Raw genomic sequence first — 57671 nt, forward strand, 5'->3', positions numbered from 1 at the left:
GAAGTCGATGCACTCCATCGTCGTTTACCCGCGCAATGCGACAAATAGCGATCCTGACATCGTTCTCGAGCCAGCCAGCTACGAGACTTTCAACAAAGCGCTTGAAGCAATGGATAAGGACCGCGACGAGATTTCGCGGTTGGCGAACGCATCGGGAAGGTCACTGACCGTTCTGCGTCGCCAGCTGTCGGCGGTCGATGCGGTGCGGAGGCCTACATGGGCGGCGGACAGCTCCACCGCAGCAAGCCTTGTTCCATTTCTGTTCGTCGGCACCTGGAACAGCCAGAACGAAACCGACAAGCTCGGGCTTTCGCTGCTTGCCGGAGAACGCCCGTATGCCGAGCTTGAGAAAGAGTGCCAAAGCCTCGCCCAACTGAACGACGCTCCGATCTGGTCGATTGGGACTTACAGGGGCGTGATCTCGAAAATCGATTTGCTCTACGCCATCGCAAGCGCCGTCACGCCTGATGACTTGACCCGTTATTTCTCCATGGCTCGCATGGTGCTCGGCGAAGACGATCCGGCTCTCGATCTTGCTGAAGATGAACGTTGGGCCGCGTCGGTTCACGGGAAGACGCGTGAATTCACCACGGCGTTCCGGGAAGGCATCTCAGAAACGCTGGTGTTGCTGGCTGTAAATGCGCACCTGTTCAAGACCCGTCTCGGTGTGGATACCCAGATTGAGGCGGTGCGGGTCGTGCGCGACTTGCTGCCCTCGCCGTTAACGACACGAATTCTGGAAGCCAACGACCGCGACCTTCCGACCTATGCGGAAGCAGCGCCGGATGAGTTCCTCTCTATCCTCGAACGCGACCTGCAAACCAGCGAACCCGCCGTGCTTGGCCTGCTGCGTCCTGCAGACGCCGGCGTGTTCGGACGCAGCCCGAGCCGCACCGGCCTGTTGTGGGGACTGGAGGGTCTGTCGTGGAATTGCGCGACGCTGCCGCGCGCTGCCTTCATCCTTGCGCGCCTTGCGCAGGTGGAGATCAACGACAATTGGGTCAATAAGCCGACCCATTCGCTGGAATCGATCTTCCGGGCTTGGATGCCGCAGACAGCGGCAAGCCACAAGGATCGTGTGGATCTGATGAAAAAACTGGCCGAGCGATTTCCTGATATCGCTTGGAAGATCTGCGTGGCGCAATTCGGCACGCATCATGGGGTCGGTCACTACAGCCACAAGCCCCGCTGGCGTGTCGACGGTTACGGATTCGGCGAACCTTTCCCCACGTGGGGACCAATTATCGAATTTATGCGCGAGATGGTTGAGATGGCTCTGACCTGGAAGGAGCACACGCTCGGCACGCTGTGCGATCTCGTTGAACGTCTGCACGATCTAACCGATGCCGATCAGGCGCGTGTATGGACACTGGTCGAGTCTTGGGCAAAGACCAAAGCGAGCGATGCCGACAAGGCGACGATGCGCGAGAAAATCCGTGTCTCCACGCTTTCGCGTCGGGCGGCCAGGCGCGCAAAGAAGAGCGCGAAAGCGGCAGTAGACTTGGCTACGGCAGGCAGGGCGGCCTATGCCGCGCTTGAGCCGAGCGACCTCCTGAACAAGCATGCATGGTTGTTCCGCGACGGATGGGTGGAGGAAACCGCCGATGAAGTCGAAGACATTGAGAAAGTCGATTTCCGCAAGCGCGAAGAGCGCACCCAAGAACTAAGGACCGAGGCGCTACGCGAAATCCGTGAGAAGCGCGGTCTTACCGGATTTTTGGAGCTTGCCGAACGCGGGAAGGCCGCTTGGATCATCGGGGTCCTTGCGGCCAGCGCCGTGCTATCCGAACCCGAACTTAAACAGCTTCTGCAGCTCGCCCTCGCGCCAATCCTCGCCGGTAACGAAGAAGTCCACTCGTACAAGAACCTCATCGCTGGGGCGGTGCGTGCCCTGACTGACGATGTCCAGCGTAAATCGGTTTTGAAGGGCGTAGCAGAAGGTCTTTGCGGCGAGGACACGGTGCGGCTGCTCGTCCTGGCACCATTCCAAAGCACCACCTGGAAACTGGTTGATGCGCTCGGTGAGGCGGCTCAAGCCAAATACTGGAGCGACGTCTCGCCGGACTGGATCCCCCACGACCAGGCCGAAAACACTGAAGCCGTCGAACGCCTGTTAGAGGCCGGACGCCCGCGCGCCGCCTTTTCCTGCACCCGGTTTGAGCCGGGAAAACTCGACGTGCAGCTTCTCTTCCGCCTCCTGTCTGAAATGGCGCAAGGCGGCAATGATCAACCCGGTCAATACATGCTGGAACACTACAATGTCGAAGAGGCGTTCAAGCGTCTTTATGGCAGTTCGGCACTGAGTCTGGACCAGAAGGCGGGACTGGAGTTCGCATACATTGAGGTGCTGGCGCGTCCTTGGGAAAGGCGCGAGAGCTACGGCATTCCCAATCTTGAACGGTACATTGAAGCCCATCCCGAGCTTTTCGTGCAGGCCGTCACTTGGGCCTATAAGCGCAAGGATGATGCAAAAGACCCTGAGGAGTTCCAGCTTCCGCCCGACCGCGTCAAGAGCATGGCCGAGCGTGGCTACATGCTGCTTGAAGCGATAGAGCGAATCCCAGGTCACGACGACCTCGGCGAGCTGAAGGCAATGCATCTTGCAAAATGGGTCGCAACCGTTCGCGAATCATGCGCCACGCTAAGCCGCGCCGACATCGCCGACATTTGCATCGGAAAAATGCTGTCATGTGCGCCGATCGGTACGGACGGCGTATGGCCGTGCGAGCCTGTACGAGATGTGATGGAAGAAGTTCAGTCCGAAAAGATGATGAGTGGAGCCCGTACCGGCGTTTATAACTCGCGTGGCGTTCACTGGCGCGGTGAAGGCGGCAGTAAGGAGCGTGATCTAGCAGAGAAGTATCGCAAATGGGCGCAAGCGCTTCAAGTTTCGCATTCGTTCGTTGCTTCAAAGCTTCTGATGGGACTGGCTAACACGTACGATCAGGAGGCGAGCCGCGAGGACACCGAAGCTGGCATCAGGAGGCGTTTGCGGTAGGCGAGCATATTCATGGCACCTTTTTTCAACGATTTTTTGGAGTGACGCGCGATCGGTGTGCGCAATCGAACGATGCATGTTCGTCCATGGTCCGGTGCAGGTGGAGAGGGAATTCTCCACACCCTGCTGGTGGCTGCCGCGGGGCGGCGAAACGCCTTCAGTCGGTTGGGGGCGGGGGATCCCGCGCGGGGTCCGGCGGCAAGACGCCTGACCATGGGGCTCGGGGAGCATTGAGGCTCCCTGACGTGGTGGTGAAACGGGCAGGCGTTTCGCTGATGCGGTGATGGCTTGATGCCGTGAACCGCACCAAGAGCCGGAGGGACCCAATCGGGAGCGAGCCAGTGAGCTTCTTTACCAAAGATTGTGTGAGTGTATGACCGTAATCATGTTGCGAGCCCTGCGAAGCTTTCTAGGGCCTAGGGCAAAATTGACCTGATGCACCGTCCACACTGCCGCTACTTCGCTCGACAACGTATCGGTCAACAACCGGAGTTAGGCAACTTCGAGTTTCCATTTCGGTACTCCAGTCCCTAAACCATTCCCGAGATTGCCAGCCACCCATTAATCAGAACAAACTGAATCAGTCCAAGCCATCCACTGTTGCGAGCTGTTCAAGCTGCCGTCTCAAGCAGCAATTTGAGATGGTTGCAGGTCCCCGCAGCCACTTCTATCATAACTCACTCGCCGTCCCGGTCTAAACGGCGGGACGATTGAGATGGATAACGGACCGGGCGCTGCCGCAGGAGTTCGAATCCCTTCGGGCGCGCCATTTCAGAACAGAACTCTGAACACCGGCTACGCCGGATTTTCCGCCTGAGGCTGCGATCAGGGTGCGCAGCAGTTCGGATTTCGATCTCATAATGCGGACCTCGGTGTCGGCGACCTCGACACGCTGGGCCAGGACGCGAAGGTGTCGTCGACCACGCAAATCGCGGTCTGATCCATGCCGACATCCAGTCCGCAGAGGAACTCCATGGCGCGCCTCCCGTGTTGGTGAGAGCGCTCATTTTGCGCCGCGTCAGCGGCTGGGCGGTCAGGCGATTACGGACGGCACTGTCAATCGGGCTCTCCTTTTGGCAAGTCACCCGTTATCCTAGATTATGAGTGAAGGGCAGCGGCCCCATTGTGCCGTGGGCGAGCGCGTTTGCCGTCTGGGCCTTGCGCTCGCCCAACCCAAACATGGCCTCATGCGGCCAAATGCACTAATTTCAAATCTGGACCACCCAACCGGGGCAGGCCATCTTTGGGACGGACCGATGGAAAGCATGACCATTAGGCAGGCGTCGGTGCCTGACTCCATCCTGTCCCGTTTGGACGCGAGAGACATCGCGCTCTGGGTCGGTAAAGACGTCGCCAGGGCCGCGAACCCGGTCGCCTTGGCCGACATCATCCGATTGCCGTGGCGAGCCGTGCTTCTCGACGGAGGAGACCCCGCGCTTGAGACCGCGATCCTTGCGCAGGAGGATCCGACCGACTTCAGGGTTCTTCGTCGGGGGTATCCCATTATTATCGACGGCAACCCTGCGGACGTCGTGCTGCCTCCTCGGAGCTTGCCGATCTACAGGTACGACAGCGGTGGCGGGGCGGGTACCCTCGCCGCGGGGCTCTCGAGATTGAGTATTCTCAACGAGCTGGCGCGGGCCAATCCGCGCGAGATGCTGGTGCTCTCATCCGAGGCGACCGGCGTCCCGGCGGACCTCCGCGCCCTGTGGGAAGAGGGCTTTCGGCCGCTCACGACGATCGTTGGAGACCACGCGACGCTCCTTGCCGAGGCCGATGGGTGGCGACGAGCCCGCGCCGCCGGCGGCTCAATCGCGATCGTCGAGAAGGACATCGCTAGCTTCGCCCACGAACTTTCTACCCGGTATGCGCAAGCCCATACCGGGGAACGGGTTTTCCTTCGCGTGCGGAGCGCGCGCGGCGACACGACGTCGGTCGATATAACCCAGGTGGACGACGCCCAGTATCCGCTGCTTGGACGCTACGAACTCATCCAGGATCAGGATCTCCGGCCCCTCGCGCCCGAGGATTTGGCGGCGGAGACCGTCGAGGGGTTCTTCCGCGATCCGAGCGCGTCATGGCAGCCCTACGCGGCAGGCCTTCCTTGGCCGCGGGACGACGTGGCGTGGCCTAAGCTGCGTCATATATTGCGGCGCTTAGATCGCAGCGGCTCCGAGGCCAACACGGTCGCGTTCATCCGCACCGAAGCTGGCGCGGGCGGAACGACCCATGCGAGGATGCTGGCATGGAGGGCCGCTGCCGAGGGCTATCCCACCCTCTTCGCCAAGGGGGCGCCATTCAAGCCAACCTCGCTCGATATCGTCAACTTCATGACGCGAACGATTGACGCCGAGAAGCGGAGCCGCGGGGAGCCGGACGACGGTCGTCTCTACGAAGCTCCGTGGCTCATCGTGTTTGATCGAGACCATTGGGAGGGACGCGACAGCGACCTGCGGAGCTTTCTACGGGGACTCGAACAGGGCGGCCGCGCAGCCTGCGTACTCGTTATCACAGGCCCCTACGCGAGCATGGAGTTCATGAGCAGCCCTCGCTTTAAGGAGATTGACCAGCTCACGCATGAAGTGCCACGAGCCGGCGCGGTGGAGTTCGGCCAGCATCTCAATCGGTATCTTGCGCCCCACGGACCTGTCAGAAGGCCCGAGGAATGGCAGGGATTCTTCCAAGCCTCGGCCGTACACGCGGAAAGCGGCATCTCCTCCTTCTGGGTGGCGCTGTCCTTCTGGCTCCAACGGCAGATCAACATGAGCGAGACCGTACAGTCTTGGCTGTTCAGGCAGTTTCAGAGCTCGGTCGTCGATCCGCAACTGCGCTCGACGCTCGTGGATATCGCCGCGATCAGCACCGAGAGACGTCCTCTGCCGGAGACTATGCTCCCCGCAACCGTCGACTGGCCAGTGACGCAAAAGCTCGAGGACCTGAGAACCATGATCGGCGCGATGGGCCTGATCAGGTTGCGGCTCGAGGGGGACAGGTATTGGGCACTCGCCCACGATGTCTTAGGCCGATATCTGCTGAATGCGATCTACTACGATCGCTCCGCGCGAGAGGAATTCGGCTTCGGCGAGGCTTCGAACACCGAGCATCTCCGCTTCCTCGCACTTCGGCGACTCTCGGCCAATCCCGCTTTGGGGAACGCATCTAACAGAGCGATCGCGGAGGACTTCGCGGTCAACATCTTCAAGATCGATCCTGATCACGGCCACGGCACATTCGTGCCCTATTGGCGCGAGGCCCTGGCCGCCTTGGACGCGATGCCAAAGCTGGTGTGGCAGACGAGCCGCGCCATGCGGCACCACTCCGCGATCTCGCGGCGACGCATCGCGAAAGACAAGGTGCTCTTCAGCCTGCCCGAGAGCGAGCGGTTGGACCTGCTGTGGCGGGCGGTCGAGGATATCCGGTTCGCTCTCGACATGATTCCCCGAGCCGAGGGCGAGGAGTCTGACCTCAACCTTTACAACTCGCTGGCGCGGGCATATCAGGATCTTCACGATGAGGCCGCCGCGACCGGCGCGGCGACCGACGAGCTCGAACGCCTGCGAGGACTGGCGCAAGACGCGACGCGCCGAGCTTTCCAGCTCAATCCCGATAGTCCCTTCGTCGTGGAAACCTACGCGCGAAGTCTGCTTGGGGAGGCCAAGGCCAATCCGCTGAAGGCGGCGGAAAACGCCATTGAGGTGCTAAACCTAATCTACTTGGAGATGGAGCGTGATCGCTCGGCACAGCGACGCTACGAGTTGAGCCGTCTGGCCGAGGTCGCTATCGAGAATCTCCTCGTTTCGGGGGGAAGGCACCGGAATTCCGATAACCCCGAGATTGCCCTGCTCGTCGCGGCGCTCAACGCGCTCACCCACGATGTACCCGATGTGGCCGGGATGGGCCTTGGTGACTTTCCTGTTGAGAATCGATTGGAGGCCGCGCGAATACTCTCGAATCCGGACGTGCAGTCGAACCTGCAAGCCGTGCGGATGCTTTACGCCCTCACATGCCTGGACAGTCCTAGGGCGTTCGAAGCTCAGCTCTCGCTCCTGGAGGCGCTCCTGTCCGGGGGATATCCGGTCAGCCCTCAACAGCGCCTCGAACTGGCCGTCCTCCTACACCAACGCGGCCGTTACGAGGACGCGGAGCGTCTCTTCAAGCAACTGCGACCGCTGTGGCGCACGGGCGAGTTCTTCGTGCAGGTGCCGGATCGACTTCGTTGGCTACTGGATGTGAACGCGAGTGATCGGCTTCAGGTCAATGCGCGTGTCACGGCTGGAGGAGAGGGACGCAGCTTCGCGAATATCCAGGAGATGCGGAACCTCAGCGTGCCCTTCCGAGCCCACGAGTTCGGACAGAGGCAGATTAGCCCCGGCACCCAGATTCGGGGCTATGTGTCGTTTGCCCACAATGGTCCCTTCCTCCGCCCCCTGACAGCTTCGGCGGGCTAGGCCATGCCAGGATTGGTGGAGGACTTTGCTGCGCGCCTAGGTTGGGCGATCGCGAAGGTGAATATACTGGTCGAGGGAACACACGACGTCTCCCTCATTACACACGCGGCGAGACTTTATCGGTCGGCGCGCGGCGTGGAACTACTCGGAACTGACCTCGCGGTAATGCCCGCGGGCCTTGGAAATGAAGGGGGAGTGGAAGGGATAAACCGGCGGCTTCCAACCCTTCGTCAAGTAGCCGCGGCCGATCCGGACCAAAGCGGAAAGCTGAGGTATCGCTTCCTAGGACTTTATGACAACGACGTAGCGGGAAAGAGAGCGATCGCGGCCATCTCCTCATACGACGCGACCATCAAGAAGTACTCTGAGGTCTTCCTGCTTCGCCCGGTGATGTCCCTGAGGGGCGGCGCTGATCGCCGGGCCGTCCAGCAGCGCTTCGAACGCGACAACGAACCGTACAAAGACCTGGATTGGGAGATGGAGGATCTAATCGATCCTACCTTTCTGGATCTGTTCGAGGGCGAATTCCCCACCGCAGTTCACCGTCGGACCACCATCTTAGATCGAACCCATCGAGACTTCACTGAGCAAGGGAAGCGAGATCTCGTTAAGTTCGTCCAAGAGCACGCGACCCTCGACGACTTGTCGGACGTAATCAGGCTCATCCGCGCACTTCGGGACTACGGTCACTTGCGGAGTGACCACATCATTGTCAGACCATCATAGTTGTTCCGAGGCTCTACGCGTCGAGCGTCAGCTTTGGAGAGCGAGTTCAAACTCCGCTCATGGCGAAATCTCGCCTCACATCACGGCGATGCTGACACACCGACGAGCAAATATTTCGAGCGGCAGCTATAGCCATCCCGAGCCGCTCGCCGATTTGAATTGCTACTCGGCAAGCTGACTTTCCGAGAGCGGCCGTGACCTGCCGCTGAAGTGTCATCCAGCAGCGTTTAGAGCCCGAGCGGGGTTGCACTGAGACCGAACTTTGGACCAACCATAACTAGAGTTTTGCGCCTGTTTCACATTGGCGGGCTGGTTGCGCCAGCGTGGCTTTGCAGCAAAATCGGCGGCTGGTTGCCGATCGCGCCATGGAGACGTTCTTCGTTATAGTACTTGCCCCAATTCTCTACCTTTTCCAGGGCGTCGGCAAGGCCAAGGAACCAGTGGGCGTTGAGACACTCCTCCCGGAAGCGTCCGTTGAACGCCTCGATGAACGCGTTGTCGGTGGGCTTGCCGGGCCGTGAGAAGTCCAGCGTGACGCCGCGTTGCTAGGCCCAGATGTCGAGATCTCGCGACACGAACTCGGTGTCTTGATCGACCCGGATGGTTGCCGGGAATCCCACTTCCTTGCAGACTCCTTCCAGCGTTTCCACGACTTCCAAGACATCACAGTGAAGGTCCCTTGCGTTCTGTCTCGTGACTGTTGTTCACGTTGCCAGCGCTTGACGTCTCCTCAAGTTCAGCTATGCGCTCAATCATGCTGTGGATCATAAGCTCGCAGTCGAGATGGGTCAGCTTGAGGATGCCGTGCTCTCGCAATTCCTCCTTAAGAATCGCTGCCATGATTGGAACAATGCTCAATTGGCCCTCTTCTGCTGCTGGCGCCTTGCACATCAAACTAATGTAGGGTGCGACTATTCTTCGTCGCTCGAGGTTCGAAATGGCAGGGGCGTGCGGGCAACGCTGCAGACTGCTTCGATTAGTAGGCGGACCGTCCTTGCATCCCAATCAATTTTTTCAACTGGAGCCTCCCAGTACTGGGACGTCACATAAGCCGCATGCCGCGCCTTCACGCCCAATCCGGCAATGGTGCACGCCTGTGTCTGCATGATCGCCCGCTCGATTGAGTCTAGACGGTCAAGAATCGTTTCAACCTGGCTTACCGCAATCTCGTCGCAGGCATTCTCGCCGCTCAAATATTGCCTTGAGTGCTGAGTTGCCGCCTGATCGCGGTGCAACCGCTCAAGCGTCAGCAATTCTTTAGAGATTGCGCTAAACTGTTGCCCGAGGGCAATGAGGGCCGCGTCAGAGTCGTAAGGCGCCGTTGCTCCAAGAGAGTCGGACGTTCCATTTTCAGCATAGTGTGTCGGCGGTTCGTTATCGGCGCGGATTTCAGTCATCTGTTTCTTCCGCATGCTTGCGCGTTGCGCCACCAGTGAAGTATGGCTGCTCAAGCGACATTTGGGGTGACGACGATTCTCGCGGCCACCCTCGTTGTTCCGAGGCGGCGGAGCGACTGGTCGTACCCAAGCTATCCGCAGGCCAGTTTCGGTGGCTTGTGGATCTTGGTCCCTAACATGAGCGCTGAGGTACTACGGTCCGGGGACGATGTCAATACCTGAGGCATCAAATGATGATAAAGGTATCGAATTGGTGGAGCTGACCAGTGAACTCGTTCGGGCGGCTCGGGCCCTCGTACGATGGGAACAGCGACATCTGGCCGAAGCTTCAGGCGTCTCTCTTCCAACCATTAAACGTTTGGAGAGCCAGCGCGGACCTTTGCGTGCACATGGTGTGACCGCCACGGCAATACGGCGTGCTTTGGAAGCCGCCGGGATCGAGTTCATGAACGGAGGTCAGCCCGGCGTTCGCTTGACCTCTGCAGCGGCTAAACAAATCACTCGCCCCGACTAATCTGCCGAGCGACGTCGGCAAGTTAACTGAGAACCCCAGGTGCTCATGGAGCCGCCTGGAGACGTTTTTCTGCAAGCATTGCACGCACGAACTGGTCCCACTTCGCCATTCCGGCGCGCTTCTCAGGCATGTAGTGCCAGCGGTCGTAGTTCTTGGAGCTGACATCCTGCAGCGCATGATTTTGCAGGCGATCTCTGATCTCTTTGGAAACGCCAGCTTTGCCTGCTAGCGTTTTGAAGGTGCGCCGGAGATCACGGTTCGTCGCATAGGGGATAACCCCGCGGTCCCTTTGGCGCCAAACGAAACTGTAGAGCGTGCCGTGGCTCACGGGCTTTGATGGGTCCTTTGCGGAGGGAAAGAACCAGCCGTAGCTATTCGGCTTGACCGTCTCGATCAGTTCGGCGGCGATCGATGGCACCGGGACGGCATGCGGTTGCAGATTCTTGGTTTTGGACCAATCGATGATTTTTTCAACTGCATCCCACTGATCGATATGCAGTCGGGCGATCTCTTCAACGCGCTGGCCTGTGAGCATGATGAGTTGAACGGCGCGAGGATAGGAGGGATGAACCGGCGAATCGGGGCATTCCAGCCAGCGATAGAGTTGTACGAACTCGACTTCATTGAGCCAGCGCGTGCCCTGGACCTTTGGTTCGGTCGGAATGCTCGACGCGGGGTTATAGGGGATACGAAACCGCCGAGGGGATGTGTTGCGGTAATCGTTGTCGGATTTCATCCCCCAGCTATAGGCTGCATGAATGTAGCAGCGAACGTGATCCGCCATTGAGCGGGCACCGCGCTCATAGATCGGGCGGATCAACTCGACGAGTTCTTCGGGTTCGATCTCGCGAGCGAGGCGGCCTCGCCCGATCGTATCGGCGAGCTTGTTGAGTCCCTTTTGCGTCTCTTTCCAGGACGGCTTTCCTGCGGCCTTGAGCGAGGCAACGTAGCCTTCGAATAGGTCAGCGACCGTCCCGGGCCGAGCATCAGTCGCAAGCTTAATGCTACGGCCCTTCTGGATCACCTCTGCAAAGTCGCGCTTGAAGATTTCCCGTGCCTGCGCAAGCGACATTGAGGGATAGGCGCCGAGTTTTTTCTTGGTCCGCTTTCCGTCGCGCCACTGCTGCGCCATCCAGTCTGCAGTGACCCGCTTTGGCATTGGCTTTAGAACAAGCACGAGCCGTCCGGTACCACGCCCTTCGCCGTCAGCGAAGTTTTCCTGCCTCCGGCTCAGCTCTACTCGCTTCAGTGCTTGTCGAATCGCGGCGTCGGTAAGGCTCGGCATAGCGATTGCTCATATTCGCAACTGGGATCGGGAGCGGAGAAACTGGGGTCGGCAACCGGGAGCTGAAAGCCCTCCGCCAGCCCCTCAACCGCCCCCACTTTCCCAGAGCCGCCACCTGTACGCAAGCAGAAAAACTGACGTGAATCTATGTGCTTATGTGTGATTGAGCGTGATTGAAAGCCAAGTGGTGGGATGGTTGTGCACCAGGATGATCGCGGTGGCCGACAATTCCAGCGCGCGCTTGATCACCTCGCGCGGATAGACAGGCGTGTGGTCGACGGTGCCGGTCTGCTGCACCTCGTCGGCGATCAGCTGGTTGCGCTTGTCGAGAAACAGCAGCCTGAACTGCTCCTTGTCGGCGAACGCCATGCTGGTGCGGCAATAGGTGATGACGTCCTGCCATGACGCCAGCGCGTGCTTCTGCCGCACCTCGCCCTTGGCAATGCGGTGCGCGGCCGCCGCGATCAGCTTGAGCTGCGTGACCGAGGCGTCGCCGACGCCGTCGATCTCGCGCAGCCGCGGCTCCGGCGCGTGAATGACCTCCGCGAACGATCCGAACGTCTTGAGCAATGCCTTGGCCAGCGGCTTGACGTCGCGCCGCGGCAGCGCCGGAAACAGCACCATCTCCAGGAGCTCGTAGTCGCTCAGCGCGTCGGGGCCGGCGCTGTGGAAGCGCTCGCGCAGCCGCTGGCGATGGCCGTGATAATGCGGCGTCTCGGCCGAATTGTCGGTGGGGGGAAGGTCTTTCTCCGGCATCGGGCCAGCATGCCGTGATGCAGCGTTTTTGCAACCTCGAAGTGTTCGCGTTGCACGCTCGGCAAATGCGTCAGGCCGCGCGCCCGGTCAGCACCAGGACGATGCCGAGGATCAGCGAGAAGGCGGTCGGATAGAAGGTGAGCGCAAAGCCGAAGGCGCGGCCTGCGGCGCCCCGGGCATAGCCGAGCCAGAACAACAGTCGTCCGAGGCCGAACAGGATCACGAGCGCCACCAGCAGGAGGTCCGGATACGGCAGCGTCGCCGCCAGCCCGAGATGCACCGCGACCGCGAGCACGGCCTGCTCCAGGGTATTCTGCAGGATCGCATTGCCACGCCGCACGGCCTCGCTGGCGACGGTCGTGGCGCTGCCGGCGATGTCCTGGACCGAGAAGAAGCGCAGGCGCGCGACGTTGCCGATCGCGGCGAGCAGCCAGACGATCACGAACAGATCGAGCCGCAGCGCCGTGGCCAGCCGCGCGGCCAGGGGCTGCGCCGGGCCGCTACCCTGCCACAGCGCGATGCCGATGGCGGCGACGGCGATCAGCGCGGCCGCGGCCATGCCGGTCGCCACCTGGCGCTGCTCGCGATGGAATGCTGCGTCCTCTGCCATGACGATCGGATCCTCCTGCCTGCACCGGACTACATCGATCCGTGCGATCCCGCCATGGTGCCTACACCGGAAGGCCGGCCACGAAGGCGGCGATGCGGGTCAGCACCGGCTGCTGATCTCCCGCGAACATCCAGTGATCGGCGCCGTCGAGGTCGACGAATTGCGCCTGCGGAATGTGGCTGGCGAGGTGCCGGCCGGCCCCGACCAGCACCGCGCGGTCACCGCGACGGTGCAGCACCAGGGTCGGCGCGGACACCCGTCCGAGCAGATGCCGGACATCCGTGTCCCTGAGGGCGTGGAGCAGCCCCTTGATCGCGCCGGGGCTCGATGCGGCCCGCAGCAGCCCTGCCCACCAGGCGCGGGCCTGGGGATCGCCGGCCAGGCTCGGCGCGAACGTCTCGATCCCGGCCGGGCCGCCCCATTCGGCGATCAGCTGCTGCAGCCATAGGCCGTATTGGCTCGCCTGCAGCGCATATGGATAGTCGGACGCGGCGCTGCCCTTGGCCAGCGAGGCGAACAGGATCAACCCGGCGACGCGCTCGGGATGATCGGCCGCGAACGAGATGCAGGCCGGTCCGCCTTCGGAGGCGCCGAGCAGCACCGCGCGCCGGCTGCCGGCGGCGTCGAGCACGGTCGCGATGTCCCGCGCGGTGGCCTCCACGCTCGGACTGAAGCCGACCCTGTCCGAGAGTCCGACGCCGCGGCGATCGAACAGGATCAGGCGTCCCATCGCCGCGAGCGCCGACAGCAGCGCCCGGCAGCGCGGCTCCTCCCAGATCCGTTCGACATGGGAGACGAAGCCGGGCAGCAGCAGAATGTCGGGTCGGCCGGTGCCGTAGGTCTGATACGCCAGATGAATGCCGCCGCCGCCGGCATAGCGGGTCGGCGGCGGGCGCTCGCCCTGCGCCGTCGTGCCCTGCCGCAGCAGCGCCAGCGTCTCCGCTTCGGGCGCCACGCCGAGCTCCTCGTGCAGACGCTGCGTCAACGCCTCGAGCTGGCGCTCGGCTGAGGCGCGGTCGCCCGAAAGCATCAGGCTGCGGATCAGGGCGCGGCCATAGACCTCGCTGAGCGGATCGAGCGCGACGAGGCGGTGGGCATGGGCCGCGGCCGTGGCGTGGTCGCCGGCCGCGCTCGCGTCCTGCACCACGCGCTCCAGCGCTTGCACCGCACGGCCGCGCAGGGCCTCGCGCCGGAAGAATGCCCATTCGTCGAATGGCGGGCAGTCTCCCGGCGAGAAGCCGTCGAGGAAATCACCTGAATAGAGCCGGCACGCCAGCGCAAATTCGCCGCGATCGCAGGCCGCTTCGAACAGCTTCGAATCCACCTCCAGCCCGACCGCTCCGGACCAGCGGATCGTGGTGCGGTCGACCGTGAGACAGCCATCGCCGAGCGTGAGCTGAATCCGGTGCAGCAGGCGGCGCAGCCGCGCCCGCGCGACTTCGTCGGGGCTGTCGGGCCAGAGCATCGTCGCGACGAATTCGCGCGCGACCGCGCCCTTGGCTTCGGCCAGATAGACCAGCAGCGCGACGCCCTTGCGCAGCGGCAGCGGGCACGCCTCACCGTCCCGGCGGATCTCGGGGAAGCCGAAGGTGCGGACGCTGAACTGAACCATCGTGGATGCGACCTGCAATGACCGCGTCCCAGGGGACGCTCGGGGGACGGTCCGCTGCTAGCGGTCAGGCTGATCGCGGCACAACCGGGAAACAGTCATGTTCGCACGCCTCCTCATCATGCTCTACGCCATTACGAGCTACGCCGTCTTTCTTGGGTCGTTCGTCTGGGCGGTCGGTTTCGTCGGCAATATCAACTCTCTCACCTCCAAGTCGATCGACGCGGGCGGATCCGGTTCCGTGACGGAGGCCGTCCTCGTCGATGTGCTGCTGCTCGCGCTGTTTGCGCTCCAGCACAGCGTCATGGCGCGCCCGGCGTTCAAGCGATGGTTGACGCGCTTCATCCCGAAGGCGGCCGAGCGCAGCACCTATGTGCTGTTGTCGAGCCTGATCCTGCTGCTGCTGTTCTGGCAGTGGCGGCCGATTCCGATGCCGATCTGGCGGATCGAAGGACTCGGCGCGAGCGTGCTGACCTCGATCCACTGGCTGGGCTGGCTGATCGTGCTCACCTCGACCTATCTGATCGACCATTTCGATCTGTTCGGGCTGAAGCAGGCCGCCTTTGCGCTGCGCGCGACGGAGGCGCCGGCGCAGCCGTTCAAGACGCCGCTGCTCTATCGTCTCGTCCGCCATCCGCTGATGCTCGGTTTCCTGCTCGCCTTCTGGGCCACGCCCGAGATGAGCGTCGGACATCTCATGTTCGCGGCGCTCAACACGGCCTATATCCTGGTCGGACTGCAGCTCGAGGAGCGCGATCTGGTCGCGGCATTCGGCGACACCTATCGACGCTACCGCCGGCGGGTTCCGATGCTGCTGCCCCGCCTGATCGGCGGTCGCGACATCCCGGAGCAGGAGACGGAAGCCCGGCCGTGATCGCTGTCGCGCCGGTCTGCCCGACGCGGCGCCCACGCAGACGTGAATTGGCGGGACGGACGCGATACCTATGTCAGGCTTGAATGCTGCGATGCAAAATCATCGCTCGACAGCATCGACGCATTGCCTCACTGACTTGGTATTCCCGCCCGGAGACGTTTCCGTTGACCACCATCACGTCCGATTCCGGCGACACGCTGTCGGCCTGGATCACGCTGCTGCTCGCCTTCTCCTGCGGGTTGATCGTCGCCAACATCTATTATGCGCAGCCGCTGATCGGGCCGATCAGCGCCGATCTCGGCCTGCGTCCGCAGCTCGCCGGGCTGCTGGTGACCATGAGCCAGATCGGCTACGGCGCCGGCCTGCTCCTGGTCGTCCCGCTCGGCGATCTCATCGAGAACCGCAAGCTCGTCATTGCCACCATCATCGTCGGCGCCGCCGCGCTGGCCTGCGCGTCGCTGGCAACGAGCCCGCCCACCTTCCTGCTCTCGGCGCTGCTGATCGGCTTCGGCTCGGTCGCGGTGCAGATCCTGATCCCCTATGCCGGGCACATGGCGCCGGAGGCGATCCGCGGCCGCACCGTCGGCAACGTCACCACCGGCCTGATGCTCGGCATCATGCTGGCGCGGCCGGTCGCGAGCTTCGTCGCCGCGCATGCTTCCTGGCACGTGATCTATGCCGCATCGGCCGCGGCCATGGTGACCCTCGCCATCGTGCTCCGCGTCGCGCTGCCGCCGCGCGAGCCGGAGGCGCGGCTGAGCTATGGGCAGCTGCTCGGCTCCATGGTGCAGCTCTATCGCGAGACGCCGGCCCTGCGCCGTCGCGCGTTGTACCAGGCCGCGCTGTTCGGCTGCTTCAGCGTGTTCTGGACCACCGTGCCGCTGCTGCTGGCAGGCACTGATTTCCGAATGTCGCAGACCGGAATCGCCCTGTTCGCGCTGGCGGGCGTCGCCGGCGCGATCATGGCGCCGGTGGCCGGCCGCATCGCCGACCGCGGCTGGACGAAGCCCGCCACGGTCGCGGCGATGCTGCTATGTGCCATCGGCTTCGCGGCGACACTGCTGGCGCCGCTCGGGACCAGCTGGTCGTTGGCGATGCTGGTCGTGGCCGCCATCGCGATCGATTGCGGCGCGCAGCTCAGCCTCATCCTCGGCTATCGCGTGCTGTTCGTGCTCGGCGCCGGCCAGCGCAGCCGGCTCAACGGGCTCTACATGACGACGTTCTTCGTGGCCGGCGCCGCCGGCTCGGGCATCGGCGCCTTCGCCTATGCGCATGGCGGCTGGACGCTCGCGGCCGCGCTCGGCACGGCGCTGCCGCTGGCCGCGCTCGCTTATCTGTTCACCGAACAGGACTGATCAGAACGGGCTGCGCTTCAGCCCGGGCACCAGTGCGGCGAGCCGGTCCTTGATCCACGGCACCGGCGGCAGCCTGCCGGTGGGCATCTCGACCGGCGTGGCCGGCTTGCGGCTCACCGCCAGGGTCAAGGTCGCGAGATAGTGGTCGCGCTCTTCCTTGACAGCGCAATGCGCGCGGTGATCGGGATCGGCCTCGGTGGCGACGCGGTCATTGGCGTTGATGACGAGCCGCTGCTTCGGCCGTCCCGTGTAGTCGGGCACGTTGGTGTAGATGAACTCGTTCAAGGCCTCCGGGAAGAAGGTCTGCCCGGTCAGCACCGTTGCGTCGTCGACGAACACCCTGAAATGAACATGGGTGGCGCGTCCGGCATACCAGCCGGGATAGATCGTCCTGAAGCCGGCCCAGCCTGAGGTGTCGGCCATCTGCGTGCCGCGCAGGAACGTCTTGCCGGTCTGGTCGACCTTGTGCGTGTCGCTCTGGCCGGAAAACCCCGAATAGACGCCGCGCGCGTCGCAGTGCCAAATGTCGACCCGTGCGCCAGCGATCGGCGTGCAGGCGCCGGCCTCGATCACGCGCAGTCGCAGCGCCAGCGGAACGCCGGGTCGGCCCTCGGCGATGTCGGCGCGCACCAGTCCGGGGTCGAGATAGTAAGGACCGGATTCGGATTGCGGCGTCAGGATGCAGGCGTCGTCTGCGCCCGCCGAAGGCGGGACGGACTCCGATGCCGCACGTGCGGACGGAGCGAGCAGCGCGGCACCCGTGGAGACGAGGCCGAGGAAGCCGCGGCGGGTTGGGTTCGCCAAGAGCGCCTCCGATTGATGTCGATGCGGCCATCGAACCATCGGTGCATGGCAACAATCGGACCGCTCCGACGCGCAGCGCCTCTGCCGGAACCCGCGCTGAGCGGCTGGCCGTTGCGGCGCTCCGGCGGCTGTGCAATCGTCAGTTGTTTTCAGCACGCGCTCATTCAAGGGAGGCAACAGATGCGATTGGCATGTTTGACCCTCGTTGCGACCCTCGTCGCATTGATGGCCGTCGACGGCGGCCCGGCCTTGCTCGCCGCGCAGCCCGGCACCATTCCGCTCACCAAGCTCGAGGTGTCCGGCACCTTCAAGAAGGGATCCGACAAGACGGCCGAGGATCTCAGCGGCATCGCCTGCCTGGCGCCGCAGCAGGGCAAGCGCAGCTGCCTTGTGATCAACGACGAGAACCGGACGGCGCAGCGCGCCGCCCTCGACAACGACGGGATCGCGGTGGGCGCCCTCGTCGGGCTGATCGGCAAGGAGCCGAACCCGAAGACACTCGGGGCTGCGCCGGAGGCGACCTGCAAGGAAAAGGATGATTTCGATGATCTCGACGGTGAGGGCGTGGCCTATGCGGAGCCTTATTTCTACGTGATCGGCTCGCACGGCTGCTCGCGCAAGAAGGACAAGTTCCGGCTGTCGTCCTTCATCCTCGCGCGCGTGAATTCCGATCCGGCGGCATCGGGCGAAGCGGAGACGACCTACCGGGTGTCCGATCTGCTGCGGCGCGCGGCGCCGGTCAGTGAGTTCTTCGGCAAGGATCTCGAATCCGAGAAGGGACTGAACATCGAGGGCATCGCCGCACAAGGCGACCGGCTGTGGTTCGGCCTGCGCGCGCCGGTGATCGGCGATAACGCCTATCTCGTGCCGGCGACGGTCTCCGACCTGTTCGCAGCGGGGCATGAGCGGAGTGCCGCGAAGCCTGAGGCGCTGCCGGTCAAGCTCGACGGACGTGGCGTGCGCGATCTGGCGGCGCTGCCCGACGGCCGGCTGCTGGTGCTCGCCGGCGCGCCGCACGGACCGGAGGTCCCGTTCAAGCTGTTCGTCGTCCAGCCTGGGAGCGGCGCGTCGGAGGAATTGGGCACGCTCGCGGCCGTCGAGCAAACGATCGACGGGAAGCGGGTCGTCGGCAAGGCCGAGGCGCTTGGCGTGCTCGAGGCCAGCGCTGACCGCATCACGTTCGTCGTTCTGTTTGATTCGCTGCCCAACGGTGCTCCGCATCGCGGCGCCGTCGATCTGCCGAAGGCCAAGCGAAACTGAGATGCGCAACGGTCAAGATGAAGATGCGTTTCGGCGGAAACGCATCATGATCTTGTCTCTTGGTTTGAACATGATCTTTTCGGAAAACCGGTTTCCACTTTTCCGGATCATGCTCTAGGATCGAAGTGACGCGCCGACCTCGGCGCGTTCACGCGTCCCTGCGAACTCACACCTGCGTCAGCGGCTTCTCGCCATGGCGCTCCGACAGCGTGAAGATCTCGACGCCGTCATTGGTGACGCCGACCGAATGCTCGAACTGCGCCGACAGCGAGCGGTCGCGCGTCACGGCGGTCCAGCCGTCGGACAGGATCTTCACATGCGGCTTGCCGAGATTGATCATCGGCTCGATCGTGAAGAACATGCCGGGCTTGAGCAGCACGCCCTCGCCGGGGCGACCGACATGGATGATGTTCGGCTCGTCGTGGAACAGCCGTCCAAGCCCATGGCCGCAGAAATCGCGCACCACGCTCATGCCCTGCGGCTCGACGAAGCTCTGGATGGCGTGGCCGATGTCACCGGTGGTGGCGCCGGGCTTCACCGCGGCGATGCCGCGCATCATCGATTCGTAGGTGACCTCGATCAGCCGCTCGGCCTTCCGCGAGATTGGGCCGATCGCATACATGCGGCTGGAATCGCCGTACCAGCCGTCGACGATGAAGGTCACGTCGACATTGATGATGTCGCCTTCCTTCAGCGGCCGGTCGTTCGGCATGCCGTGGCAGACGACATGGTTGATCGACGTGCAGGTCGAGTAGCGATAGCCGCGATACATCAGCGTCGCCGGATAGGCGCCGTGGCTGAAGGCGAAGTCGCGCACGACATCGTCGATTCGCGAGGTCGGCACGCCCGGCTTGACGATGTCGGTCAGTGCATCGAGGCACTTCGACACCAGCGCGCCGGCCTTGCGCATGCCGGCAAAGCCGCTCGCGCCGTGCAGCTTGATCTGGCCGTTCTTGCGCGCAGCAGTGTCGGTCGCTTCGATATAGCTCATGGGCCTGTTTCGTTCTCGAACATGTCGTGGGGTGATCGCCTAATTTAATGATCGCGACGGCCGGTGCAAGCCGGCTCTGAATGTGCGGTCCATCATGGTCTCGGCACGTCAGTTCCGCCAGGAATCTGCGAACGTTTCGAGGTTGTGTTGCGACACACCCTGTAGGTGCATTTGCAAGTCCATGGTTGGTTGGTGAGGAGACCGCGCAGATGTACAGGCATGGCAGCATCATACCGGTTTTTGCGGGAGATCTGCGACGAAGCGCCCAGCAGTCCCGACCACGTTCTCGTCATGATTGTGGGGCAGATTTCGCCCAAAGGTTGTTCAATTCCCAGCATCATTTCATCTGCAATCCACCCAGTCTCTGCGAGGGCGCGTTTTGAGCGCCTGCAGGACCGCTGCAGCCATTTTGCAATTGGGAGTTTCCAATGTCGCGACGTGCCGTCGAGCTCGACATTCTGCCGGTTCCCTCCCTTGCGGCCGACATGGCCGAAGTGGTCGCGGGCAAGACCCGCATTCTCATCGTCAGTGAAACACGCTTCTTTCGCGAGGCGCTCGGCGCAAGGCTGGGACAGAACGACCGCCTCGACGTGATCGACACGGTCGATCACCGCGGCGCCCTCAGCCTGGTCGGGTCGAGTCGCCCGGATCTGGTGCTGCTCGACATCGGCGAATGGCACAGTCTCGACCGGGCCACCACGCTGCTGCGTCAGCAGCCCGATCTGGAGATCCTCGCCATCGGCGTTCCGGAGATCGCAGCGCCCGCGCTGTCTGCGATCGGCCGCGGCATCGCCGGCTGCGTGCCGCGCGACGGCTCGATCGATGATGTCATCGCGCAGGTCGACCGGCTGACCTCGGGCCGCACCGAGCAGGTTGCCAGCGAGCAGATCTCGATCGTGGCCGAGCCGGAGGAGCAACCCAACCGCCCTCAGCCCACGCCCGCGGTGAAGTCGCGGCTCGGCGAGCTGACGCCGCGCGAATGCGAGATCCTGCAGATGATCGAGGTCGGCTTGTCCAACAAGGAGATCGCGCGCAATCTCAGGATCGAGGTCGGCACGGTCAAGAACCACGTGCACAACATCCTCGAGAAGCTCAACGTGCGCCGGCGCAACCAGGCCGCTCACCGTCTGCGGGCGCATCACCAGCGCTGAAGCCGGAGCGTCGTTCCCGGTCTCCGCCGGGCCGACGGCCTGCTGCGTCTTGCCTGGTCCGAACAAGCATCGAAACGACATCCGCCGGCGTTGCCGCCGGCGGAGTCCTGCTTGCGGTGGCCGCGCTCGTCAGACCAGTCCTGCGTTGCGCATCTGCAGGAAGCTCTGCAGCAGCGCCGGATGGATCATCTGGGCCGGCTGCAGATAGGCGTTGGCGAACGGCGATCCCTGGTACGGCACGCCGAAGCTCATGGTGCCGCCGAGCGGAGGCGCCGCCGAGGCGGTCGCCATGTTGCCGCTCTGTGCCGCGGTGCCGAGCCCGGCGACGCGCTGCAGATCCGGCACGCCGACGCCCTCGCGCGTCGGGTCGCCGAGATAGCGCACGCCGGCGCTGGCGAGCAGCGAGAACAGCTGCGAGACGCGCTGCTCGTTGCGGGCCTTCGCGGCGTCGCGGAACACCGGATGATGGGCGAGCAGCAGCGCACCCATGCCGGTGATGTGCGGCGTCGCCATCGAGGTGCCGTCCCAGGCCGCATAGCCGCCGCCGGGCACGGTCGAGACGATGGCAACGCCCGGACCCGCGACGCCGATCTGCGGGCCGAAGCAGGTGAAGCGCGGCGAGAACATCGCGCCGGCGACCATGTTGGGCACGACCGTGCGGGCGTGATAGCTGTCGTCGGGAAACTCGCCGAGCTTGCCGATCGCCGACACCGTGAGAACGGACGGCTGGTTGCCCGGGAACTGCACCGGGCCGCTGGCATTGCCGGCCGCGACGATGCAGGCGACGCCGTTCTGCCGCGCTTCGATCAGCTTGTGCGCGACCAGCTCGGACGCCTCGCTGCTGCCGAGGCTCATGTTGACGACGTCGATGCCGCTGGCGATGCACTGGTCGAGCGCATCGATCAGGTCGCTGAAGCGGCCGCCCGGGAACACCTTCAGGGCGTGTACTTCCGCCATCGGCGCAAAGCCGCGCACGGCCTTCAATTGGCCTGAGGTCGCCGCGGTGATGATGCCGGCACAATGCGTGCCGTGCGACATTGTATCCCTGGCCCAGCTCGCGCCGTCCTTGTTGTTGGTGAAGTCCATGCCGCGCGTGACGTGGGTCAGCTGCGGATGGCCGCTGTCGCAGCCGGAGTCGATGATCGCGACCTTGACGCCCTGTCCAGTCAGCGACGGATCGAGCTGATCGAGCTTCATCAACTGCTGACCCCAGCCGACATAGGGCGATCCGGGGAAGCCCTGGAAGGTCGCGCTGAACGGCTGCAGCTGCAGCGTGTTGATGCCGTCGGACAGCGCCGGGCGCTCGAACATGCGGTCCCAGTAGTTCGCGGAAGGCTTGACGTAGATCGCCTGGATCGTCTCCAGCGGCCCGCCGAACACGGTCACCGTGACTTCGCCCCTGTCATCGGTCACGCCCTGGCCGGGGAAGCCGAGCCCATAGACGTAGACCGTCGCCTTCGGCAGCGGCTGTCCGCTGGTGCCGACGACGCGCAGCCGCACGTCGATGCCGATGCCTGGCGACATCGTCATGGCATTGTTGAAGGCCATCGACAGATCATCGGCGTGACGTAGCAGCGCATCGTGCTCGACGATGACGTTGGGCGGCGCGCTGGCCCGCAGCGCCGCGCCGCGCGCCGGATCCATCTCCGCCACGACGATCTCCGGCATGCCGCCACCGCCGCCTCCGGCCGAGAACGCGCCGAAGCCGCTCGGCTTGACCTGCTTGATGATCTGGACATCCGGCATGTTGTTGAGGGTCGTCGCGATCGCATCGACGGCCATCGGCTGCACGCCCGGAAGCGGGCGCGCCGCGACCAGGAAGCGGGACCGTCTCGCCTTCACCGTGGGCTCCACCGTCGGCGCAGCCGCGTCGGTCCTGTTCGGCGCCGCATTGCCGCGGCCGTTCGAGCCCTTACCCTGGCCCGCGGAATTGTCGCTCGCATTGTTGTCGGCCATAGCGTCTCTCTCCTTGGATCTCTGTCGCTTGGTGGATCGGCGCATGGCGTTGACCGGTCAGAACGGACTGAGCTTGGCGTTCCGCTCGATGATCAGCGCCGTGCCGAAGCGGGATTTGAGTTGTTCGGCGTCTTGCAACGGCAGGTTCACGACGAGGTGCGGCTGGTCGGGACGGCCGCCTCTCGAAACGACCGAGGCGCCGCTGATGCCTTTCAGCGCGTCCTCGAACGCGGTCAGCTGGGATGTGTCGGATGCGCTGCGTCCGGCGACGATGAACTCGTCGCTGGATCCGTTCGTGGCAAAATTGTCCGTCATGATGGTCGTCCTCACTGTCTTCCGTGTTTCCCCCGGACGACTATCGAGCCGCCCGGGGGACACTTGCAACGGGACACTTGCAACGTCTGAGTGCAGCCTTGCGCCGGTCGATATGGGCTCAGTGATAGGTCACGCCCTGGTAGGGATAGATCGGGACGTTGGCCCAGCCGTTCTGAACCAGCTGCGGGCTGGCGTCGAACGGCAGGATCGATCCGAGGATGCCGCCCGCGGTGCTGCCAATGGTCCGGCCGAGGTTGCGGTTGCCGAGCGCCTTGCCGACGAAGCCGCCGCCGAGGCCGCCGAGCGTGCTGCCGAGGAAGCCGCCGAGGACTCCCTGCGGGGCGAACTCAGGGGCCGCTTCGAACGGCAGCACGCTCTGGCCGGGCTGGCTCATGACGCCGCCGAGGGTGGGGCCGAAACTCCGATTGCCGAAGCAGTTGGTGATGGCGCCACCGTACGGTGAACCGGTCTGGCCGAGCAGGTTGCCGAGATAGCCCTGCGGGACGAACTGCGGCGCGGCTTCGAACGGCAGGAAGCGCTGGGCAAGCTGTCCGGCGACGCCGCCGATCTGATTGCCGAGGCCCTGATGGCCGAACGCACCGCCGATGGCGCCGCCGAGCGGAGCCCCGACCTGGCCGAGCAGGTTGCCGAAGAAGCCCTGCGGGGCGAATTCCGGTGCGGCTTCGAACGGCAGGAAGCGCTGGGCAAGCTGTCCGGCGACGCCGCCGATCTGATTGCCGAGGCCTTGATGGCCGAACGCACCGCCGATGGCGCCGCCGAGCGGAGCCCCGACCTGGCCGAGCAGGTTGCCGAAGAAGCCCTGCGGGGCGAATTGCGGCGCGGCCTCGAACGGCAGGAAGCGCTGGGCGAGCTGGCCGGCGACGCCGCCGACGGTATTGCCGAGGCCCCGATGACCGAACGCGCCGCCGATGGCGCCACCGAGCGGAGCCCCGACCTGGCCGAGCAGGTTGCCGAAGAAGCCCTGCGGGGCGAACTCCGGCGCAGCCTCGAACGGCAGGAAGCGCTGGGCGAGCTGTCCGGCGACGCCGCCGATGGTGTTGCCGAGGCCCTGGTTGCCGAAGGCCTGACCGATGGCGCCACCGAGCGGAGCCCCGACCTGGCCGAGCAGGTTGCCGAAGAAGCCCTGCGGCGCGAATTGCGGCGCGGCCTCGAACGGCAGGAAGCGCTGGGCGAGCTGGCCGGCGACGCCGCCGATCTGATTGCCGAGGCCCTGATGGCCGAACGCGCCACCGATGGCGCCGCCGATCGGCGCCCCGACCTGGCCGAGCAGGTTGCCGAAGAAGCCCTGCGGCGCGAACTGCGGCGCGGCCTCGAACGGCAGGAAGCGCTGGGCGAGCTGTCCGGCGACGCCGCCGATCTGATTGCCGAGGCCCTGGTGGCCGAACGCCTGACCGATGGCGCCGCCGATCGGTGCGCCGACCTGGCCGAGCAGGTTGCCGAAGAAGCCCTGCGGCGCGAACTGCGGCGCGGCCTCGAACGGCAGGAAGCGCTGCGCGAGCTGTCCGGCGACGCCGCCGATGGTGTTGCCGAGGCCCTGGTGGCCGAACGCCTGACCGATGGCGCCGCCGATCGGCGCGCCGACCTGGCCGAGCAGGTTGCCGAAGAAGCCCTGCGGCGCGAATTGCGGCGCGGCCTCGAACGGCAGGAAGCGCTGCGCAAGCTGGCCGGCGACACCGCCGATGGTGTTGCCGAGGCCCTGATTGCCGAAGGCTCCGCCGATCATGCCGCCCAGCGGCGCGCCATATTGGCCGAGCAGATTGCCGACGAAACCCTGCGGTGCCAGCTGCTGGGCAGCAAGCAGGCCGTAAGGCACCGTCGACTGGAGTGCACCGTTCACTTGTTGTCCGTCCATGGTCTTCCTCCTCGGTCGCAGATCGATTCAAATTGCTTGCGATCGCGATCCGCCGCGCGACAACGACGGGATCGCTGAGCACGCCGACGATAGAAAGGGCAGGACAGGGGGTGAATGGACCATGTGGTACACGCGGAGGCACAGGGCCATCACGTCGATACCGTGCACATGGAGTGAAGGCGCTGTGCACCTTCACTCTCGCGTGAACTATGAACTACTTCATATTTGCCGATGCATGCGTCGATGCGACGCATGGCGTTTGGATCAGGTCGGCACTTCGACCGTCGTCTCCACCGGCAGCGCGCCGCCGCGCACGCGCAGCTCGCGCACCGGATAGGGCACGCGAATGCCTTCGCGCTTGAAGGCGTCCCATAGCGACAGCATCACTTCGCTCTTGACGCTGTCCATGTAGCTGGGATCGGCGATCCAGCATGTCAGCGAGAACTTCATGCCGGCCTCGGTGAATTCGGTGAGCAGGCAGCTCGGCGACTTGGACTTCAGCGTGCGCGGCGTCTCGTTGGCGATCTCGATCGCGAGCTTGCAGACGAGGCGCGGATCGGCGTCGTAATTGGTGCCGAAGTTCACTTTCACCAGCGTGTTCTTGTCGGTGTAGGTCCAGTTCGTCACCTTCTGCGTGACGAGATCCTCGTTCGGGATCAGGAACTCGCGGCCGTCACCGGCAGCAACGGAGATGTAGCGCGTGTTCATCGCGCTGATGCGCCCCGAGCTGTCGCCGATGGTGACGAGGTCGCCCGGCTTCACCGACTTGTCGGCCAGCAGGATGATGCCGGCGACGAAATTGGCGACGATGCGCTGCAGGCCCAAACCGATGCCGACGCCGGCGGCGCCGGAGAAGATCGCGAGCGCCGACAAATTGATGCCGACCGCGCTGATTGCAATGGCGATGCCGAAGATCATCAGGCCCATGCGGACCATCTTGATCAGCAGCACCTGGATCGACGGCGTCAGGTCGGTCGAGCGCGTGATCCGGCTCTCGACGAAATTGCTGGCGATGTTGGTCAGCCACAGCACGCTGAGCAGCAGCACGCCCAGCTTGATCACCAGCAGCGGCGTCAGCCTGAGGCCGCCGAGCACGACCGAGAAGGAATCGAGCGCGTCGACGACGTTGTCGAGCTGGCCGATGATGCTGAGCGCCGCGACCAGCCAGGCGGAGATCGACACGATCTGTACGATGAAGGTGCTGCGGATCACCGAGGTGATCAGGCGGATGACGAGCCAAGCCAGCGCGAGCTTGAGCGCGACGGCGAGCAGGTAGCTTCGGCTCGGCCAGGTCCACAGCACCATGCCGGTGCGCGCGATTCGCATCAGGATGACGAACACCACGGTGGTGACGCTCTCCAGCAGCACCCGCAGCAGCTGTCGCAGCGGACCCGGCCAGCCCATTGCCAGCGACGTCACGTCGATGCGCGCGCGCACCGCGGCGCTCGCCGCAAAGGCGATGCCGGCGCCGCTCAGCACCAGGCCGAGCTGCAGATAGAACCAGGGCGAGGTGACCTCGGCGCCGATCGAGCGGGCAACGGTCTGCAGGAATTCGAGAACGTCTTTGAGATCGAGGTCCATCAGCGGGGTCTCGGCGAGGAACAGCGGCGCGGGTCGGCCAGATCGGCGGGATTTAGTTCGTTTTCGTTACAGGCGATTGCCGCGAAATATACCCCGAACACGGGCAAGGATGGAAAAATGGGCATATCGCCGCGATATGAGCAAATCCGGTTGGCGTGCAAGTGTGGCGACGATAAGGATGTAAAAGTCGGATCCATCAACGTTTTTTCATGACATCCCTCGACGCCGTCAGCATTGCCATCCTCCTTGGCGCGGTCCTGGTCATGGCCGGGATCCTGTCCAGCCTGCTGGCGCTGCGCTTCGGTGCGCCGCTGCTGCTGGTGTTCCTGGTCATCGGCATGCTGGCAGGCGATTCCGGTCCTGGTCATATCGAATTTCAGGACGTCCGTACCACTTATCTGGTGGGATCGGTCGCCTTGGCGCTGATTCTGTTCGACGGCGGCCTGCGCACGCGCTTCCAGAGCATCCGCACCGTGCTGGCGCCCTCGATGGTGCTCGCGACCGTCGGCGTGCTGATGACCGCGTTCATCACCGCGCCGGTGGCGAAATATGCGCTCGACCTCGGCTGGACCGAGGCGATGCTGGTCGGCGCCGTCATCGCCTCGACCGATGCGGCGGCGGTGTTCCTGCTGGTGCATGCGCAGGGACTGCGCCTGCGGCCGCGCGTCGGCGCCACGCTGGAGGCGGAGTCCGGCAGCAACGATCCGTTCGCGGTGTTCCTCACCCTGATGCTGGTCGAGCTGATCTCCGTCGGTCACGGCAGCATCGGGCATTTCGTGTTCGAGCTGGTGCGCGAGGCCGTGCTCGGCACGCTGTTCGGCATCGTCGGCGGCCGTTTGGTCGTGATCGGCCTCAACAAGGTCGCGCTGCCCCAGGGCCTGCACGCGCCGTTCGTGACCACGGCGGCGCTGGTCATCTTCGGCATGGCGCAGATTGCCCATGGCTCCGGCTTCCTCGCCGTCTATCTCGCCGGCCTCATCGTCGGGAACCGGCCGACGCGGGCGCACAATTCGGTCGTTACCTTCCTCGATGCCGCCACCTGGCTCGCCCAGATCGTGATGTTCGTGCTGCTCGGATTGCTGGTGTCACCGCAGCGGCTGCTCGACAGCCTGCTGCCTGCGATAGCCGTGGCGCTGGTGCTGATGCTGGTCGCACGCCCCGTGGCGGTGTTCCTCTGCCTCCGCCCGTTTCGCTTCAACTGGCGGGAAAAGGCGTTCATCGCCTGGACCGGCCTGCGCGGCGCGGTCGCGATCTTCCTCGCCTCGATTCCGATGCTGGTCGGCCTGTCCAACGCCTATCTGTATTTCGACGTCGCCTTCGTCGTCGTGATCATCTCGCTGCTGGCGCAGGGCTGGACGCTTGGCGTCGCCGCGCGCAAGCTGCATGTCGCGCTGCCGCGCACCGATCGCGGCCCGCGCCGCATCGAGCTCGATCTTCCCGGTCAGCTCGAACAGCAGCTGGTCGGCTATGCGATCCGCTCCAAGAGCCTGTATTATCGCCGCGGCTTGATCCCGTCCTGGTCCAAGCCGACGCTGGTGATCCGCAACGAGCAGATCCTGTCGCCCGGCGAGGCCGAGCCGATCGCGCCGGGGGACTATCTCTATCTGCTCGCGCCGCCGGAGAAGGCCGAGTCGCTCGACCGCTTCTTCGTCGACATGCCGCCGTCCGCCGCGCCCGACCCGCATCTGCTCGGCGACTTCATGGTCTCGGCCGAGCACACGCTCGACGAGGTCGCCGGCATCTACGGCGTCAAGCTCGGCGAGGGCGAGGACAAGCTGACGCTGGCGGACTATTTCGACATCCACCTCGACAACGCGCCGAAGGAAGGCGCCACCGTCGCGCTCGACACCATCGTGCTGGTGGCCCGCTCGATCTCCGGCGGCCGCGTCAATGTCGTCGGCCTGCGCCTGCCCGAGGATGAGGACGAACAGCCGGTGCTGACGCGCAAGGAGCAGGTGCGGCGCAAGCTCGCCGATGTCTGGTCGTCGGTGGTGGGGGTGTGAGTCTCACTCCGTCGGCAGGATCGCGACCGAGATCGCAGCTTCCGGCGCACCGCTGATCTGCAGCGCGACAGGCTGCGCGCCAAGATCGTATTTGACCGTCTTCCGGATGCCGTCGCAATCGGTGGCACCGCTGAACGCGATCGGCCTGAGGACCTTGCCGTCCTGCACGACATCGATCCAGGCTGCGGCCGACAGGCTCACCGTGTAGATGCCCGCCTTGGGGGCGGTCCTCGTCCGTATAAAGCCGGCGAAGCTGCCTTCCTTCGGCGCGCGTTCCGGCGCGGCCGGCAGCTTGGCATCGGGGAACGGACGCAGGGACAGCGAAATGCCTTGGGCAGGCAATCCGGCAAGGTCTGCGCCCGAGTCGAGCTTCTGGCGGTCAGTCGCGGTGAGCGCGGCGCGCTCGCGGGTGATGTCCCATTTGAACTTGTCGCAGCCGCTTGGTTCGGCGGCGCGGGCAGCGCTGCTGGTGACCAGGCCGAGGAGGAGGGCAGTTGCCATGGGACGACGCGGGATCATGACGGACTCGCAATTGGCCGCGCAGCGCAGGCGGCATCAGATCTTTGTGTGGAAAGGGGGACCGTCATCCCGTTCGATCGCCGCGCTTGCGGCGTCGGCGATGCATCCTAGCGGATGATCGCGCAGCAGCGAACAGCAAAGCCGTCACACGTCGCGTGTCTGGTTCCGGCGCATCAGTGCTTGGCATCCGGCGCGTGCAGCACGGCGCGGCAACTCGGCGGCAGCTGCGCCATGGTGATCGGCTGCGGTGGCTTGGGCGGCTCCTTCGGCGGCGGCGGATGCAGCACCGCGTCCGAGAACCAGTAGTCGAGGTCGCCGCAGCCGTCGCCGCCCTCCTGGTCGGACTGGCCATGGCAATCGGGATTGCCGGGCGGGCACACCATGCGGATGTGGAAGTGATAGTCGTGGCCCCACCACGGCCTCACCTTCGTGAGCCAGCTGCGGTCGCCTTTGGCGTCACGGCACAACGCCTTCTTGATTGCGGCGTTGACGAAGATGCGTTGCACCGAACGCTCTTGCGCGGCGGCGCGGATCACGGCGACGTGCCCCTTCGTGAACACCCGCGGATCGATGTCGAGCCGGTCCTGGCGCACCATCATCACCGCCGACATTTCCTCGCGCTCGTTGCGCGACAACCGGTGCTCCGGCATCGGCGTCAGCCAGATGTCGGCGTCGAGCCCGATCTGGTGGCTGGCATGGCCGCTCAGCGCCGGGCCGCCGCGCGGCTGGCCGATGTCGCCGACCAGAATGCCGGGCCAGCCGGCATCCTTGTGTGCGCGCACGGCCAGGCGCTTGAGCAGTGCGATCATGTTCGGGTGGCCGAAATTGCGGTTGCGCGACAGCCGCATCACCTGCCAGCCTTCGCCATTGATCGGCATCCGCTCGGCACCGGCGATGCAGCCGCGATTATAGGTGCCGAGCACCTTGGTCGGCTGTGCCGAGGGCAGCAGCCTGCGCGCGAACAGCTCCTTGGCCGGCGTCTCCGGATCGTCGGGTCGGACCAGCGGCGGCAGGGCTTTCGGCTCGACGCTGCCCTTGTCCTGGGCATGGACCGGCGCCGTGGCGGCGATCGCGGCCGCACTCATGACGGTCATCAGAATCAGGCGGGCGTGCATGGCGCCAGTCTAGCGGCTGTCGGCGGGCAGGGAAGGGCGCCAAAGGCGGGCCTGTTAACGGTTGCGTAACCCTGCCGGCGGATTGGCGGAACCGCCCGAACATGGCTCAATTGCCCGCTTTGGTTCGGTAATTGAACGATGCGCGGACGTCGATTGCACGGAATGCGCGCAGTATCTCGCGGCTGCCAACGAGACGGACTTACCTCCGGTTGTGGTGAAATTTTTGATTGACCATGTTCAGAGCCAGCGGCTCCCGCATTTGGCGAGTGCGTGCTCTTGTTCGCGCAATCGATGATAGTGGTCTCCTGCACCAAGATACCATTTTTTCAGACCCTTGGCCGAAAACTGTCGACAATGAGGAGAGTGAGGCACGCGATGCGGCCTGTTCGGCCAACCAAGCCCAAGAAGCAGAACCGCGTGCGGTCCGCCCGCGGTTCTTTCCGCCCGGTCAAGCCAAGCCCGAAACTGGGGCGGCACAACCTGCGGGAGACTGCCGCCAGCGACGAGATCGCGAGCACCCGCGCCGAGGCGGAAGCCGCCATTGCGGAGGCGAAGAAGGCGCATGACCGCCTGATCGAGGCCATCGACCTTCTCCCCGAAGGAATCGTGTTCCTCGACTCCGCCGGCCGCTACATCCTGTGGAACAAGAAATATGCCGAGATCTATAACCGCAGCTCCGACCTGTTCCAGTCCGGTGCGCGCCTGCAGGACACGATTCGGGTCGGCGTAGCGCGCGGCGACTATCCGGAAGCGGCGGGACGCGAGGAGGAATGGATCGCCGAGCGGCTGGAGAAGCTGTTTCAGCCGAGCGGACGCCACGAGCAGAAATTGTCGGACGGCCGTACCATCCTGATCGAGGAGCGCCTTACGAGCGACGGCGGCATCGTCGGCCTGCGCGTCGACATCACCGAATTGAAGCAGCGCGAGGAATCGTTCCGCCTGCTGTTCGACGGCAATCCGGTGCCGATGATCGTCTGCGCCCGGGACGACGGGCGCGTGCTCGGCGTCAACGCTGCCGCCATTCAGCACTATGGCTACAGCCGCACCGCTTTCGAGCGGCTCAGCATCCGCAACCTGCAGGCCTATGAGAGCGAGACGCCCTGGAGCGAGGAGCAGTCGATCGAGGAGAAGGCGGCGCGCACCTGGAAGCATGTCCGGGCCGACGGCACGCTGATCGACCTCGCGATCTATCTGCGCCATCTCGTCCACAACGACCAGCCGGCCGTGCTGCTGGCGCTGATGGACATCACCGAGCGCAAGCGCGCCGAAGCGCGGCTCGCCTTCCTCGCGCAGCACGACGCGCTGACCGGCCTGCCGAGCCGCAACCTGCTGCGTCAGCAGATCGACGACAAGCTGATCCAGATGCGGCGCGGCTCGGAGAAGATGGCCGTGCTCGTGCTCGGCCTCGACAACTTCAAATCGATCAACGACACCTTGGGCCATGGCGTCGGCGACCGGTTGCTGCGCGGCGTGGGGAAGCGGCTGCGCTCGATCCTGCGCCAGGAGGACATCGTCGCGCGATTGAACTCGGACGAGTTCGCGATCGTGCAGGGCGGATTGGCGCGCCCCGAGGAGGCTGCGCAGCTGTGCCGGCGCCTGCTGCAGGCGATCGCCGATCCCTATCTGATCGACGGCAGCTCGGTGACGATCGGCGCGACGATCGGCATTGCGATGGCGCCGAACGACGGCGACGACGCCGAGAAGCTGCTCAAGAACGCCGACATGGCGCTGTCTCGCGCCAAGACCGAGACGCGCGGCTCGTTCAGCTATTTCGAGTCGGGGATGGATGCGCGCGCGCAGAGCCGGCGCAAGATCGAGACCGAGTTGCGCGCCGCGATCCAGCGCGACGTGTTGCAGCCGCATTATCAGCCGCTGATCGATCTCGTGACCGGGCGCATCACCGGCTTCGAGGCGCTGGTGCGCTGGCCGCATCCGGAACGCGGCATGATCCCGCCGTCCGAGTTCATTCCGATCGCCGAGGAGACCGGCCTGATCTCGGGGCTCGGCCGCTCGATGCTGCGCCAGGCCTGCAGCGATGCCGCGAAATGGCCGGACGAGGTCTGTGTCGCCGTCAACATGTCGCCGCTGCAATTCCGCGTCGGCAACGTGCTGTCGCTGGTGATGGATGCGCTCAAGCAGTCCGGCCTGCCGGCGAGACGACTCGAGCTCGAGATCACCGAGACGCTGGTGCTGGAGAAGAGCGGACAGGTGCTGGCGACCCTGCATGCGCTGCGCGCGCTCGGCGTGCGGATCTCGATGGACGATTTCGGCACCGGCTATTCCAGCCTGAGCTATCTGCGCAGCTTCCCGTTCGACAAGATCAAGGTCGACCAGTCGTTCATCCGCGATCTCGCCGCCAACCGCGAGGCCCAGGCGATCGTCCGCTCGATCGTCAGTCTCGGCAAGGGCCTCGGCGTCACCATCACCGCGGAGGGCGTGGAGACGGAGGCGGAGCTGCGCTGCCTGCGCGCCGAAGGCTGCCACGAGGCGCAGGGCTATCTGTTCAGCCGTCCCCGGCCCAACGTCGAGATCGTCGGCCTGCTGCAGGCGCAGCGGGATGCCGCGGACGGGACATCGTCGGGCAAGGCGATGGTGGCTTGAGGCGCGGGAGGCTGCGGAGAGCCCCGGTGGGGAGAGGTGGAGATCGCGGCTGGCGGCTCACTTCGACCGATGCGCGTCACTCTTGTGCTCTGAACCGCGCGCGATAGGCCGCAGGCGACGTGCCGACGCTGCGCCGGAACGCGACGCGGAAGGTTTCGAGCGACTGGTAGCCGCATTGCGCCGAGACGTCCGCGAGCGGCAGGGTCGCGCCTTCCAGCAGCTCGCGCGCCCGCGCCATGCGCTCCCGCTGCAGCCACGCTGCAGGGCCTGATCCCGTGCTCTCGTTGAAGCGCCGCAGGAAGGTGCGTTCGCTCATCCGGGCACGCTTGGCCATCGCGCTGATCGCGATCGGCTGCGACAGCCGGGCGCGAGCCCAGTCCATCACCTCTCCGATCGTGCGTCCAGGGCGCGCCTGGATCGGTGCGGCAACATATTGCGCCTGGCCGCCGTCGCGATGCGGCGGCATCACCAGGCGCCGGGCCACGCTGTTGGCGACCTTGCTGCCGAAGTCGCGGCGGACGAGATGCAGGCAGGCGTCGATGCCGGCAGCGCTGCCGGCCGAGGTGATGACATTGCCCTCGTCGACATAGAGCGTGTCCTCCTCGACGGAGATGTCCGGATACAGCCGCTTCAGGTCGGGGATGTGCCGCCAATGCGTGGTGGCGCGCCTGCCCTCCAGCAGGCCGGCTGCGGCCAGGACGAATACGCCGGAGCAGATCGACAGGCAGCGCGCGCCGCGTGCGGACGCTTGCGCGATCGCCCGCAGCAACCGCTCCGGCGGACGCTCGTTGCGATCGCGCCAGCCCGGTACGATGATGGTCCTGGCGTTCTTCAGACGCGCGAGCGGCGCGTCGGCCTCCACCACGATGCCCCCGATCGCGCGCGACCGCCGACCCTCGGCGGCGACCACCTTGAACTGATACCACGAGAAGTCGAACTCCGGCCGCGGCAATCCGAACACCTCGACGGCGATGCCGAACTCGAAGGTGCACAGCCCGTCATAGGCGATGACGGCGACCAGGCCCGGATCAGGGTGATGGTTGTTGGCGGGATGTCGCGGCATTGGCGGAAACTTACCGGACTTTGTCGGATCCGTCACTTGGGTCGCCCGACGTCAAGCGCCAGACTGGACTTGCTCACGCAGTGTCGCAGGAGAGAGACGCAATGACGACCCATGTCACCGAAGTGCCCGCAGCTCCGTCAGCGCAGGCGCTCGCCCATTTCGAGGCGATGCTGAGCTTCGAGACCGATTGCTGGGACGTGCACGAGAGCCTGAGCGCCGACGCGGACTTCATCCTGGTGGACGTCCGCGGCCCGGCGTCCTTCGCCAAGGGGCATATTGCCGGCGCCATCAACATTCCCCACCGGACCATGACCGCCGAGCGGATGGCTGCGTATCCGACGGACACGGTCTTCGTGGTCTACTGCGCCGGCCCACATTGCAACGGCGCCAACCGCGCCGCCATCCGCCTCGCGCAGCTCGGCTTGCCGGTGAAGATGATGATCGGCGGCATCACCGGTTGGCTCGACGAAGGCTTTGCGCTGACGGGGGGCGATTGAAGCGAAGCTGAAATGAGAGCCCAGCTCTCACGTCATCCATCACCAGCGTCGTCCCGGCGAACGCCGGGATCCATACGCCGTGCCGCCTGTGGTCAAGCAAGCTGCAGCTCCAGCTTGCCCCAACTCCGGCTTCGGTGGCTATGGGTCCCGGCTCAAGGCCGGGACGACACCGAGTTTGGGGCGGGCACTGTTGGCTCTCACTACGCCGCCTGCCTCAGTCCGGCCAGGAACGTATCGACGCTCTTGAACAGCTCACCTGCGTGCTTGCCGAGGTCGCGGGTCGCGGTCATGACGTGTTCGGCGAGCGCGCGCGACTGCTCGGCGGCGTCGCTGGCGCCGACGACGTTCTGCGACACCTCGGTGGTGCCCGAAGCTGCCTGCTGGACGCTGCGCGCGATCTCGCGCGTCGCCGAGTCCTGCTGCTCGACGGCGGCTGCGATGGTCGCAGCAATGCCGCTGATCTCCTGGATGGTGCCGCTGATGTCGCCGATGGCGGTGACGCAGTCGGACGTCGCCGCCTGGATCGAGCTGACCTGGCCGGCGATCTCTTCCGTCGCCTTGGCGGTCTGCCCGGCCAGCTCCTTGACCTCGGCGGCGACCACGGCGAAGCCGCGGCCGGCCTCGCCGGCGCGTGCCGCCTCGATCGTGGCATTGAGGGCGAGCAGATTGGTCTGGCTGGCGATCGCATCGATCAGGCGCAGCACGTCGCCGATCTTCTCGGCGGCGGCCGCGAGGCTGCCGACCATCTCGGTGGTCTGCCGCGCCTTGATGACGGCTCCGTCGGCGACCTTGCTGGAATGCGCGACCTGGCGGCCGATCTCGGTCACCGACGAGGCGAGCTCCTCGGAGGCGGCCGCGACCGTCGACACGCCGCTCGAGGCTTCCTCGGAGGCGGCCGCCGCGGCGGCGGTTCGCTGCGAGGTGCCGTTGACGCTGACGGTGATCTCCTGGACCACGCGCTCCATGTCCTGCGTGGCCCTGGCCACGGACGAGACGACGCCCTTGACGTCGGCCTCGAAGCGGTCGGCCATCTGCCGCTGCAGCACCTGCTTGTCGTGCTCGGCCTGAAGCTGCGTCGCCTCCTGCGCCGCGCGCAGGCTGCTCGTCTCGATCATGTTGCGGCGGAAGACGTCGACCGCCTGGGCCATGGTGCCGAGCTCGTCCTTGCGTTGGCCGCCCGGGATCGAAACCTCGGTATCGCCGCTCGACAGGCGGTGCATCACGGCGGTGATCGCGACCAGCGGGCGCGAGATGCCGCGGGCGACCAGCAGCGCGACGATCACCGCGAGCAGCAGGATCACGACCGTGCCGATGATCAGCTGCTGCTGCGCGCTGGCGGCGGCGGCCTGGTAGGCGGTGGTGTCCTCGATCACCTCGAGCACGGCGATCGGGTCGCCAGCGTAGTTCTTGATCTGGCCGGCATAGACGGCGGCGGGCCTGCCGGCCAGCGTGGCATCGCGCAGCAGCGGCGCGCCCTTGAACACCGCGAGCACCTCGTCCGGGGAGGCGACGGTCTCGTCGCCGAACGTCGAGGACAGCCGCTTCGGCTGACCGTCGGCGATCCAGTAGACGGCGAGATCGATGCCGAAGCGCCGCTTGGCGCGCTCGACGAACTCCTTGCCGAAGGCAGCGCCGACATCGACGGTCGCGATCACCTTGCCGTCGCGCACGATCGGCGTCATGCCGAAGATGCCGAGCGACAGCCGGCTCTGCTCGACGCCGGCGATCTGTTTGCCGGTCTGGTTGGCCTGCACCACGGTGATGCGGCGCTTGGAAGTGTCGTCGCCGAACACCTTCGGCTCGTGCACGCGATAGAAATTGGTGGCCGGCGGCGCCCACACGTTCACCAGGGGAATGCCTTGTGCCTTCAGCAGCGGCATGGCGCCGCCCAGCAGGCCGCCGAGCGCCTCGCGGTCGCCCTTGAGATAGGCGTCGGCGATCGGCGGCAGCGCCGCGAGCGTCGAGCTCACCGCCAGCGCCGCGCGGCCCTCGTAATCGATGCCGGCCGACACGCTGTCGAACTGCAGCTTGAGCTGCTGCTCCAGCGCAAGGCGGGTCAGCGCGCGTTGCTGGATGACGGAGAAGGTCCCGAGCACGGCGCAGGCGATGGCGACGGTGAGCGAGAGCGCGATGATGAGGCGGGCGGAGATCGATCGGAGGCGGGACATCGGGGCATTCCTTGCTTTGCAGCAAGGGTCCCAGATTACCATTAAGGAAGAGATACCGTAATTGTACGGGAATGCTGATTCAGCCGAGTGCGCGCGCCGCTCAGTCTCGCGGTCGATCTCAAGCCTATCGCCTTGGACGATCGATGTGTTGCGCTGATCTACTTCCACATCGTCATGGCCGGGCTTGTCCCGGCCATCCACGTCGTTCGGTACGCTGAGCACCGCGTGGATGCCCGGGACAAGCCCGGGCATAACGGAGCACCTAGTTGGCAGGATGGCTCGTCGCGTATTCTGCAGGTCGATCGAGCGGGCCGCGATCCGCCCTCAGCTGTCCACCTTGAGCGCGGCGATGAAGGCTTCCTGCGGGATGTCGACCTTGCCGAACTGCCGCATCTTCTTCTTGCCTTCCTTCTGCTTTTCCAGAAGCTTCCGCTTGCGCGTGATGTCGCCGCCATAGCATTTCGCGGTGACGTCCTTGCGCAGCGCCCGCACGGTCTCGCGCGCGATCACCTTGCCGCCGATCGCCGCCTGGATCGGGATCTGGAACATGTGCGGCGGGATCAGATCCTTCATCTTCTCGACCATGGCGCGTCCGCGACCCTCGGCGCGGGTCCGGTGCACCAGCATCGACAGCGCATCGACCGGCTCGTTGTTGACCAGGATCTGCATCTTCACGAGGTCGGCCGGCTTGTAGTCGGTCAGGTGATAGTCGAACGAGGCATAGCCCTTGGAGACCGATTTCAGCCGGTCATAGAAGTCGAACACGACTTCGTTGAGCGGCAGGTCGTATTTGACCATCGCGCGGCTGCCCACATAGGTGAGCTCCTTCTGATTGCCGCGGCGGTCCTGGCAGAGCTTGAGCACGCTGCCGAGATATTCGTCCGGCGTCAGGATGGTGGCCTCGATCCACGGCTCCTGGATCTCGGCGATCTTGACCACGTCGGGCATGTCGACGGGGTTGTGGATCTCGATCTCCTCGCCGTCGGTCAGCTTCATCTTGTAGATGACGGATGGCGCGGTCGCGATCAGGTTGAGATCGAACTCGCGGCTCAGCCGCTCCTGGATGATCTCCAGATGCAGCAGCCCGAGGAAGCCGCAGCGGAAACCGAAGCCGAGCGCGGCGGAGGTCTCCATCTCGAACGAGAAGCTGGCGTCGTTCAGCCTGAGCTTGCCCATGGCCGACCGCAAGGTCTCGAAATCGTCGGCGTCGACCGGGAACAGGCCGCAGAACACCACGGGGATCGCCGGCTTGAAGCCCGGCAGCATCTCCGACACCGGCTTGCGATCGTCGGTGATGGTGTCGCCGACGCGGGTGTCCGCGACTTCCTTGATCGCGGCGGTGATGAAGCCGACCTCGCCGGGGCCGAGCTCGTCGACCTGGGTCATCTTCGGCGTGAAGAAGCCGACGCGCTCGACGTCATAGGCCGCACCCGTGCCCATCATCCGGATGCGCTGGCCCTTCTTCATGACGCCGTCGACGATGCGCACGAGCACGACGACGCCGAGATAGACGTCGTACCAGCTGTCGACCAGCAGCGCCTTCAGGGTCGCGTCGCGGTCGCCCTTCGGCGGCGGCAGGCGGGTGACGATCGCCTCGAGCACGTCGGGAATGCCGAGGCCCGTCTTGGCCGAGATCATCACGGCGTCGGAGGCGTCGATGCCGATGACGTCCTCGATCTGCTGCTTGATCTTCTCGGGCTCGGCCGCCGGCAGGTCGATCTTGTTCAGGACCGGAACGATCTCGTGGTTGTTGTCGAGCGCCTGGTAGACATTGGCGAGAGTCTGCGCCTCGACGCCCTGGCTGGCGTCGACCACCAGCAGGGAGCCCTCGCAGGCCGCCAGCGACCGCGACACCTCGTAGGCGAAGTCGACGTGGCCGGGCGTGTCCATCAGGTTGAAGATGTAATCCTTGCCGTCCTTGGCGCGGTACTGCAGGCGCACGGTCTGCGCCTTGATGGTGATGCCGCGCTCGCGCTCAATATCCATCGAATCGAGCACCTGCTCCTTGCCCGCCATCTCGCGGTCCGACAGGCCGCCCGTCATCTGGATCAGGCGATCGGCCAAAGTGGACTTTCCATGGTCGATATGGGCGACGATGGAGAAGTTGCGGATGTTGGGAATGGGGACGGTCGTCATGGGTCGCGCAGATAGCATCAAGGGCCCCTGACCAGCAACCATATTGCTGAATTTCCAGGGCCTTTCTTCACGCCAAGCTGATTCCCCGCAGGCCGAAAACAGGCTACCGAGGGCGGATGTCGAGTACCTCTCTGCCGCATCAGGCGGCCCGCCCGCGCAACCGCCTCGGACCGCAGCGTCTGGCCGCCTGGCTGGCGGTACGCGCCACCGCGCCGGCGACGTCGGTCCGGGTCGTCCTTGCCTTCGTTCTCGCGCATGTCGTGCTGTGGACGGCGATCCTGACCAATCTGAAGGCCGCGCAGGACGTCCACATGGACGTCGCCGAGGCCTATGCCTGGGGCAGCCGCTTCCTGCTCGGCTACGGCAAGCATCCGCCGCTGTCGGGCTGGATCGCCGGGCTGTGGTTCTCGGTGTTTCCGGTCAAGGACTGGTCGACCTATGCGCTGGCGATGGCCGTGAACGGCAGCGGCCTGATCGGCGTCTGGTTCGCGAGCCTGAAGGTCGTCGACCGCCGCCGGGCGTTCTTCGTCGTGGTGATGGTCGCGCTGTATCCGATCTTCAATTTCAAGGGCTTCAAGTACAACGCCGACCTGGTCCAGCTGCTGACCCTGCCGCTGCTGGTGCTGGCCTATCTGCACGCCTTCGAGAAGCGCAGCGTCGTCGCCGGCATCTGGCTCGGCCTCGCCGGCGCCGCCGCGCTGATGACGAAATATTGGGTGCTGACCATGATCGGCGCGATCGGCCTTGCGGCACTGCTGCATCCCGAGCGGCTGCGCTTCCTGGCCTCGCCGGCGCCCTGGGTCGCGATCGCCACGATGCTGGTCGCGATGATTCCGCATCTGGCCTGGCTGTGGAGCGTCGACTTCGTCGCCATCACCTATGCCGGCGACGTCTATACGCTGTCGGACCGGGGGCGCGCCGCCACGCTCGTGGTCGGCTATGTCGGCCACAATTTGGCGCTGCTCGCTCTGCCGGTGGCGCTTGCGGCCCTGGTCCTGGCCTGGCCGCCGCGCTTCGCGTTCCGCAATTGGCGGCGCGGGCCAAATCCGGGCGTCAATGTGAGCCAGGCGATCAATGTCTGGCTGGTGCAGGCGATCGTTGCCGTCGGTCCGCCGCTCGGCGGCCTCGCTTTCACGATCTACATGAAGACCGACTGGGGCATCTCGCTGTTCTTTCTGGTGCCGCTGGCGCTGGTCGCAATTCCCGCCTTGCGGCTGCGGCTGACGATGCTGCCCCGGCTCACCGCCATCTGGCTGGTGCTGTCGCTGCTCACGCTGGCGGCTTCACCATGGATCGCCCAACGTGAAATGGCCGCCAATCCGAACGGCGCCACCGGCTATGGTGGGCGGTCGGAGCTGGCGCGGGAATTGACCAAGGCCTGGCACGCCCGTTTCGGCTCGCCCTGGCCGCTGGTCGCCGGCTATTCCGAGATGAACACGCCGATGACCTTCTACAGCCCGGATCACCCCCGCCCGTTTACGGTGCCCTATACGGCCGAGGAGACCTGGAGCTCGGGGCTGAGCACGCTGGACGACCTCAAGCGCGAGGGCTTCATCGGCGTCTGCGACACCACCGACAACCGCATCGCCGCCTGCGAGGCCTGGATGGCCAAGGAGGCCCCCAAGGCCGAGCCGCTGGTCATGACGACCCAGCGCTTCTTCCATGGCCAGGCGGGCCCTGCAATCGTTTGGAAGGTGTATATTCAGGGGCCGGGGACGTAGCGGACGTCGTGGTGACGCGCCTGCTGCCCCAATGGAGGCCGTCATTCCGGGGCAGCCCGAAGGGCTGAGCCCGGAATCCATAACCACAGGCCGTGTGTGGGCCGGGTCGTCCGATACCGAGCCCAACATAACCGCCTGTGATTATGGATTCCGGGCCCGCGCCTCTGACGAGGCGCGTCCCGGAATGACGGCGCAGCGAAACCTACACGCCTTCTTCGTGGAACTTGTCGTTCACGAGATCAGTGATCGCCTGCAGAGCGGCCTCGGCCTCGGGGCCCGTCGCGGACACCAGGATTTTGGTCCCCGGAGCCGCGGCCAGCATCATCAGGCCCATGATCGAGCGGCCGCCGACGGTCTCGCCGCCGCGGGTCACCCAGACCTCGGCCTGGAACTTCTCGACCATCTGCACGAACTTGGCCGACGCCCGCGCATGCAGGCCGCGCTTGTTGGTGATCAGCAGCTCTCGCGAGATGGCCCCGGCAGGAACGGCCGGGCCGGCGACGTTGTCCTGCGCGTCGTCCTCGTCGCTCATTTGCCGGCAAGCACTCGGCTGGCGATGGTGACGTATTTGCGTCCCGCCTCCTGCGCCATCGCGATGGCGTCGGGCAGCGAGCGCTCCTCGCGGACCTTGGCGAGCTTCACCAGCATGGGCAGATTGATGCCCGCGAGCACCTCGACCTTGGGCCGGCTCATGCAGGAGATCGCAAGGTTCGACGGCGTGCCGCCGAACATGTCGGTGAGGATGGCGACGCCGTCGCCGGTGTCCACACGGTTCACGGCTTCGATGATGTCGCTGCGACAAAGATCGGAATCATCGTCGGCGCCAATCGTGACCGCTTCGATTTGTTTTTGAGGACCCATGACGTGTTCGAGCGCCGCCCTGAACTCGTCGGCGAGGCGCCCATGGGTCACCAATACCAGGCCAATCATCGGATACTCCTCGCGGGCGCCTTGGGTGCACCGCACGAACGCGCCACTTTGACCATCCGGAGCCCCCGCGCAAGAGGGCATATTCGCGATTCTCCCGGATTCAGAGGTAGGGGCGGGGGAGCTGGCGACGGTCTATCGGGTCGCGATAGTGGGGGTGATATGGTTACCAATTCGCTTCACACAATTGGCCGAAAGATTACCGGGTCATGAACTCTTGGTCGTGGTCAGAGCGGCTACAACCAGCGGCAGGGGCGCGTATCCCTTGCCCACGGGTATTCGCGGCAATTCGATACCGTTTTCGTTCCAGCGCAGCGCATCCGGCGACGGAAGCCGCTCCGCATCCTCCGCCATCAAATCGACAATGAGACCTATGGGCGCCTCGGACACGAAGTCGCAGGCACGGATCCCGAGGCCGCGAATCTCGAGCAGGCCGGCCAGGGCAGGGGCGGGGCTGACCCACATTTCTCCGCCACGTGTGGCGAGATGAACACGGTCGTCCCCGACCAGAACGGCCGGCGGGATCTGCCCGGCGCGGCCGGCCAGAATCAGGTCGAACGCCAGGCGCGACTTGCCGGCGCCCGAGGGACCGCGGATCAGCACCGCGTGATCGCCGACCTTGACGGCAGACGCATGGACGCTTGCCGCTGCGGCGGTCACGACGCCGGCAGCCGGACGATGAAGCGGGCCCCGGCGGAGGTCGGATTGCCCTCGGCATCGACGGGCCCGGGCCGGTTCTCGGCCCAGATCCGCCCGCCATGGGCATCGATGATCTGCTTGGAGATCGATAGGCCGAGGCCCGAGTTCTGACCGAAGCCCTGGTGCGGCCGGTCGGTGTAGAAGCGCTCGAAGATCCGCTGCAGGGCGTCCTCGCGGATGCCCGGGCCGTCGTCGTCGACCGTGATCTCGATTTCGGAGCGCACGCGCCGGCAGGTGATGCGGACCTTGCCGCCGGCCGCCGAGAACGACTGCGCGTTCGACAGCAGGTTCGAGATGACCTGGCCGAGCCGCGAATCATGGCCGGGCACCGAGAAGGTGTCGTTGACCCCGCGGCCTTCGAAGCGGACCTCCACGGCCACGTCGGTGCCGAGCTTGGTCTCGTTGGCGACCGAGGTCAGCGTGTTCAGGAGCCGGCGCAGATCGACCAGCGTCATGTCCTGGCGCTGCAACTCGGCGTCGAGCCGGCTGGCGTCGGAGATGTCGGAGATCAGCCGGTCGAGCCGCTTGACGTCGTGCTCGATGACCGCGAGCAGCCGCGCGCGGCTGTTGTCGTTGCGCGCCAGCGGCAGCGTCTCCACGGCGGAGCGCAGCGAGGTCAGCGGATTCTTCAACTCGTGGGCGACGTCGGCGGCGAACATCTCGATCGCCTCGATGCGGTTGTAGAGCGCATCCGTCATGTCGCGCAGCGCGCCGGAGAGATGGCCGATCTCGTCGCGGCGCCGGGTGAAGTCGGGAATCTCGACGCGGGTCTTGATGCGGCGGCGGACGCGCTCGGCGCTGTCGGCCAGCCGGCGCACGGGGCCGGCGATGGTGCTGGCGAGCAGCAGCGACAGCACGATCATGACCGCGGAGGCGACGCCGCCGACCTTCAGGATGGCGAGGCGCTCGGCGGTCACCATCTGGTCGATGTCGTCGCCCTGCGTCGACAGCATCAAGGCGCCGTGGATCGTGCGCGAGCGCTGCACCGACACCGCAACCGAGACGATCACCTCGCCGCGCGAGTTGACCCGCACCATGCTGCGCTTCTGGCCCTTCAGCGCGTCCGAGACTTCCTCATAGCCGTTGCCGTTCTCCGGGCCGTATTCGCGGTACAGCGGCAGGTCGCCGCGATTGAGCCAGGTGCGCACCGAGATCAGCGCGCGCTCGACGAAGCCCGGCTTCTCGCTCGACGGCGGCGGCAGGTCGAAGCGCAGCACGTTCTCGAGATTGCGGCTGTCGAGCAGCAGGCCGCCATTCGGATCGTAGATCCGCGCGCGCGTCTTGGTCGGCGAGATCAGCGTCCGCAGCACCGGTGCGACGCGTTCCGGATTGATCGGAAAGTCGAGCGGCGAATATTCGTCCGGCGCGCCGTAGCTCTCGCCGGGCTTGAGATCGAGCAGCCGCTCCGGATCGATGGTGATGGTGTTGGTCTGCACCGTCGCCGAGGCCGCGATGGCGCCGGCGATGATTTCAGCCTGGACGAGGAGGCTCTGCGCGCGCGCATCGATCAGGCCGGCGCGGAACTGCGAGAGATAGAGAATGCTTGCAACCAGTGCGAGCAGGCCGGCGATGTTCAGCGAGACGATGCGCCGGGTCAGGCTCGAGAACGACAGCGCGAACAGGAACTGTCCGGCGCGGCGCAGCCAGCTCAGCGGGCGCTGCCAGCCTGACACCCGCGGGCTCTCGTCGGTCACCTCGGAAGCGGCGGACGCTGCGGCGTCCTCGGCGTTCAGTCCGGGGTCAGGATGCGTACGATCGAGCAATGTGAGTGCTCCGATTCCGAATGTCGCAAGGCGTTTGCGGCGGGTTACGTGCGGCGGGCTCGTTCAGAACGTCAAATTCGCCGCACCAATAGTCGCCGCAACACGATCGCTGCAACAAAGGCCCCGTTCCGGCATCTGCGCTTCAAACAATGCGCAGGCGTCGCAGTCTACCCAATCCCCGATGCGACGTCAGCGCGCAATTTCGCATGACGTCGCTCTCGTCGATGCGTCAGGTTTCCTTGAAGCGATAGCCGACGCCGTAGAGGGTCTCGATCATCTCGAACTCCTCGTCGACCATCTTGAACTTCTTGCGCAGCCGCTTGATGTGGCTGTCGATGGTGCGGTCGTCGACATAGACCTGGTCGTCATAGGCCGCGTCCATCAGGGCGTTGCGGCTCTTGACCACGCCCGGACGCTGCGCCAGCGCCTGCAGGATCAGGAACTCGGTCACGGTCAGGGTGACCGGCTCGTTCTTCCAGGTGCAGGTGTGCCGCTCGGGGTCCATGCGCAGCAGGCCGCGGTCAAGCGCCTTGGCGTCGTTCTCCTTCGGCAGCGCCGTCGGATCCTTGGGCTGCGAGCGGCGCAGCACGGCCTTGACGCGCTCGACCAGGAGGCGCTGCGAGAACGGTTTGCGGATGAAGTCGTCCGCACCCATCTTCAGGCCGAACAGCTCGTCGATCTCCTCGTCCTTGGACGTCAGGAAGATCACGGGCAGGTCGGACTTCTGCCGTAGCCGCCGCAACGTCTCCATGCCGTCCATGCGCGGCATCTTGATGTCGAGGATGGCCAGGTCGGGCTGGCTCGTCCGGAAACCGTCCAGCGCCGACGCACCATCGGTGTAGGTCATGATGCGATAGCCTTCGGCCTCGAGCGCGATCGAGACGGATGTCAGAATGTTACGGTCGTCATCGACCAAGGCGATTGTGGGCATGAGCCTGCTTTCAGAGTCTGGTTACGCCGAGACTGCGAGAATCAAGATAAGGGCCGCGTATTTGGGCTTCGAACATGGTCAACGAGCAATGCAAGCTGGGCTGAAGTGTGACCGAGTTCCACAAATACCATGGCAAAGTCTTGTGCCCCGCCCAAGTTTGTGGCCCGTTTAGCCGAAAAACGGCCTTCATTGCAACAGAATGGACGAGGGAAAGACGATGCCTGCGAGCTTTAACCCTAACCGCGTCACGCGTTCCCTGCTGCGAAGAAGCCGCCAGGGTGCACTCGCAACCTTGATGACCGGCTCAGGTGATCCCTATTGCTCGCTGGTGAATGTCGCCACCGCGGCCGATGGTGCTCCGATCATCCTGATCTCGCGCCTCGCCGTGCACACGAAGAACGTACTTGCCGATTCGCGCGTGTCGCTGATGCTCGATGAACGTGCGCCGGGTGATCCGCTCGAAGGTGCGCGGATCATGCTGTCGGGAAAAGCCGAGCAGGCGACTGATGAGGATCGCGAGACGCTGCGTCGTCGGTATCTCAATGCGCATCCGTCGGCGAGCGACTACGCCGATTTCGCCGATTTCTCGTTCTTCGTCATCCGCGCCGCAGGCACGCATCTGGTTGCAGGATTCGGCCGCATCGTCGATCTCAAGCCCGAGCAGTTTCTCACCGACATCTCCGACGCCGCCGAGCTGCTCGCAGCCGAGCAGGGCGCCGTCGAGCACATGAACGAAGATCATCGCGACGCGCTGGGGCTCTATGCAACGAAGCTGCTCGGCGCCGAGCCCGCGGAGTGGCGCTGCAGCGGCTGTGATCCCGACGGGCTCGACCTGATGGCCGGCGGCCGGACGTTGCGGCTGGATTTTCCCGAGCGCGTCACCACGCCAGGCGGTCTGCGCAAGATGCTGGTGCGGCTTGCGGATGAGGCGCGGGCGAAGCACTGATAGTTAGTTCGAAGGAAATGATAGCTAGTTCGAAGGCCGATAATTAGTTCGAGCGTGGATCGGTCGAATCGCATCTGCGCGCCTCGCAAGCGGTGCGCTCCCTCTCCCCGTTCTTCACGGGGAGAGGGTTGGGGTGAGGGGCAGCCACGGGGATTCTAAATGGAGAGCGCGTTCAGACGGTATGTCCCCAATGCCGTCGGCATCTACCGGAGAGCCGCTTTCCATCATAACCGCTCCAGCTGCGTGACCCCGCCAAACCCTTTCATCGAGACCTCCCGTGCGGTGCCCCTCACCCCAGCCCTCTCCCCGTAAGAACGGGGAGAGGGAGCGCAGCGGCTGCCGCGGCGGCGTCAGTTCGAACAGCTGACACCGATATTGCTGCGATCGTATGCTCCTATTTCCTGGGCGTCTCTCCTTTGCGTCGAACGCGGACCCGTGGCGCCGCGACTAAGTCTCCGTGATGGGGGGAGGTCTGGGATGAGAGGTTGCAAACGCGTGGCGATCGCGGTCGGAGCTGTGCTGCTCGCAAGCGCGTCCAGCCAATCAGCCCTCGCCCAGAAGACTGATCTCGCCGCCGAGAGCGGGCGCATTATCGCGCTCAGCCGCGCCGGGAAATACCGCGAGGCCCTGCCGTTGGCGCAAGCAATGGTGGCGCGGCTCGAGGCGACCTCGAACAAGCGCGATCTCGCCGCGGCCCTCACCAATCTCGGCCAGGCGCTGGCCTCACTCGGGCGCGATGCCGAGGCGGAGCCGGTCTACAAGCGCGCGGTGGCGCTGTACGAGACCGCATTGGGTCTCGACAGCGTCGAGATCGCGCCCGCGCTGAACAATCTCGCGGCGCTGTATCAGCGCCAGCAGCGCTATGCCGAGGCCGAGCCGTTGTTCGTGCGCGCGCTGGCGATCCGCGAGAAGCAGCTTGGTGCATCGCATCCCGACGTCGGCCAGTCACTCAACAATCTCGCCACGCTCTACGAACGCCAGGATCGCCATGCCGACGCCGAGCCGCTGTTCAAACGTGCGTTGGCGATCTACCGCAAGGCTGCCGGCAACGACAGCGCTCCGGTTGCCACCCTGCTCAACAATCTCGGCCAGCTTACCAAGAGCGACGGGCGCTTCGACCAGGCCGAGCCGCTGATCCGGCAGTCCCTCGCCATTCGCGACAGGTTGCTCGGCGCCGATCATCCCGATGTCGCTCGCTCGCTGAACAATCTTGCCGATCTGAAGCAGCGGCAGCAGCGCTATGACGAGGCCGAGCCGCTGTTTGCTCGCGCGCTCGCGATCCGTGAGCGCGCGCTGGGGCCGAATCACCCTGATGCCGTCACGGCGCTGAACAATCTTGCGGGGCTGTACCAGTCCGCGGGGCGGATTCCGGACGCGCTGCCGCTGGTCGCGCGGGCCGTTGACCGCGGACAGGCCCAGCCGAAGGTGGCGCTCCCCGTGCTGTTTGCGGTGGGCCGCGCGGGCGCGCTGCCTGCGGAGAAGGCGTTTGACGATGCGATCGATGTGATCCAGCGCGGCGCGCAATCGCAGGCTGCCGCGGCGGTCGACAAGCTCGCCGTCCGTCTCGCCGCCGGCAATGACAGACTCGCCGAGCTGGTGCGCAAGGATCAGGATCTCGCCGCCGAGACCGAGACGCTCGATAGAAACGTGATCGCCGCGGTATCGCGCCCGGCCGGACAGCGCGATCTTGCAGCCGAGAAGCGCGACAAGGCGCGCCTTGCAGCGGTTGCGGCGGAGCGCGCCGGTCTGCGCGCCATGCTGGCAAGGGAGTTTCCGGACTTTGCGGCGCTGTCGAATCCGTTGCCGCTCAGGCTCGCCGACATCCGGCCGCTGCTCGCGGAGGATGAGGCGCTGGTCGCGTTCGCAATCATGGAGCAGGGTGCTTTCGTCCTGGCGATCACGCGCGACCGCTTCGACTGGCGGCAGATCCCGCGCGGCGCCGACGCGCTCGCCCGCGATGTCATGCGATTTCGCCGCGGTCTTGCGCCCGGCGCTGCGGCGGAAGGCGCGGCGTTCGACCTTGCCGTGGCTGCCGAGCTCTACACCGCGCTGCTCGCGCCGGTCGAAGCGCTGACGGCGGACAAGCGCAGCCTGCTGATCGTACCGGCGGGTGCGCTGACCGCGCTGCCGTTCCATCTGCTCGTGACTGAGCCGTCGGCCGCGGACAATCCCGCTGCTGTGACCGGTTACCGCGATGCGGCGTGGCTGTTGCGGCGGCACGCGGTGGCGGTGCTGCCGTCACTCGGCAGCCTCAAGGCGCTGCGCGGCACGCCCCGCGGCGACCGCGGCAGCAGGCCGATGATCGGCTTCGGCGACCCCGTCTTCGATCCATCGCTGGCGGGCACCTCTCGCGGCAGCGCCGGCAAGCAGGCCGCGCGCAGCATCGCAACGCTCGCCTACACCGATTTCTGGCGCGGTGCCGGGGTCGACCGTGCCCAGCTCGCGCGCGCTCTCCCGCAACTGCCGGACACGGCCGATGAGCTCAGGGCCGTGGCGGGCGATCTCGGCGTGGCATCCGCCGACGTTCACCTCGGCAGCAACGCCAGCGAGACCACGGTGAAGCGTGCATCGCTTTCGGACTACCGGATCGTCTATTTCGCGACGCATGGTCTCGTGGCCGGGGACGTCAAGGGGATCGCCGAGCCGTCGCTGGCACTGAGCCTGCCTGCCGTGCCGTCGGCGTTGGACGACGGCCTGCTCACGGCCAGCGAGGTCGCGCAGCTGAAGCTCAATGCGGAGTTCGTCGTGCTGTCGGCCTGCAACACGATCGCAGGCGACCGGCCGGGCGCGGAAGCGTTGTCGGGCCTTGCCAGGGCGTTCTTCTACGCCGGTGCGCGCGCGCTGCTGGTGACGCATTGGGCGGTCGATTCGGCCGCGGCGACACGGCTGATGAGCGATACATTCCGCCGGCTCAAGGACCGTCCGGCCATGGGGCGCAGCGAGGCGCTGCGGCAGGCCATGCTGGACTTGCTCGACGATCGGTCTTCGCCGGCCAACGCGAATCCTTCAGTTTGGGCGCCATTCGTGCTTCTCGGCGAAACCGAAGTGCGCTGATATATCTGTTGCGTTGCAGCATGAGTGCAGGATCGGCGGTGTGCCGCTCCGATAAGCAGGTGCGCGCCAGAAATGAGCTACGTGCATCAGCCTTTGGCAATAACCAATTCAGTCGGATCGTCTTGGCAAGACCGGCGTTGATCATTATTAGGTCGGCGACCGCGCTTGGATAAGGCGATGTAAACGGTAACGGTCACCGCGCACTGCGCCGAATTGCGCGCAATTGATGCGGGCTCTCAGGAGGGATCTTCGTGCAAGAGACGGGTATTCGCAACGGTGCCTTCGGTGCCGACAAGTTCGGCTTAAAGAATCTCAAGCAGCTGCATTGGAATCTCGGCGCTCCCCAGCTCTATCAATATTCGCTGGCGGCGGGCGAGGCGGTGCTGTCTGCCGATGGGGCGCTGTGCGCGGATACTGGCGAGTTCACCGGCCGCAGCCCGAAGGACAAGTTCACGGTGCGGGATGCCTCCACCGAAAAGATGTGGTGGGCCGGCAATCAGGCGATCACGCCCGAGCAGTTCGAGGCGCTGTATCAGGACTTCATCAAGCACGCCGAGGGCAAGAGCCTGTTCGCGCAGGATCTGTATGGCGGCGCCGATCCGAGCTTCCGGATCAAGACCCGCGTGTTCACCGAGCTGGCCTGGCACTCGCTGTTCATCCGCACGCTTCTGATCCGTCCGCAGACCATCGAGCTCGACACCTTCGTGCCGGAGCTGACGATCATCGACATGCCGAGCTTCCGCGCCGACCCCTCGCGTCACGGCGTGCGCTCGCAGAACGTCGTCGCCATCGATTTCGCCCGCAAGATCGTTCTGATCGGCGGGTCGTATTATGCCGGCGAGATGAAGAAGAGCGTGTTCACGACGCTCAACTACTATCTGCCCGAGCGCGGCGTGATGCCGATGCACTGCTCGGCCAATGTCGGCCCGAACGGCGACACCGCGATCTTCTTCGGCCTGTCCGGCACCGGCAAGACGACGCTGTCGGCCGATCCGAACCGTACGCTGATCGGCGACGACGAGCATGGCTGGGGTCCGTCCGGCGTGTTCAACTTCGAGGGCGGCTGCTACGCCAAATGCATCAAGCTGTCGCAGGACGCCGAGCCGCAGATCTACGCGGCATCGACCCGCTTCGGCGCCGTGCTGGAGAACGTGGTGCTCGACGAGGACACGCGCGTCCCCGATTTCGACGACGGCTCCAAGACCGAGAACACCCGCTCGGCCTATCCGCTCGACTACATCCCGAACGCCTCGCGCACCGGCCGCGCGCCGCATCCGAAGAACGTGGTGATGCTCGCTGCCGACGCCTTCGGCGTGCTGCCGCCGATCGCAAAGCTGTCCCCGGCGCAGGCGATGTATCACTTCCTGTCCGGCTACACCGCCAAGGTCGCCGGCACCGAGCGCGGCCTCGGCAACGAGCCGCAGCCGGAGTTCTCGACCTGCTTCGGCTCGCCGTTCCTGCCGCTCGACCCTTCCGTCTACGGCAACATGCTGCGGCAGCTGATCGCCGACCACAATGTCGATTGCTGGCTGGTCAACACCGGCTGGACCGGCGGCAAGTACGGCGTGGGCTCGCGCATGCCGATCAAGGTGACGCGCGCGCTGCTGACCGCCGCGCTCGACGGCTCGCTCCGCAACGTCGAATTCCGCACCGACAAATATTTCGGCTTCGCGGTGCCGACCGCCTTGCCGGGCGTGCCGAGCGAGATCCTCGATCCCGTCAACACCTGGAAGGACAAGGCCGAGTTCGACAAGACCGCCCGCGCGCTGGTCGGCATGTTCCAGAAGAACTTCGCCAAGTTCGAAGCTCAGGTCGACGCCGATGTCCGCGCCGCCGCGCCGGACGTGAAGCTCGCGGCGGAGTAGGGCTGCACATGCGACGGGTCGGCCGCGTTGCGGCCGACCCGTCCGGCCTTCCGCAGGCCTACCGCCAACGCATGGATCTGATCTGCCGGGGTCGCACCTCACCCACCGCCGTCGTCCCGGCGAACGCCGGGACCCATAACCACAGGGCGATGTGATGAGGCATGCTGGCCGCTCCAGCCTTCGCCAAACGACGGATGGTGGTTATGGGTCCCGGCTCAAGGCCGGGACGACACCGGCTTTTGGGCGTGCGTCCCGGCTTTCACGCCTTGAAATACGCGATCTGCGTCGTCGTCGCGAGCAATCGTCCCGATGGCGACCACAGCTCGCCATGCTGGTCCTGATAGCTGCGGTTGAACACCTTGGCATCTGCCGTTGCGAGCACGTGCGTGATGTCCTCGGCCGCTAATTCCTCCCTGCTGACGTGGAAATAGGTCGTCAGCGACACCGTGCCGAAGGGGATCAGTTCGCCGCGGACATGGAATGCACGGCCGAAAAAAGCATCCGACATCGACAGCAGCGACAGGCAGTCGAGCTTGCGCGGCTTGCGGTCGGAGATCCACAGCCGGGAATAGGCGCTGCGCGGTGCGTCTGACGGACTGCCGAACTCCGGTCGGCCTTCCACGAAGCGAAAGTCGTATTGTCTGGTCCAGGACATCCCGGCGTCGGGATAGCGCTTGACCTGGTCGAATGGCGGCGCGTCCGGCTTGACAGCCGGCTGATGCGACCAGGATGGCCGGCGCTCGGCAAACACCGCGGTCGCCAATGTCGCCGCATCGGCATCGCCCTGGCTCAGCTCGACGCACCAGTGCTGCGAGGAGCGGTTGGCCTTCACCAGCCGCACGTCGAGATCGAACGGCCCTTCCGCAATCGGCGCGCAATAGTTGACCGTCACCGCCAGCGGATCGCCGGCGATCTGCGGATGCTGGATCAAGGCGCGCAGCACGGTCGCCGCGGTGACCCCGCCGAACGGGCCGACGAAGGCCCAGTAGTCTGGGCTGGTGCGGCCCTGCCAGCGGCTGTCGCCGGCGGTGACGCGGGTGGCCTCGTCGAACAGGTGAGTTGGCGACGTCTCGGTCATGCAATCCTCCTGACGATCATCGTATGATGCTCGTCAGGTCAAAGGCAATCGGCGGCGTCGGCAATGACGTCACGGGTCGTTGACGAAGCGCGACGACCCCTCACGCCCGCTGCGCATGCGCCGGCGCGGCTGCAACCGGGCCGACCGGCACGTTCCAGATGTCGTCGGCATATTCGCGGATGGTGCGGTCGGAGGAGAACCACGCCATGCGGGCGACGTTGAGGATCGAGGCGCGGGTCCAGGCCGGCGTCGTCTGCCAGCGCGCATCGACGCCGCGCTGGGCGTCGTAATAGGAATCGAAATCGGCCGAGACCATGTAGTGGTCGAGATGGCGCAGCGCATGTGCGATCGGCTCGAACCGGCCCGGCTCGCCCGGCGAGAACAGCCCGGAGGCGATCGCATCGATCGCGCGCGCCAGCCGCGGCGAGCGGCGGATGATGTCGGTGGCGTCGAGGCCCTGCTGGCGGCGGAGCATGACGTCGCCGGCCTCCATGCCGAAGATCGCGATGTTGTCGACCCCGACATTGTCGCGGATCTCGATGTTGGCGCCGTCCAGCGTGCCGATGGTGATCGCGCCGTTCAGCGCCAGCTTCATGTTGCCGGTGCCGGACGCCTCCATGCCCGCGGTGGAGATCTGCTCGGACAGATCGGCTGCGGGAATGATCGTTTCCGCCAGGCTGACATTGTAGTCGGCAAGGAACACGACCTTGAGCTTGCCGCCGATCGCCTGATCGTTGTTGACCACCTCGGCGACGTCGTTGATCAGCTTGATGATGAGCTTGGCATAGCGGTAGCTCGCCGCCGCCTTGCCGGCGAAGATCTTCACCCGCGGCACCCAGTTTCCTTGCGGGTCGTCCTTGATGTCCAGATACAGCGCCACCGCTTCGAGAATGTTGAGCAGCTGGCGCTTGTATTCATGGATGCGCTTGATCTGCACGTCGAACAGCGCGCTCGGATCGAGCCGCACGTTCATGCGCTCGCCGATCAGGCGTGCCAGCTGCACCTTGTTGTGGTGCTTCACCGCGCGGAACTTCTGGTGGAAGCCGGAGTCCGCGACGTAGCTCTCCAGGCTCGTCAGCAAGGTCGGATCATCGACGATGGCGTCGCCGCAGGCCTCGCACAGCAGGCTCGTCAGCTTCGGGTTGGCGAGGGTCAGCCAGCGGCGGAAGGTGATGCCGTTGGTCTTGTTGGTGATGCGGCCGGGATAGAGATGATTGAGATCGTGGAACACGGTCTCCTTCATCAGGTCGGAATGCATCGCCGAGACGCCGTTGATGCGGTGCGAGCCGACGAAGGCGAGCTGGCCCATGCGTACGCGGCGGCCGCTCTTCTCGTCGATCAGGGACACCGAGGCGCGGTAGTCGATGTCACCCGGCGCGCGCTGCTCGGCGAGCGCGAGATGCTGCGCATTGATGCGGTAGATGATCTCGAGATGCCGCGGCAGCAGCCGCTCGAACAGCTCGACCGGCCAGGTCTCCAGCGCCTCCGGCAGCAGCGTGTGGTTGGTGTAGGACAGGGTGGCGATGGTGATCTTCCAGGCCTCGTCCCAGCGGAAATTGTGCAGGTCGACGAGAATGCGCATCAGCTCGGCGACCGCGAGCGAGGGATGCGTGTCGTTGAGCTGCACCGCGGCCTTCTGCGACAGGCTGCGCAGCTGGCCGTCGGAGCCGAGATGGCGCTTGACGAGATCCTGCAGCGAGGCCGAGACGAAGAAATATTCCTGGCGCAGCCGCAGCTCGCGGCCGGCCGGGCTCTCGTCGTTCGGATACAGGAACTTGCAGATCGCCTCCGCGCGCGCCTCCTCGGCCGAGGCGCCGAGATAGTCGCCGGAGTTGAACACGTCGAGCTTGAGCGGATCGGGCGAGCGCGCCGACCACAGCCGCAGCGCATTCACATGCTGGCCGCGCCAGCCGACGATCGGCGTGTCATAGGCGACCGCCTGCACGGTCTCGCCGGGATGCCAGATCGCGCGGTCGCGGCCCTTGTCGTCGACATGCTCGACGCCGCCGCCGAAATGGACGTGATAGACCACCTCCGGGCGCTGGAATTCCCAGGGATTGCCGAACGACAGCCAGACGTCGGGATATTCGTGCTGCCAGCCGTCGACGATGACCTGGCGGAACAGGCCGAAATCATAGCGGATGCCGTAGCCGATCGCCGGGATCTGCAACGTCGACATGCTCTCCATGAAGCACGCCGCCAGCCGCCCGAGGCCGCCATTGCCGAGCGCGGCATCCGGCTCGCATTTGCGCAGGTCCATCAGGCCGACGCCGAGATCGCCGAGCGCGGTCTCGAACACCTTCATCAGGCCCATGTTGTTGAGCGCGTCGGTGAACAGGCGTCCGATCAGGAATTCGAGGCTGAGATAATAGACCCGCTTGCGGCCGGCGTCGTAGCTCTCCTTGTCCGCCGTCAGCCAGCGATGCACGATGCGGTCGCGCAAGGTCAGCGCCGCGGCGTGGTACCAGTCCTGCTGCGTCGCCTGGCTCGCTTCCTTGCCGATGGTGAGGCGAAGCTTGGCCAGGATGTCGCTTTTGATCTCGGCGACGGCCAATTCGTCGACGGGCTGGCCGGTGCTTACGAAGCTGCGCTGGGACGGCTGATCTGTCACCTTGAAACCTGTGATGCTACGAGGAACCGGTAAAAGCATACGATGGTTGCGTGCGGTCCGAAACCCGGGGAAAGGCTGGTCCGCACAGCAAGGTGATGGAAAAAGATGCAAAGTTCGGGCCGGGTTCCGGTCGTGGAACGCGCCGTTGGCCCGGTTGAACGTGCGCAGTGATGTGTCGAAAGACCCTGAGCACTCGTCATCCCGGCGAAAGCCGGGATCCAGACTCACCGGCCGAAGATGAGGCCCGACAAGTCGCTCCAATCTGGGTTTTCCCTTTCAATCAGCTCGACCTTCCAGTCTCGGTGCCAGTTCTTCAGCTGCTTTTCGCGGGCGATCGCCTCGAGCGGGCTGGCGAAGCTCTCGACGTAAACCAGGCGAAAAACCTTATACTTGCTGACGAACTTGGAGCCTCGCCCGGCACGGTGATCTTCCAGGCGCTTTCTGACATCATTGGTGATGCCGATATACAGCGTGCCATGATGCCCGCTGGCAAGAATGTAGACCGTCCATGCGGCCTGTGCGCTCATCGGTCCGTGCCAACCAAGCGGCTGTGGTGGGTATGGGTCCCGGCTCGGAGGCCGGGACGACGAAAATTGGCTTTATTTTTCGACTAGAACAAATTAAGAACAATTTAGCAAGCGATCGTTTATCCTCATTGCGATTCGATCCGCCCGACACCCAAAGCTCCGGCATCAGTGCATCTCGTGAGGACACCATGTCCAACACCGCCTTCGATCCCCTGGCCCTGACCCGCATCGCCGATTTTGCGCGCAGCCTGACGCGGCTGCACAAGACGGCGCGGCGGCGGGCCGTCGACGACGACCAGATCGACCGCGCGTTCAACGCGGTGTGCATGTCGGTGTGGGGCTACACCACGGACGACATTTCTGACGATTTGTTCTCGGCCACCGACCACACCTTCCTCGATGGGCTCGACGAGGCGCGGGCGCGCATCTTTGCCGCCGAGCAGGGCTACGACCTGGTCGACGACGAGGGCATGCTAACGGACTGGTGGGGCTTCTGCTGGATGATACTGGCCGAGAAGCGCGGCCTGCTGACGCCGGACAACCGTGCCGCCACGCGCGCGGCGATCGAGGAGAAATATCTCGAGGCGCCGAACGTGATCGGCGTGATCGTCGGGCGCTAGCCGGAACGACGAGGGCTAAAGCTCAGTCCACATCTGCGCGTTTGGCGCGGCCCGGCTTCGGGGCGATGGTCATCGGCGGCGCGACGCTGACATTGCCGGCATGGGCCTCGGGCGGCGGCATGGCGGCCAACGCATCGGCGGCCAGCATCTCGGCGCGCACCGGCGCCACCTTCATCTCGCTCAGCCGCGCCCGCGTATCGGAGTTCAGTCCCGGATAGGACGCGACCGGCTTGAAATCGGCCGGCTGACCGCCGCTGCCGCGGCTTCCCGAATAGGCCACCAGCCCGTCGGCCGTGGCGACGATGTCGCCGGGCCGCAGCGAGGTGTCGAGCGAGAGGTCGACCGGTGCCAGCCCGGCCGGGTCGCGGCCGTTGCAGGTGCAGTCGGCGCGCAGCGCCTGGCGGTAGGCGAACGCGGTCTCGCTGTCGGCATAGCGCTCGCCATTGGCCGCCGTCGCATAGTCGATGTTGGAGCCGTAATAGATCTTGGTCGGGCTGGCCGGGCAGAACGCCTGGCACATCTGCGCCGGCGTGGCGAGGCCGCGGGTCAGCGGGAAATAGCGCCCGTCGCAGGTGCGCACGCAGAACGCCGCGCCCGATCCGGAGGCGACACGTGGCTGCGGCGGGCCTTGCGGATTGGTGCCGAACGGATCGGCGAAGAAGCCGCCCTGCTGCGCCGGCCGCTGCGAGGCCGGCTTGTTGAAGCCACTGAACAGGAAATCGAACAGGCCCTGGGCCGACGCCATCTGCGGCGCCAGCGCGAACGCGACGGCCACGCCGATGCTGGTCGCGACCGCCACACGGCGGGACGTCAGCCGAAACGACAAAACGCTACGCAACGCCCACTCCCATGCCAAGATAATCGCCGCAAAGCCCGGCCCGGGCGCCGCATGCCCCGAGTCGATTCGATCATGTGCGATCGAATGGGCGATGCCCACGGCATCGCGCCATCAGCTTTGCGGTAACCTTAACGGCCGTTGGTAAATGAGCGGTGTGCGCGAGGCGCGAAAGTCGGCTCGCGAGCAATCGTCAGAGGAACTCGCGTGCCTTGTACAGCGCCTGGAACGGCAGGCCGGCTTCGGCGAACGCCTCGGCCGCACCTTCCTCGCGGTCGACCATGGTGAACACCAGCGAGACCTCGGCGCCGGCCTCGCGCAGGGCCTCCACCGCCTTCATCGCCGAGCCGCCGGTCGTGGTGACGTCCTCGACCACCACGATGCGTTTTCCGGCCAGGGTCTCATCGCGGGCCAGGCCCTCGATGGCGAGCTTGGCGCCATGCTCCTTCGGCTTCTTGCGCACGAAGAAGGCGGCGATCGGATGGCCCTTGATCCAGGAGATCTGCGCAATCGCGCCGGCCAGCGGCACGGCGCCCATCTCCAGCCCGCCGATATAGTCGTAGCCTTCGTCCTTCAGCGCCTCATAGGTCAGCTCGGCGAGCAGGGTGGCGCCCTCCGGGTCCATCATGGTCGGCTTCAGGTTGAAGTAGAAATCGCTCTTGCGGCCGGAGGCCAACGTGACCTCGCCACGGCCGAACGAGCGCCTGCGGATGATCTCGAGGAGGCGGGCGCGGGAGGCGGATTTGGACACGGCGTTTTCCCCTGAGGGTCGATTCTTGGATGGATTCTCGGGTGGCGCAATCTATCGGGCTCGGGCGGCCGAGGCCAGCCGCCAGGATGTCCCATCAACAACGGTACGTTTGGAACGCCGCGCAGTTTCGAGCTAATGGGAAGCGACGGACCAAGCAAGGACATTCGGAAGGACGCCCCGCCATGACGATCGAGCTGCACACCTGGAATACCCCCAACGGCCGCAAGATCTCGGTCGCGCTGGAGGAGATGGGGCTGCCCTACCGCGTCATCCCGGTCGACATCACCAAGGGCGCCCAGATGGCGCCGGAGTTTCTCGCGATCAGCCCCAACAACAAGATCCCGGCGATCGTCGATCCCGAGGGGCCCGAGGGCAGGCCGGTCAGCGTGTTCGAATCCGGTGCCATCCTGCTCTATCTGGCGGAGAAGACCGGCCGGTTCCTGCCGAAATCCCTCGCCGAGCGGGTGCCGGTCTATGAATGGCTGATGTGGCAGATGGGCGGCTTCGGCCCGATGCCCGGCCAGGTGCATCATTTCATCGCGCTGGAGAACGAGCAGGACCGCGCCTACGGCCTGAAGCGCTACATGGCCGAGACGGTCAGGCTGTATGGCGTGCTCGACCGCCGCCTCGCCGCCCACGAATTCGTGGCCGGCGCGCTGTCGATCGCCGATTTCGCCATCCTCGGCTGGGCCTGGCGCCATCCGCGCCACAAGGTCGACCTCGCCGACTTTCCGAACG

At 65.2% G+C, this 57671-nt stretch carries 43 protein-coding genes and 1 pseudogene (2 of these 44 only partly in view); 16 read left to right on the forward strand and 28 right to left on the reverse strand.

The features are described 5' to 3' along the window. The 3 genes from QXZ94_RS28815 to QXZ94_RS28825 all read left to right on the forward strand — a co-directional run. A protein-coding gene (locus QXZ94_RS28815; protein ID WP_315724118.1) for a HigA family addiction module antitoxin crosses the window boundary here: on the forward strand, positions 1 to 2998 show its 3' portion. Its footprint begins 1130 nt before the window's first position; only the last 2998 of its 4128 coding nucleotides appear in the window; its start codon lies off the left edge, out of view; its stop codon occupies positions 2996 to 2998. 1256 nt (positions 2999 to 4254) lie between these two features. Then, positions 4255 to 7446, forward strand: a complete 3192-nt coding sequence (locus QXZ94_RS28820; protein ID WP_315724120.1) for a hypothetical protein — start codon at positions 4255 to 4257, stop codon at positions 7444 to 7446. Positions 7447 to 7449: 3 nt separating this feature from the next. Then, the gene (locus tag QXZ94_RS28825) at positions 7450 to 8172 is read left to right on the forward strand and encodes a hypothetical protein (RefSeq protein ID WP_315724122.1); all 723 of its coding nucleotides are present in this window, start codon (positions 7450 to 7452) and stop codon (positions 8170 to 8172) included. Between the two features lie 296 nt (positions 8173 to 8468). Here QXZ94_RS28825 and QXZ94_RS28830 read toward each other — a convergent pair. From QXZ94_RS28830 to QXZ94_RS28860, 7 genes and pseudogenes are all read right to left on the reverse strand, one after another. After that, a pseudogene (locus tag QXZ94_RS28830) lies at positions 8469 to 8828 on the reverse strand (transposase); the annotation flags it as partial. Positions 8829 to 8835: 7 nt separating this feature from the next. Then, entirely contained in the window at positions 8836 to 9030 is a 195-nt protein-coding gene (locus QXZ94_RS28835; RefSeq protein ID WP_315724124.1) for a hypothetical protein, read from the reverse strand. Positions 9031 to 9083: 53 nt separating this feature from the next. Then, complete coding sequence (locus QXZ94_RS28840; protein ID WP_315724126.1) at positions 9084 to 9569, reverse strand: hypothetical protein; 486 nt, start codon at positions 9567 to 9569, stop codon at positions 9084 to 9086. Between the two features lie 557 nt (positions 9570 to 10126). Beyond that, entirely contained in the window at positions 10127 to 11368 is a 1242-nt protein-coding gene (locus QXZ94_RS28845; protein WP_315724128.1) for a tyrosine-type recombinase/integrase, read from the reverse strand. Positions 11369 to 11521: 153 nt separating this feature from the next. After that, a complete protein-coding gene (locus tag QXZ94_RS28850; protein WP_315724130.1) occupies positions 11522 to 12124 on the reverse strand; it encodes a RadC family protein in 603 nt (200 codons plus the stop codon). A 70-nt stretch (positions 12125 to 12194) separates the two neighbouring features. After that, a complete protein-coding gene (locus tag QXZ94_RS28855) occupies positions 12195 to 12734 on the reverse strand; it encodes an MAPEG family protein (RefSeq protein WP_315724132.1) in 540 nt (179 codons plus the stop codon). Positions 12735 to 12795: 61 nt separating this feature from the next. Continuing rightward, positions 12796 to 14346, reverse strand: a complete 1551-nt coding sequence (locus tag QXZ94_RS28860; protein ID WP_315724134.1) for an alpha/beta fold hydrolase — start codon at positions 14344 to 14346, stop codon at positions 12796 to 12798. A 97-nt stretch (positions 14347 to 14443) separates the two neighbouring features. On the opposite strand from QXZ94_RS28860, the gene mddA reads away from it, so the two are divergent. Together mddA and QXZ94_RS28870 are read left to right on the forward strand one after the other, a co-directional pair. Next, the gene (mddA, locus tag QXZ94_RS28865; protein WP_315724136.1) at positions 14444 to 15217 is read left to right on the forward strand and encodes a methanethiol S-methyltransferase; all 774 of its coding nucleotides are present in this window, start codon (positions 14444 to 14446) and stop codon (positions 15215 to 15217) included. A 164-nt stretch (positions 15218 to 15381) separates the two neighbouring features. After that, a complete protein-coding gene (locus QXZ94_RS28870; protein ID WP_315724138.1) occupies positions 15382 to 16572 on the forward strand; it encodes an MFS transporter in 1191 nt (396 codons plus the stop codon). Here QXZ94_RS28870 and QXZ94_RS28875 read toward each other — a convergent pair whose 3' ends face one another. Continuing rightward, the gene (locus QXZ94_RS28875) at positions 16573 to 17376 is read right to left on the reverse strand and encodes an intradiol ring-cleavage dioxygenase (protein WP_315724140.1); all 804 of its coding nucleotides are present in this window, start codon (positions 17374 to 17376) and stop codon (positions 16573 to 16575) included. It abuts the gene before it with no gap. Positions 17377 to 17556: 180 nt separating this feature from the next. On the opposite strand from QXZ94_RS28875, the gene QXZ94_RS28880 reads away from it, so the two are divergent. After that, positions 17557 to 18636 (forward strand): DUF3616 domain-containing protein, encoded by a 1080-nt coding sequence (locus tag QXZ94_RS28880; RefSeq protein WP_315724142.1) that lies wholly within the window; start codon positions 17557 to 17559, stop codon positions 18634 to 18636. Positions 18637 to 18802: 166 nt separating this feature from the next. Here the strand turns inward: QXZ94_RS28880 and map are convergent, their stop codons facing one another. After that, positions 18803 to 19627 carry a type I methionyl aminopeptidase gene (gene map, locus QXZ94_RS28885; protein WP_172111692.1) on the reverse strand — a complete coding sequence of 275 codons (825 nt, stop codon included), beginning with the start codon at positions 19625 to 19627 and terminating at the stop codon, positions 18803 to 18805. Between the two features lie 428 nt (positions 19628 to 20055). Between map and QXZ94_RS28890 the strand changes: the two genes are divergently transcribed. Further along, on the forward strand, positions 20056 to 20778 hold the full coding sequence (locus tag QXZ94_RS28890; RefSeq protein ID WP_315724144.1) for a response regulator transcription factor: 723 nt from the start codon (positions 20056 to 20058) through the stop codon (positions 20776 to 20778). A gap of 129 nt (positions 20779 to 20907) precedes the next feature. On the opposite strand, the gene QXZ94_RS28895 is transcribed toward QXZ94_RS28890, so the two are convergent. From QXZ94_RS28895 to QXZ94_RS28910, 4 genes are all read right to left on the reverse strand, one after another. After that, on the reverse strand, positions 20908 to 22734 hold the full coding sequence (locus tag QXZ94_RS28895) for a S8 family serine peptidase (RefSeq protein WP_315724146.1): 1827 nt from the start codon (positions 22732 to 22734) through the stop codon (positions 20908 to 20910). A 57-nt stretch (positions 22735 to 22791) separates the two neighbouring features. Next, the gene (locus tag QXZ94_RS28900) at positions 22792 to 23049 is read right to left on the reverse strand and encodes a hypothetical protein (RefSeq protein WP_172111689.1); all 258 of its coding nucleotides are present in this window, start codon (positions 23047 to 23049) and stop codon (positions 22792 to 22794) included. A gap of 118 nt (positions 23050 to 23167) precedes the next feature. Continuing rightward, a complete protein-coding gene (locus QXZ94_RS28905) occupies positions 23168 to 24922 on the reverse strand; it encodes a hypothetical protein (RefSeq protein ID WP_315724149.1) in 1755 nt (584 codons plus the stop codon). A gap of 264 nt (positions 24923 to 25186) precedes the next feature. Then, the gene (locus QXZ94_RS28910; RefSeq protein ID WP_315724151.1) at positions 25187 to 26503 is read right to left on the reverse strand and encodes a mechanosensitive ion channel family protein; all 1317 of its coding nucleotides are present in this window, start codon (positions 26501 to 26503) and stop codon (positions 25187 to 25189) included. 209 nt (positions 26504 to 26712) lie between these two features. Here QXZ94_RS28910 and QXZ94_RS28915 point away from each other — a divergent pair, with 209 nt between their 5' ends. Beyond that, positions 26713 to 28506 (forward strand): potassium/proton antiporter, encoded by a 1794-nt coding sequence (locus tag QXZ94_RS28915; protein ID WP_315724153.1) that lies wholly within the window; start codon positions 26713 to 26715, stop codon positions 28504 to 28506. Positions 28507 to 28509: 3 nt separating this feature from the next. On the opposite strand, the gene QXZ94_RS28920 is transcribed toward QXZ94_RS28915, so the two are convergent. Both QXZ94_RS28920 and mepA read right to left on the reverse strand, forming a co-directional pair. Further along, complete coding sequence (locus tag QXZ94_RS28920; RefSeq protein WP_409998569.1) at positions 28510 to 29007, reverse strand: hypothetical protein; 498 nt, start codon at positions 29005 to 29007, stop codon at positions 28510 to 28512. A gap of 191 nt (positions 29008 to 29198) precedes the next feature. After that, positions 29199 to 30140, reverse strand: coding sequence for a penicillin-insensitive murein endopeptidase (mepA, locus tag QXZ94_RS28925; protein WP_315724158.1), 942 nt, complete (start codon positions 30138 to 30140; stop codon positions 29199 to 29201). A 375-nt stretch (positions 30141 to 30515) separates the two neighbouring features. Between mepA and QXZ94_RS28930 the strand changes: the two genes are divergently transcribed. Then, entirely contained in the window at positions 30516 to 32741 is a 2226-nt protein-coding gene (locus QXZ94_RS28930) for a putative bifunctional diguanylate cyclase/phosphodiesterase (protein ID WP_315724160.1), read from the forward strand. Between the two features lie 76 nt (positions 32742 to 32817). Here QXZ94_RS28930 and ftrA read toward each other — a convergent pair whose 3' ends face one another. After that, positions 32818 to 33804 (reverse strand): transcriptional regulator FtrA, encoded by a 987-nt coding sequence (gene ftrA / locus QXZ94_RS28935; protein WP_315724162.1) that lies wholly within the window; start codon positions 33802 to 33804, stop codon positions 32818 to 32820. A gap of 101 nt (positions 33805 to 33905) precedes the next feature. On the opposite strand from ftrA, the gene QXZ94_RS28940 reads away from it, so the two are divergent. Next, positions 33906 to 34301: a rhodanese-like domain-containing protein gene (locus tag QXZ94_RS28940; protein WP_315724164.1), complete on the forward strand. Its 396-nt coding sequence runs from the start codon at positions 33906 to 33908 to the stop codon at positions 34299 to 34301. Between the two features lie 200 nt (positions 34302 to 34501). Here the strand turns inward: QXZ94_RS28940 and QXZ94_RS28945 are convergent, their stop codons facing one another. Then, entirely contained in the window at positions 34502 to 36469 is a 1968-nt protein-coding gene (locus QXZ94_RS28945) for a methyl-accepting chemotaxis protein (protein ID WP_315724166.1), read from the reverse strand. A 324-nt stretch (positions 36470 to 36793) separates the two neighbouring features. Next, a complete protein-coding gene (lepA, locus tag QXZ94_RS28950) occupies positions 36794 to 38605 on the reverse strand; it encodes a translation elongation factor 4 (protein ID WP_315724168.1) in 1812 nt (603 codons plus the stop codon). A 116-nt stretch (positions 38606 to 38721) separates the two neighbouring features. On the opposite strand from lepA, the gene QXZ94_RS28955 reads away from it, so the two are divergent. Beyond that, positions 38722 to 40326: a glycosyltransferase family 39 protein gene (locus QXZ94_RS28955; protein WP_315724171.1), complete on the forward strand. Its 1605-nt coding sequence runs from the start codon at positions 38722 to 38724 to the stop codon at positions 40324 to 40326. Between the two features lie 202 nt (positions 40327 to 40528). On the opposite strand, the gene QXZ94_RS28960 is transcribed toward QXZ94_RS28955, so the two are convergent. The 5 genes from QXZ94_RS28960 to QXZ94_RS28980 form a co-directional block, all read right to left on the reverse strand. After that, a complete protein-coding gene (locus QXZ94_RS28960) occupies positions 40529 to 40858 on the reverse strand; it encodes an HPr family phosphocarrier protein (protein ID WP_172111678.1) in 330 nt (109 codons plus the stop codon). Further along, a complete protein-coding gene (locus QXZ94_RS28965) occupies positions 40855 to 41256 on the reverse strand; it encodes a PTS sugar transporter subunit IIA (RefSeq protein ID WP_006611446.1) in 402 nt (133 codons plus the stop codon). Before QXZ94_RS28965 ends, QXZ94_RS28960 begins: the two co-directional genes overlap by 4 nt. A 204-nt stretch (positions 41257 to 41460) precedes the next feature. After that, positions 41461 to 41913, reverse strand: coding sequence for an HPr kinase/phosphatase C-terminal domain-containing protein (locus tag QXZ94_RS28970; protein WP_315724173.1), 453 nt, complete (start codon positions 41911 to 41913; stop codon positions 41461 to 41463). Then, positions 41910 to 43715, reverse strand: coding sequence for a sensor histidine kinase (locus tag QXZ94_RS28975; RefSeq protein ID WP_172111676.1), 1806 nt, complete (start codon positions 43713 to 43715; stop codon positions 41910 to 41912). The genes QXZ94_RS28970 and QXZ94_RS28975 overlap by 4 nt, the downstream gene beginning before the upstream one ends. Before the next feature lie 229 nt (positions 43716 to 43944). Continuing rightward, positions 43945 to 44646 carry a response regulator transcription factor gene (locus QXZ94_RS28980; RefSeq protein ID WP_006611449.1) on the reverse strand — a complete coding sequence of 234 codons (702 nt, stop codon included), beginning with the start codon at positions 44644 to 44646 and terminating at the stop codon, positions 43945 to 43947. 217 nt (positions 44647 to 44863) lie between these two features. Between QXZ94_RS28980 and QXZ94_RS28985 the strand changes: the two genes are divergently transcribed. The 3 genes from QXZ94_RS28985 to QXZ94_RS28995 all read left to right on the forward strand — a co-directional run bounded on the left by QXZ94_RS28985 (position 44864) and on the right by QXZ94_RS28995 (position 50511). After that, the gene (locus tag QXZ94_RS28985; protein WP_315724175.1) at positions 44864 to 45592 is read left to right on the forward strand and encodes a HugZ family protein; all 729 of its coding nucleotides are present in this window, start codon (positions 44864 to 44866) and stop codon (positions 45590 to 45592) included. A 477-nt stretch (positions 45593 to 46069) separates the two neighbouring features. After that, positions 46070 to 48646 (forward strand): CHAT domain-containing tetratricopeptide repeat protein, encoded by a 2577-nt coding sequence (locus tag QXZ94_RS28990; RefSeq protein WP_315724177.1) that lies wholly within the window; start codon positions 46070 to 46072, stop codon positions 48644 to 48646. 251 nt (positions 48647 to 48897) lie between these two features. Next, positions 48898 to 50511: a phosphoenolpyruvate carboxykinase gene (locus QXZ94_RS28995; protein ID WP_315724179.1), complete on the forward strand. Its 1614-nt coding sequence runs from the start codon at positions 48898 to 48900 to the stop codon at positions 50509 to 50511. Positions 50512 to 50770: 259 nt separating this feature from the next. Here QXZ94_RS28995 and QXZ94_RS29000 read toward each other — a convergent pair whose 3' ends face one another. The 3 genes from QXZ94_RS29000 to QXZ94_RS29010 form a co-directional block, all read right to left on the reverse strand. Next, on the reverse strand, positions 50771 to 51589 hold the full coding sequence (locus tag QXZ94_RS29000) for a thioesterase family protein (RefSeq protein ID WP_315724181.1): 819 nt from the start codon (positions 51587 to 51589) through the stop codon (positions 50771 to 50773). 100 nt (positions 51590 to 51689) lie between these two features. Beyond that, complete coding sequence (locus QXZ94_RS29005; protein ID WP_315724182.1) at positions 51690 to 54200, reverse strand: glycogen/starch/alpha-glucan phosphorylase; 2511 nt, start codon at positions 54198 to 54200, stop codon at positions 51690 to 51692. 224 nt (positions 54201 to 54424) lie between these two features. Beyond that, positions 54425 to 54727, reverse strand: a complete 303-nt coding sequence (locus QXZ94_RS29010) for a GIY-YIG nuclease family protein (protein ID WP_315724184.1) — start codon at positions 54725 to 54727, stop codon at positions 54425 to 54427. Positions 54728 to 54915: 188 nt separating this feature from the next. Here QXZ94_RS29010 and QXZ94_RS29015 point away from each other — a divergent pair, with 188 nt between their 5' ends. After that, positions 54916 to 55347, forward strand: coding sequence for a hypothetical protein (locus tag QXZ94_RS29015; protein ID WP_315724186.1), 432 nt, complete (start codon positions 54916 to 54918; stop codon positions 55345 to 55347). A gap of 22 nt (positions 55348 to 55369) precedes the next feature. Here QXZ94_RS29015 and QXZ94_RS29020 read toward each other — a convergent pair whose 3' ends face one another. Next, positions 55370 to 56185 (reverse strand): DUF2865 domain-containing protein, encoded by an 816-nt coding sequence (locus tag QXZ94_RS29020; RefSeq protein ID WP_315724188.1) that lies wholly within the window; start codon positions 56183 to 56185, stop codon positions 55370 to 55372. A 190-nt stretch (positions 56186 to 56375) separates the two neighbouring features. Beyond that, positions 56376 to 56933: an orotate phosphoribosyltransferase gene (gene pyrE / locus QXZ94_RS29025; RefSeq protein ID WP_315724189.1), complete on the reverse strand. Its 558-nt coding sequence runs from the start codon at positions 56931 to 56933 to the stop codon at positions 56376 to 56378. A 182-nt stretch (positions 56934 to 57115) separates the two neighbouring features. On the opposite strand from pyrE, the gene QXZ94_RS29030 reads away from it, so the two are divergent. Continuing rightward, positions 57116 to 57671 carry the 5' portion of a glutathione S-transferase family protein gene (locus QXZ94_RS29030; protein ID WP_315724191.1) on the forward strand. 71 nt of this gene lie beyond the right edge of the window, so only the first 556 of its 627 coding nucleotides appear in the window; its start codon is at positions 57116 to 57118; its stop codon lies beyond the right edge, outside the window.

The organism is Bradyrhizobium sp. SZCCHNS2022 (assembly GCF_032377575.1).
Taxonomy (GTDB): domain Bacteria; phylum Pseudomonadota; class Alphaproteobacteria; order Rhizobiales; family Xanthobacteraceae; genus Bradyrhizobium; species Bradyrhizobium aeschynomenes.

Bases quoted from the DNA above. Each gene is read 5' to 3' on its own strand.
- QXZ94_RS28905 (WP_315724149.1), bottom strand. From the start codon at position 24,922: ATGGACGGACAACAAGTGAACGGTGCACTCCAGTCGACGGTGCCTTAC.
- QXZ94_RS28920 (WP_409998569.1), bottom strand. From the start codon at position 29,007: ATGGCAACTGCCCTCCTCCTCGGCCTGGTCACCAGCAGCGCTGCCCGC.
- QXZ94_RS28960 (WP_172111678.1), bottom strand. From the start codon at position 40,858: ATGAGCGACGAGGACGACGCGCAGGACAACGTCGCCGGCCCGGCCGTT.
- QXZ94_RS28840 (WP_315724126.1), bottom strand. From the start codon at position 9,569: ATGACTGAAATCCGCGCCGATAACGAACCGCCGACACACTATGCTGAA.
- QXZ94_RS28980 (WP_006611449.1), bottom strand. From the start codon at position 44,646: ATGCCCACAATCGCCTTGGTCGATGACGACCGTAACATTCTGACATCC.
- mepA (WP_315724158.1), bottom strand. From the start codon at position 30,140: ATGCACGCCCGCCTGATTCTGATGACCGTCATGAGTGCGGCCGCGATC.
- QXZ94_RS28880 (WP_315724142.1), top strand. From the start codon at position 17,557: ATGCGATTGGCATGTTTGACCCTCGTTGCGACCCTCGTCGCATTGATG.
- QXZ94_RS28845 (WP_315724128.1), bottom strand. From the start codon at position 11,368: ATGCCGAGCCTTACCGACGCCGCGATTCGACAAGCACTGAAGCGAGTA.
- QXZ94_RS28930 (WP_315724160.1), top strand. From the start codon at position 30,516: ATGCGGCCTGTTCGGCCAACCAAGCCCAAGAAGCAGAACCGCGTGCGG.
- QXZ94_RS28895 (WP_315724146.1), bottom strand. From the start codon at position 22,734: ATGGCCGACAACAATGCGAGCGACAATTCCGCGGGCCAGGGTAAGGGC.
- QXZ94_RS28910 (WP_315724151.1), bottom strand. From the start codon at position 26,503: ATGGACCTCGATCTCAAAGACGTTCTCGAATTCCTGCAGACCGTTGCC.
- lepA (WP_315724168.1), bottom strand. From the start codon at position 38,605: ATGACGACCGTCCCCATTCCCAACATCCGCAACTTCTCCATCGTCGCC.
- QXZ94_RS28825 (WP_315724122.1), top strand. From the start codon at position 7,450: ATGCCAGGATTGGTGGAGGACTTTGCTGCGCGCCTAGGTTGGGCGATC.
- map (WP_172111692.1), bottom strand. From the start codon at position 19,627: ATGAGCTATATCGAAGCGACCGACACTGCTGCGCGCAAGAACGGCCAG.
- QXZ94_RS28890 (WP_315724144.1), top strand. From the start codon at position 20,056: ATGTCGCGACGTGCCGTCGAGCTCGACATTCTGCCGGTTCCCTCCCTT.
- QXZ94_RS29000 (WP_315724181.1), bottom strand. From the start codon at position 51,589: ATGACCGAGACGTCGCCAACTCACCTGTTCGACGAGGCCACCCGCGTC.
- QXZ94_RS29010 (WP_315724184.1), bottom strand. From the start codon at position 54,727: ATGAGCGCACAGGCCGCATGGACGGTCTACATTCTTGCCAGCGGGCAT.
- QXZ94_RS28985 (WP_315724175.1), top strand. From the start codon at position 44,864: ATGCCTGCGAGCTTTAACCCTAACCGCGTCACGCGTTCCCTGCTGCGA.
- QXZ94_RS28855 (WP_315724132.1), bottom strand. From the start codon at position 12,734: ATGGCAGAGGACGCAGCATTCCATCGCGAGCAGCGCCAGGTGGCGACC.
- QXZ94_RS28945 (WP_315724166.1), bottom strand. From the start codon at position 36,469: ATGTCCCGCCTCCGATCGATCTCCGCCCGCCTCATCATCGCGCTCTCG.
- QXZ94_RS28940 (WP_315724164.1), top strand. From the start codon at position 33,906: ATGACGACCCATGTCACCGAAGTGCCCGCAGCTCCGTCAGCGCAGGCG.
- QXZ94_RS28965 (WP_006611446.1), bottom strand. From the start codon at position 41,256: ATGATTGGCCTGGTATTGGTGACCCATGGGCGCCTCGCCGACGAGTTC.
- QXZ94_RS28900 (WP_172111689.1), bottom strand. From the start codon at position 23,049: ATGACGGACAATTTTGCCACGAACGGATCCAGCGACGAGTTCATCGTC.
- ftrA (WP_315724162.1), bottom strand. From the start codon at position 33,804: ATGCCGCGACATCCCGCCAACAACCATCACCCTGATCCGGGCCTGGTC.
- QXZ94_RS28850 (WP_315724130.1), bottom strand. From the start codon at position 12,124: ATGCCGGAGAAAGACCTTCCCCCCACCGACAATTCGGCCGAGACGCCG.
- QXZ94_RS29015 (WP_315724186.1), top strand. From the start codon at position 54,916: ATGTCCAACACCGCCTTCGATCCCCTGGCCCTGACCCGCATCGCCGAT.
- QXZ94_RS28990 (WP_315724177.1), top strand. From the start codon at position 46,070: ATGAGAGGTTGCAAACGCGTGGCGATCGCGGTCGGAGCTGTGCTGCTC.
- QXZ94_RS28820 (WP_315724120.1), top strand. From the start codon at position 4,255: ATGGAAAGCATGACCATTAGGCAGGCGTCGGTGCCTGACTCCATCCTG.
- QXZ94_RS28860 (WP_315724134.1), bottom strand. From the start codon at position 14,346: ATGGTTCAGTTCAGCGTCCGCACCTTCGGCTTCCCCGAGATCCGCCGG.
- QXZ94_RS28955 (WP_315724171.1), top strand. From the start codon at position 38,722: ATGTCGAGTACCTCTCTGCCGCATCAGGCGGCCCGCCCGCGCAACCGC.
- mddA (WP_315724136.1), top strand. From the start codon at position 14,444: ATGTTCGCACGCCTCCTCATCATGCTCTACGCCATTACGAGCTACGCC.
- QXZ94_RS28915 (WP_315724153.1), top strand. From the start codon at position 26,713: ATGACATCCCTCGACGCCGTCAGCATTGCCATCCTCCTTGGCGCGGTC.